40 protein-coding genes and 2 pseudogenes are annotated in these 43,531 nt (G+C 40.7%); 24 read left to right on the top strand and 18 right to left on the bottom strand.

Annotated elements, in window-relative coordinates:
* Positions 1–298 precede the first annotated feature (298 nt).
* Positions 299–1,189 (top strand): beta-carotene hydroxylase, encoded by an 891-nt coding sequence (gene crtR / locus I8748_RS20575; protein WP_198126413.1) that lies wholly within the window; start codon positions 299–301, stop codon positions 1,187–1,189.
* A gap of 353 nt (positions 1,190–1,542) precedes the next feature.
* Entirely contained in the window at positions 1,543–1,749 is a 207-nt protein-coding gene (locus tag I8748_RS20570) for a hypothetical protein (RefSeq protein WP_198126417.1), read from the top strand.
* Positions 1,750–1,866: 117 nt separating this feature from the next.
* Here the strand turns inward: I8748_RS20570 and I8748_RS20565 are convergent, their stop codons facing one another.
* Complete coding sequence (locus I8748_RS20565) at positions 1,867–3,177, bottom strand: serine/threonine-protein kinase (protein WP_198126412.1); 1,311 nt, start codon at positions 3,175–3,177, stop codon at positions 1,867–1,869.
* A 255-nt stretch (positions 3,178–3,432) separates the two neighbouring features.
* On the opposite strand from I8748_RS20565, the gene I8748_RS20560 reads away from it, so the two are divergent.
* Positions 3,433–4,542 (top strand): PstS family phosphate ABC transporter substrate-binding protein, encoded by a 1,110-nt coding sequence (locus tag I8748_RS20560; RefSeq protein WP_198126411.1) that lies wholly within the window; start codon positions 3,433–3,435, stop codon positions 4,540–4,542.
* A 215-nt stretch (positions 4,543–4,757) separates the two neighbouring features.
* Here the strand turns inward: I8748_RS20560 and aroH are convergent, their stop codons facing one another.
* The 3 genes from aroH to I8748_RS20545 form a co-directional block, all read right to left on the bottom strand.
* Positions 4,758–5,159 (bottom strand): chorismate mutase, encoded by a 402-nt coding sequence (gene aroH, locus I8748_RS20555; RefSeq protein ID WP_214662679.1) that lies wholly within the window; start codon positions 5,157–5,159, stop codon positions 4,758–4,760.
* Positions 5,160–5,288: 129 nt separating this feature from the next.
* The gene (sppA, locus tag I8748_RS20550; RefSeq protein ID WP_198126409.1) at positions 5,289–6,110 is read right to left on the bottom strand and encodes a signal peptide peptidase SppA; all 822 of its coding nucleotides are present in this window, start codon (positions 6,108–6,110) and stop codon (positions 5,289–5,291) included.
* 682 nt (positions 6,111–6,792) lie between these two features.
* Positions 6,793–7,089 (bottom strand): hypothetical protein, encoded by a 297-nt coding sequence (locus tag I8748_RS20545; protein WP_198126408.1) that lies wholly within the window; start codon positions 7,087–7,089, stop codon positions 6,793–6,795.
* A 437-nt stretch (positions 7,090–7,526) separates the two neighbouring features.
* Between I8748_RS20545 and I8748_RS20540 the strand changes: the two genes are divergently transcribed.
* The 5 genes from I8748_RS20540 (at position 7,527) to I8748_RS20520 (ending at position 11,665) form a co-directional block, all read left to right on the top strand.
* Positions 7,527–8,324, top strand: a complete 798-nt coding sequence (locus I8748_RS20540) for an MlaE family lipid ABC transporter permease subunit (protein ID WP_198126407.1) — start codon at positions 7,527–7,529, stop codon at positions 8,322–8,324.
* A 189-nt stretch (positions 8,325–8,513) separates the two neighbouring features.
* Entirely contained in the window at positions 8,514–8,930 is a 417-nt protein-coding gene (locus I8748_RS20535) for a DUF3119 family protein (protein ID WP_198126406.1), read from the top strand.
* Between the two features lie 140 nt (positions 8,931–9,070).
* On the top strand, positions 9,071–10,354 hold the full coding sequence (locus tag I8748_RS20530) for a DUF3086 domain-containing protein (RefSeq protein WP_198126405.1): 1,284 nt from the start codon (positions 9,071–9,073) through the stop codon (positions 10,352–10,354).
* 105 nt (positions 10,355–10,459) lie between these two features.
* Positions 10,460–11,140, top strand: a complete 681-nt coding sequence (gene plsY / locus I8748_RS20525) for a glycerol-3-phosphate 1-O-acyltransferase PlsY (protein ID WP_198126404.1) — start codon at positions 10,460–10,462, stop codon at positions 11,138–11,140.
* A 57-nt stretch (positions 11,141–11,197) separates the two neighbouring features.
* Positions 11,198–11,665 (top strand): DUF4189 domain-containing protein, encoded by a 468-nt coding sequence (locus I8748_RS20520; protein WP_198126403.1) that lies wholly within the window; start codon positions 11,198–11,200, stop codon positions 11,663–11,665.
* A 105-nt stretch (positions 11,666–11,770) separates the two neighbouring features.
* Here the strand turns inward: I8748_RS20520 and I8748_RS20515 are convergent.
* Positions 11,771–12,088: pseudogene (locus I8748_RS20515) on the bottom strand (DUF5615 family PIN-like protein); the annotation flags it as partial.
* 32 nt (positions 12,089–12,120) lie between these two features.
* Complete coding sequence (locus I8748_RS20510) at positions 12,121–12,333, bottom strand: DUF433 domain-containing protein (protein ID WP_198126416.1); 213 nt, start codon at positions 12,331–12,333, stop codon at positions 12,121–12,123.
* 145 nt (positions 12,334–12,478) lie between these two features.
* Between I8748_RS20510 and tnpA the strand changes: the two are divergent.
* Positions 12,479–12,920, top strand: a pseudogene (gene tnpA, locus I8748_RS20505) (IS200/IS605 family transposase).
* A gap of 246 nt (positions 12,921–13,166) precedes the next feature.
* Here the strand turns inward: tnpA and I8748_RS20500 are convergent.
* Complete coding sequence (locus tag I8748_RS20500) at positions 13,167–14,027, bottom strand: metallophosphoesterase (RefSeq protein WP_198126402.1); 861 nt, start codon at positions 14,025–14,027, stop codon at positions 13,167–13,169.
* Positions 14,028–14,184: 157 nt separating this feature from the next.
* On the opposite strand from I8748_RS20500, the gene der reads away from it, so the two are divergent.
* The 8 genes from der (at position 14,185) to I8748_RS20460 (ending at position 23,040) form a co-directional block, all read left to right on the top strand.
* Positions 14,185–15,546 carry a ribosome biogenesis GTPase Der gene (der, locus tag I8748_RS20495; RefSeq protein WP_198126401.1) on the top strand — a complete coding sequence of 454 codons (1,362 nt, stop codon included), beginning with the start codon at positions 14,185–14,187 and terminating at the stop codon, positions 15,544–15,546.
* An 87-nt stretch (positions 15,547–15,633) separates the two neighbouring features.
* Positions 15,634–16,560 (top strand): energy-coupling factor transporter transmembrane component T family protein, encoded by a 927-nt coding sequence (locus tag I8748_RS20490; RefSeq protein WP_198126400.1) that lies wholly within the window; start codon positions 15,634–15,636, stop codon positions 16,558–16,560.
* Positions 16,561–16,756: 196 nt separating this feature from the next.
* Complete coding sequence (locus I8748_RS20485; RefSeq protein ID WP_198126399.1) at positions 16,757–16,954, top strand: hypothetical protein; 198 nt, start codon at positions 16,757–16,759, stop codon at positions 16,952–16,954.
* Positions 16,955–17,406: 452 nt separating this feature from the next.
* Entirely contained in the window at positions 17,407–17,685 is a 279-nt protein-coding gene (gene pipX, locus I8748_RS20480; RefSeq protein ID WP_096556082.1) for a transcriptional coactivator PipX, read from the top strand.
* Positions 17,682–18,350: a YggS family pyridoxal phosphate-dependent enzyme gene (locus tag I8748_RS20475; protein ID WP_198126398.1), complete on the top strand. Its 669-nt coding sequence runs from the start codon at positions 17,682–17,684 to the stop codon at positions 18,348–18,350. Before pipX ends, I8748_RS20475 begins: the two co-directional genes overlap by 4 nt.
* Before the next feature lie 362 nt (positions 18,351–18,712).
* Positions 18,713–19,309 carry a cell division protein SepF gene (locus I8748_RS20470; RefSeq protein ID WP_198126397.1) on the top strand — a complete coding sequence of 199 codons (597 nt, stop codon included), beginning with the start codon at positions 18,713–18,715 and terminating at the stop codon, positions 19,307–19,309.
* A 93-nt stretch (positions 19,310–19,402) separates the two neighbouring features.
* The gene (gene proC / locus I8748_RS20465; RefSeq protein ID WP_198126396.1) at positions 19,403–20,218 is read left to right on the top strand and encodes a pyrroline-5-carboxylate reductase; all 816 of its coding nucleotides are present in this window, start codon (positions 19,403–19,405) and stop codon (positions 20,216–20,218) included.
* A gap of 140 nt (positions 20,219–20,358) precedes the next feature.
* Complete coding sequence (locus I8748_RS20460) at positions 20,359–23,040, top strand: DEAD/DEAH box helicase (RefSeq protein WP_198126395.1); 2,682 nt, start codon at positions 20,359–20,361, stop codon at positions 23,038–23,040.
* Positions 23,041–23,145: 105 nt separating this feature from the next.
* Here the strand turns inward: I8748_RS20460 and I8748_RS20455 are convergent, their stop codons facing one another.
* On the bottom strand, positions 23,146–23,529 hold the full coding sequence (locus I8748_RS20455; RefSeq protein WP_198126394.1) for a hypothetical protein: 384 nt from the start codon (positions 23,527–23,529) through the stop codon (positions 23,146–23,148).
* Positions 23,530–24,046: 517 nt separating this feature from the next.
* Between I8748_RS20455 and I8748_RS20450 the strand changes: the two genes are divergently transcribed.
* Entirely contained in the window at positions 24,047–24,724 is a 678-nt protein-coding gene (locus I8748_RS20450; RefSeq protein ID WP_198126393.1) for a hypothetical protein, read from the top strand.
* A 26-nt stretch (positions 24,725–24,750) separates the two neighbouring features.
* Here the strand turns inward: I8748_RS20450 and I8748_RS20445 are convergent, their stop codons facing one another.
* The 3 genes from I8748_RS20445 to I8748_RS20435 form a co-directional block, all read right to left on the bottom strand.
* Positions 24,751–24,915, bottom strand: a complete 165-nt coding sequence (locus I8748_RS20445) for a hypothetical protein (protein ID WP_198126392.1) — start codon at positions 24,913–24,915, stop codon at positions 24,751–24,753.
* A gap of 238 nt (positions 24,916–25,153) precedes the next feature.
* Entirely contained in the window at positions 25,154–26,086 is a 933-nt protein-coding gene (locus tag I8748_RS20440; protein WP_198126391.1) for a hypothetical protein, read from the bottom strand.
* A gap of 759 nt (positions 26,087–26,845) precedes the next feature.
* Positions 26,846–27,691, bottom strand: a complete 846-nt coding sequence (locus I8748_RS20435; RefSeq protein ID WP_198126390.1) for a basic amino acid ABC transporter substrate-binding protein — start codon at positions 27,689–27,691, stop codon at positions 26,846–26,848.
* Between the two features lie 588 nt (positions 27,692–28,279).
* Here I8748_RS20435 and I8748_RS20430 point away from each other — a divergent pair.
* The 3 genes from I8748_RS20430 to I8748_RS20420 all read left to right on the top strand — a co-directional run bounded on the left by I8748_RS20430 (position 28,280) and on the right by I8748_RS20420 (position 32,287).
* The gene (locus I8748_RS20430) at positions 28,280–29,110 is read left to right on the top strand and encodes an FkbM family methyltransferase (protein ID WP_198126389.1); all 831 of its coding nucleotides are present in this window, start codon (positions 28,280–28,282) and stop codon (positions 29,108–29,110) included.
* A gap of 473 nt (positions 29,111–29,583) precedes the next feature.
* Positions 29,584–30,951 (top strand): hypothetical protein, encoded by a 1,368-nt coding sequence (locus tag I8748_RS20425; RefSeq protein WP_198126388.1) that lies wholly within the window; start codon positions 29,584–29,586, stop codon positions 30,949–30,951.
* Positions 30,952–31,096: 145 nt separating this feature from the next.
* Complete coding sequence (locus tag I8748_RS20420; RefSeq protein WP_198126387.1) at positions 31,097–32,287, top strand: aminotransferase-like domain-containing protein; 1,191 nt, start codon at positions 31,097–31,099, stop codon at positions 32,285–32,287.
* A gap of 158 nt (positions 32,288–32,445) precedes the next feature.
* Here the strand turns inward: I8748_RS20420 and I8748_RS20415 are convergent, their stop codons facing one another.
* From I8748_RS20415 to I8748_RS20405, 3 genes are all read right to left on the bottom strand, one after another.
* A complete protein-coding gene (locus I8748_RS20415) occupies positions 32,446–33,633 on the bottom strand; it encodes an acyl-CoA dehydrogenase family protein (RefSeq protein ID WP_198126386.1) in 1,188 nt (395 codons plus the stop codon).
* Positions 33,634–33,647: 14 nt separating this feature from the next.
* Entirely contained in the window at positions 33,648–33,785 is a 138-nt protein-coding gene (locus I8748_RS20410) for a hypothetical protein (RefSeq protein WP_198126385.1), read from the bottom strand.
* Between the two features lie 271 nt (positions 33,786–34,056).
* Positions 34,057–34,566, bottom strand: coding sequence for a fatty acid hydroxylase (locus I8748_RS20405; RefSeq protein ID WP_198126384.1), 510 nt, complete (start codon positions 34,564–34,566; stop codon positions 34,057–34,059).
* 1,476 nt (positions 34,567–36,042) lie between these two features.
* Between I8748_RS20405 and I8748_RS20400 the strand changes: the two genes are divergently transcribed.
* Entirely contained in the window at positions 36,043–36,447 is a 405-nt protein-coding gene (locus tag I8748_RS20400) for a peptidoglycan-binding domain-containing protein (protein WP_198126383.1), read from the top strand.
* 275 nt (positions 36,448–36,722) lie between these two features.
* Here the strand turns inward: I8748_RS20400 and I8748_RS20395 are convergent, their stop codons facing one another.
* Together I8748_RS20395 and I8748_RS20390 are read right to left on the bottom strand one after the other, a co-directional pair.
* The gene (locus I8748_RS20395; protein ID WP_198126382.1) at positions 36,723–37,625 is read right to left on the bottom strand and encodes a DUF1338 domain-containing protein; all 903 of its coding nucleotides are present in this window, start codon (positions 37,623–37,625) and stop codon (positions 36,723–36,725) included.
* Between the two features lie 79 nt (positions 37,626–37,704).
* Positions 37,705–39,021 (bottom strand): acetyl ornithine aminotransferase family protein, encoded by a 1,317-nt coding sequence (locus tag I8748_RS20390; RefSeq protein ID WP_198126381.1) that lies wholly within the window; start codon positions 39,019–39,021, stop codon positions 37,705–37,707.
* 550 nt (positions 39,022–39,571) lie between these two features.
* Between I8748_RS20390 and I8748_RS20385 the strand changes: the two genes are divergently transcribed.
* Positions 39,572–40,939 carry a hypothetical protein gene (locus I8748_RS20385; RefSeq protein ID WP_198126380.1) on the top strand — a complete coding sequence of 456 codons (1,368 nt, stop codon included), beginning with the start codon at positions 39,572–39,574 and terminating at the stop codon, positions 40,937–40,939.
* A gap of 125 nt (positions 40,940–41,064) precedes the next feature.
* Here I8748_RS20385 and I8748_RS20380 read toward each other — a convergent pair whose 3' ends face one another.
* Both I8748_RS20380 and I8748_RS20375 read right to left on the bottom strand, forming a co-directional pair.
* Positions 41,065–41,430: a VOC family protein gene (locus tag I8748_RS20380; RefSeq protein WP_198126379.1), complete on the bottom strand. Its 366-nt coding sequence runs from the start codon at positions 41,428–41,430 to the stop codon at positions 41,065–41,067.
* 155 nt (positions 41,431–41,585) lie between these two features.
* On the bottom strand, positions 41,586–43,037 hold the full coding sequence (locus I8748_RS20375) for an aldehyde dehydrogenase family protein (protein ID WP_198126378.1): 1,452 nt from the start codon (positions 43,035–43,037) through the stop codon (positions 41,586–41,588).
* Positions 43,038–43,039: 2 nt separating this feature from the next.
* Here I8748_RS20375 and I8748_RS20370 point away from each other — a divergent pair, with 2 nt between their 5' ends.
* A complete protein-coding gene (locus I8748_RS20370) occupies positions 43,040–43,405 on the top strand; it encodes a response regulator (RefSeq protein WP_198126415.1) in 366 nt (121 codons plus the stop codon).
* Positions 43,406–43,531 lie beyond the last annotated feature (126 nt).

Here is a 43,531-nt window from a genome sequence, read left to right as displayed (position 1 = left end):
CCATCCCCCAATCCCCCATCCCCCCATCTTTCCTAGAAGCTTTGGGATAGAGTAGATATCGTACACCAAACTGGGTTCCATCCTCCCTCAGAAGGAGTTTTTCTGATCAACTATTTGGTGACAATTTCGCACACCTGACCAAGCAGCAAAGACTTAGCTCTCGTCTGGAATCATAGCGCTATTCATCTGCTGATAAGTAAAGATGTAGATAAATCTTGCTATACAAAATTTTACAAAAGTTTATTTAGCCCTAATATTTGTCGTATATTCGTAATGTTTGATCAACAAGGAGTTACGAATGTTCACATTGGAGGCACAGAAGTCACTGAAAATCCCGCCCAAGGAATTTTTAGCGCCTCCTGGTGATTTCAATCCCACATTGTTACTGTTTTTAGCAGCCGTGGCAATGCTGGTAATATCTAATTTTGGTTATTGGCTTTGGCAATGGCCGCACTGGTTGTGCTTTAGTATTAACACCATCGCCTTACATTGTGCGGGAACGGTGATTCATGATGCCTGTCATCAATCTGCCCATCGCAACCGAGTTATAAATGCAATGCTAGGTCATGGCAGTGCTTTGATATTGGCTTTTGCCTTTCCAGTGTTTACACGAGTGCATTTACAGCATCACGCCCATGTCAATCATCCCAAAGACGACCCAGATCATTACGTCTCTACAGGGGGGCCGCTGTGGTTGATTGCAGTGCGGTTTTTATACCACGAAGTATTTTTCTTTCAGCGGCGACTGTGGCGCAAATATGAGCTACTAGAATGGTTTATCAGCCGTTTGATAATTGGTGTGATTGTTTATATTTCAGTTCAGTATCACTTTTTGGGATATATACTTAATTTTTGGTTCATCCCAGCCTTTATAGTGGGCATAGCACTGGGCTTATTTTTCGATTATTTACCACATCGTCCCTTTGTGGAGCGCGATCGCTGGAAAAATGCCCGCGTCTATCCTAATCCAATTCTGAATATCCTGATTTTAGGACAAAATTACCACTTAATTCATCATTTGTGGCCTTCCATACCTTGGTATAATTATCAACCTGCGTATTATGTGATGAAGCCACTTTTAGATGAAAAAGGATGTTACCAAACTTCAGGACTATTACAAAGAAAAGACTTCTTTGAGTTTGTTTACGACATTTTTTTAGGAATTAGGTTTCATCACCACAAAGAATAACCTAAATTATTTACCAACAAATTCAAGCCATATACCATTTTACGAAAATTCTGATACACATACAGGACTTACGCAAAAACTCTTTCAAACCCTCTTTCCTTCGTGTCCTTTGTGTTCTTTGTGGTTCGTTATTGCATGACCTGTGCGTAAGTCCTGACAGTATGAAAAAATGCCATAATCTCAGATTAACTCGTCATCTAACGCTTCAGTTTCGTAGAATCACTTAGTGGAAAACCTTTAGATAAAGACTTGTGGAAGCAAGTTTTAATTACAAATGGGTATAAACACAGTGTATATCTATCTAGTGGCGGTAGAATAAGGTAATATCAACTAGGTTGTTGTGGAGAACACTTATGAACCGCAAACCCTACTCAACTGAATTAACAGATAAGCCAGCAGATAATCTGACAGAGAAATCAAAGGTAAAAATTGGGATTTGGAGTGCCCTTGCGCTTATAATTACTAACTTAGTTGTAGTAGGGATTGTAGCGTTTTTAATCCACAGAGATAGTGTACAATCTCAGCCTAATCAATCAATAATTAAACAAAGACAACCATAATCCTCAATTAAAGTAACTCCAAGAAATAAATTATCTTGCTTTAAGTTGATGACTTATAACTGTCAATTATCACTAGAAAGCTAGAAAAATTACAATGGCATATTTTTATAAAGCGAGTTACTGAAGTGATTTCTTGGGTGTTTGAATTCGTAAGTTTTCAATTTTCGGATCAGGGGAAATAATCTGTACAAACCAGTAACTCACAACCATTAGAACTAGCCCAGAGACAGCACCTACTATCAAGCCAATCAGCAAAGGAGATTTCTGAGAAATAATCGAAATATTAGTCTTGCTTGTTTGATTATCTAAGAGTGATGATGATAGATGCTCACCAAAAATTTGATTAGTATCTTTTCCTAGCGATGGGGTGTAAGACTGTAATATATTAGGGGCTAATTCCTGCATTGGCGGGTAAATATTAGTTATTGGTAAAAGCGTATCTGGTAGCATATTATCGCTAGTTTGGTTGCTTACAGTGGATGATACATTGCTTTCAAAAGATTTATTTGTGTCCTGTTTGTATGAGAAAGTTTGAGGATTGAATGTAGTAGAATTGAACTCCTGTTTCGCTTGGTATAAATCGCTAATTGACCAAAGTGCTTTCAATGCTTCTTTTGCCGATTTATATCTGTCTTGAAAGTGATAGCGCACCATTTTGTTAAGTACCGAAGCTAACCCAGGACTAACTTGCACCAAGTTTTGCCAAATAACTTCACCTGTATTGGGATCTTCTGGTAGTTGTGTTGGATGTACACCCGTTAGTGCTTGGATACCAATCATCCCCAAAGCATAAATATCACTATTAGGGTGCGGTTTGCCTCGCTGTTGCTCATTAGGCATATAGCCTGGTGTACCGATCGCGATCGTGGTGTATTGTTCAATGGAAGTAAAGATCGAGGTTTCTCTTTGACCTATGATCAATTGATTCCAAATTGGCTTGACAGCACCAAAATCAATCAGCACTAAGCGATTATCCTGCTTGCGTCTAATGATATTACTCGGCTTGACATCTCGATGAATTAGCCCGTAACTGTGAACAAAATCTAGGATGCCTAAAATCTCTTGCAGTAGTTGAAAAACTTTGGTTTCAGACCAACAGCGACCACGGGACAGTTCCTCGCTGAGGGGATGCCCTTCAATGAACTCTTGTACCAAATAGAATTCCAGATTATCTTCAAAATCAGCCAAAAGATGAGGCACTAAGTCAGAATTGCTCAGTTGTTTGAGGGCTTCTACTTCTCGGTTAAATAAGCGCCTACGGATTTCTACTGGTATAGAATATCTATTCCTTGGTAAGAAATGCTTGATAACACGGTTGGGACGATGAGAGAGGTAAGTGTCTTCCACCATGTAGGTATGACAAAACGCACCTTCACTTAAAACTTTAACAACCTGGTAGCGCTCTCCTAGTAACTTGCTGCCTAACATGTTACATTGTCCCTAACGGCTGCATTAAGTAACTTTACTTAAAAAACTTGTGTGCGTGCAAAATCAAAATAATATATCGTTTTTAATTAGGAAGCTAGTTGTAAATTGCTGAAAGCCTTATCTGAACTTCATGAAGAATGCGTTAAGCAGTTGCAAGAGGTTTAGACAAAGGGTGAAATGAGCAGCAGTTCAAAAAGTTCCTCTTGAGCTGATCTTATCTTGTTTAAGACCGATTTTATAATCAGGAAGACAAAGATGACTAATGATAGCAGAAAAAGTGTCTCACTTAGCCAAGACGCTATACAGATGATCAGAGGTTTGGTGATTGGCGAACTAGTCACAATTGCAATCATTGGTGGACTTTGGTTATGGCTAAGACCTCGCCTCCAGGTCGATAAGGGTGCTTTCTCTTCCTCAAGTCAACATGTAGAAAACACTTCTTTTGCTGCTGGTTCCAGTTTTAAATTCGTTACAGATGTTCCCAGTGGTTCCTTCAACTACGGTGGAAGTACTGCCTGGGCACCCATTAGGCAACTCGTAGATTCTCAGATCCAGTTTACTCGCCCAGAGCTACAGTTACGCTATGTAAATCCCACAAAGGATAGCCCTGGTTCCGGATCTGGTATCCGTATGTTGCTTGATGGTAAATTGGATTTCACAGGGTCTTCTCGACCCTTGACATCTGAAGAACAAGAAATAGCTCGCCAGCGAGGTTTTACACTTGAGCAACACCAGATTGGTATTGACGGCATAGCAGTAGTGGTTAATCCAGCCCTTGAAGTGGCAGGTTTAACTGTAGAGCAATTACAGCAAATTTATCTCGGACAGATTACTAACTGGAAGCAGGTGAACGGCCCAGACCTTCCTATTACCCCTTTTTCCCAGTATCCAGAAGATGCCGACGTGCTATTAGTTTCTGGTAAGCAAGTTTTGGACAAGCAAGCCCTCGGCTCTAATGTGCAGTATGTCTACTCTTCCACAGAAGCGCTGCGGCGTGTCAACCAAACTCCTGGCGGTGTGTATTATGCTTCTGCTAGAGGAATAGTGCATCAATGCATGGTCAAGCCTCTACCCCTTGGTTTTACTTCTGGTCAACTCATTCCCCCATACCGTGAACCCCTAGTACCAGCAAACCAGTGTCCGCAAAAGCGCAATCAGTTCAACACTGAAGTCATCAAAGATGGTAGTTATCCAGTTACCACAAAATTGCTTGTGATTATTAAGCAAAACAAAGGTAGGGAGCAACAAGTCGGAGAAGCTTATACTAGATTTTTAGAGACCGAACAAGGGCAAAAGGCGATTGAGCAAGCTGGCTTTGTGCCAGAAAAAATTCAGAAGCCAGTAGCTTGGAACCGAAGGCATTAAGGGACTTCCAAATCAAAAAATATCCCACTGTTCACAGTTAATGGTCAAAAGTTATGAGTAGGGGCAGGTTAATAAATATTGTTTCTGATTAAGCGAGGATATTTGTGAACCCGCCCCTAATTTCACTGGGATAAATTATTTCTTGGAGTTCCCCAATCATCCGGTCTATACTTACCATGTGCTATAAATTTTTACATGGAATTTACGTTAGGATTTTACACTTTTGACTTAACTGCTGGTTGTGATGCTTGTAATGACTGAGGTAAACTCCAGTCTGGACGCAAATTTCTGGCGTGGCGCAGATAGATGTGGTGAATGAGGGTGGAAGTTGGTAGATAAGCATGGATTAAAAACCGGATGCAGCGCTGTAAACTACCCTCAACGTGCATTTGCTGTACATCTAACATGGCCACATTATCCCAACCAGGACGCGCTCTAGCGATCGCAGCTGGAAAAATTGCATCCAGATCCTTTGTCACCGAGAAAGTGACACTAATCATATCCTCTGGCTGGAGTTGATTTTGCCTTTCTAATTCATCTAATAACTCCGTTACAGATTCTCGGATTGCTTCAATGGTATTCTCTGAAACGGTTGTTGCTCCGCGAATAGCCCGCATTTGCCACTCCACGCCAAAATCCTCCTTAATTTAGTAATTAGTCATTAGTCATTAGTCAGTAGTCAGTAGTTAGTAGTGAAAAACAACTAACTACTGACTACTAACAACTAACAACTGACAACTGACCATTTATGGTCGATATAACCACAGTGGTAAACCACTGGTAGACATTTCAAATTCGAGCCAGTCAATACCTGCGCCTAGTCTTGACGAAACCTGACGACTTCCAGGCAAAACACGACTCAATAAAGGTTTCCGTTCTTCTAGCGTATAACAAGGTGTTTTGTCAGGATCAAGATTAACCAATTCTGCCGTCCAGCGACGTGCATCTTCTTCTGTTCCCAGACGGTCTACTACACCCAATTCTAGAGCTTGTTGTCCGGTAAAAATCCGACCATCAGCGAAACTTTTCACAGTTTCTACAGCCAAAGAACGTGCCTCAGCTACTGTTTGCACAAATTGCTGATAACTTGTGTCAATCAACTCTTGCAGAATATTTTCTTCTGGTTCGGTTAATTCCCGGTCGAATGCCAAAATATCTTTGTAGGGGCCGGATTTAATGACTTTGAAAGAAACACCAATTTTTTCTAATAGGCGTTCTAAGTTATTTCCCCGCAAAATTACACCAATGCTACCCGTGATTGTCCCTGGGTTAGCCATGATGTGTTCGGCTCCCATGCCGATGTAGACACCACCAGAAGCTGAAATATTGCCAAAGCTGGCAACAATTTTGGTTTTTTTACGCAAACTCTTGAGGGCACTGTAGATTTCTTGAGAATCTCCAACTGTACCGCCAGGACTATCAATGCGTAGAAGTAAAGCGGGAAACTTTTTTTCTTCTACGGTTTTCAAGGCTTCTAATACGCGTTTGCGAGTAGAACCTGCGATCGCACCAGTAATTTCAATCCGGGCAATTTGTTTACGAAACTTGGACTTGAAAGGCCAAACCATGAGTAGTTAAAAAACCTCGTAATAATCTCAATATAAAATGCCCAGCGGTCAAATGACCTACTTTTGTTTGTTCTATTCAGAAAAATCAACAGGCATTGTACTATTCCGAATTTTAATTAAATTTTTAGTTTTTGCGTGTCAGTTGATTTGCCATTATCAACCAACTACTCATCGAATCCTTGAGAGAATGTTATGTCAAGTCGTTTTGAATACTCTTCTACTCGATTTCAGGGAGTAAGGAGTTACGAGTAGGGAATAGTGTCAAACAAAAAATATAGGGTTTTAAGCTTTGTTGTAACAATGTTTTGCTCTTGATTATGCCCGCAAGCAAAATTATTGATACTTAATAAATAAGCTCTCAGGTTTTGAGACCACAGAAAATACCAAACCCTAAGTTTATACACAAAGGGTCTAGATGTATTGAGGTCTGCTGATTGAAGACTAGCAACAGTAACTTATATATTGTTGAATGCGTCTTGTCTCCAGAGTTACAGTTTCCTCAATCCATACTCCAACGTGAGCAACTGAAGCCTTAAGCAAGAGATGATTATATTTATAAATTCTTATGTAATCAATGCATTTATATAAAAATTCAAAAATGCTAATTCCTATTCAGTTGTGGCTAGAAGTATCTTCGACTCTTCATTAATCGTTAACAGCCAAATGATCGCCTTTGACTCACTTATGAATCTATGCGTAAAATTTGACACCGATAGTAAGCGTACGTATCAAATAATGCACCCACAAAACTACAAGTCAAGCTAATCACAACTATGCCATGAAAGGCGTTTCCGCTGCCAAAGATAGAGAGAAAATGTACTATACGAGTAGCACTGATTTCACTTGCTGCTTGTAACCACGGTATGTAGCCCATAAGAGTTAAAACCAGCAATAAGCCGCCAGCTAAGAACATGGGAGCGGCAAAGCTGAAAATAATCGTGAGTAGCAGGGAACGTAGGAAGTTAGTAAAAATGCTCATATAGGCAGACTCCACAAATTAACAGAACAACAGCCGAAAAGTTAAACGTCATCTTCTACAATACGTGCGATCGCTCCATCGCAACCAAGATGTCAAAAATCTTAAGTTTTCATTAAAATAAACGGTTACTTATTACACAAAATGCATTTGGTTCCAATCAGTTCCAAAATCTATAAAACCCTTGCAAAATCGTGCTTAGTCTCTAAGTGACTTTGCAGCAAGCCCTGAAAACATAATCTCAGCCCAGCTGTATTTTCTGAGAGCAGCTTTAATTTAAGTTAATGTTTTGGCAGCGGATGGGGTGCTTTCGGTGCAGGGGAGCAGGGGAGATGAGGGGGATGAGGGCGATAATTCTTTACTCCTGACAACTGACAACTGACAATTGACTAATAAATTCCGCTATCCTTAAAGGCAGTTACCGAGTTAGCTAAAGAACATTGAGCGAGACTACATCCAAATCCAGTTTAGGGGCATGGAGTCAGCGGTTGCTGGCAGCGATTTTTTTAGGTGGACAAGTAATAGTTCACTTACTAAAGGGCAAAATCAATTGGCGCAACACTTTAGAGCAAATGGCAACAGTTGGGCCAGATTCTGTTTTTATAGCCTTATTGACAGCTGTTTTTGTCGGTGCAGTGTTTACCATTCAGGTGGCACGGGAATTTATCAACTTTGGTGCCGGCAATATTGTCGGCGGAGTATTGGCAGTAGCATTAACACGAGAACTTTCACCCGTGCTGACTGCGGTCGTTTTAGCCGGACGAGTTGGTTCTGCCTTTGCAGCGGAAATAGGTACTATGCGGGTGACAGAACAAATCGATGCCATGTTGATGTTAAGAACTGATCCAATTGATTACCTAGTTATCCCACGCTTACTTGCTTGTTGTGTGATGTTGCCAATTTTAACTCTTCTGTCTTTGATCACAGGTATGGCAGGAGGATTGATAATTGCAACAAATATTTACAGTCTCTCCGACACCGTATTTCTAGATTCAGCTCGTAACTTGGTAGGCATCTGGGATATTTGTAGCGCCATGATCAAAGCATGTTGCTTTGGCTTATTAATTGCCGTAATTGGTTGCAGTTGGGGCTTGACGACCACCGGAGGAGCCAAAGGCGTAGGACAATCAACTACAACTGCTGTTGTTACGGCTTTGCTGATTATATTTATTAGCAACTTCTTTCTTTCATGGTTAATGTTTCAGGGAACTGGCAGCGCACTTTTGCAAGGGTTTTAGAACAGGGAGCTTTCGGTGCAGGGGAGCAGGGGAGCAGAGGAGCAGGGGTGCTTTCGGTGCAGGGGAGATGGGGAGATGGGAGAATTATTCTTCACTCCTAACTCCTAACTCCTAACTCCTAACTCCTAACTCCTAACTCCTAACTCCTAACTCCTAACTTCGCGCCTCCTAACTCCTAAAATAAGAAAGATGTTTAGTAATAAAGTAGGATTTGCAGCTATGAGCAGTTCATTTGCGCCTAACTTGGCATCAACCGTGGAACTCAAACCTAGCTACAATATCCCTATAGTGTTGGTGATTAGCGCTATCCCACTACTGATTGTGCAACCTCTAGTAGGAGGGGCGATCGCATTGCTTGGGTTATTTCTTTTGTTTCAAACTGTAACTTTGCGTTTGCAATTTACCGCCACAGATTTAGATCTTTACAGAGGCGAAAAATTAATCCGGCGTTTCCCCTACCGAGAATGGCAAAATTGGCGTATTTTCTGGAATAGATTTCCTGTCTTATTTTATTTTAAAGAAATCAACAGCATTCATTTTTTACCGATTTTGTTCGACCCCAACACCCTAAAAACTTGCCTAGAACAACGTTGCCCACGTATTTAGCAAGTAATTAAAGTAACTAATTACACATAGTATATACGAGGACTCAGCACTCAGCACTCAGTACTCAGCACTTTCTAGCCAAGTCAGTTGTATATTGCTTAAAGCTATTTATTCGCGCCATAGGAATTGCACTATTATTTATGAACTCCGAGGAATCTCAAACCCCAGAACCAATTGATGAGTGGTTAGAGCAAGAACAAGAACAAAACTCTATAGGTGAACATCCTTTAGAAAACTCATCTAGAGAGTCAGTTCTGGAAACAGAAGGGCAAACTTCATCAGTTGAGACACAACTAAATTACGCAAATTCTCAGCCTTCCACCTCAAATACTGAAGTGGCAAATTCTGGTGAAGAGCCAGATGCTGAGTTTGCTGTACAGTCAGAAGCGGAAACTGCCGCCTTGGGGTCAGAAACAGAATTAGCATCAGACAATAATTCACTATACGCACAAGCAGCACAGCGAGTGGCAGAGTTGCAACGTACTGAAGCAGCTCTCAAAGAAGAAATAGCCAACTTACAAAATTCTTACAAAGCTCTTCAAACACAAGTTAGTGAAACTCAAAACTCACTGGGACGAATTGTGCAAGAGTCACTAGTGCAGTTAGAACAACGCAAACAGACGTTGCAAATTGCTGTAGAACAGCTAGAACGCCGTCAAGAACGTATTCGCAACGAAATGCGTACCACTTTTGCCGGAGCATCCCAAGACTTAGCTATTCGGGTACAGGGCTTTAAAGATTATCTTACGGGTAGTTTACAGGATTTGGCAGCAGCGGCAGAGCAGTTGCAACTAGTTCCTGCTATCACAGAACGCGAAAAACCAACTGTCAAAGAAACTAAGCAAGCTGAACCCCAGCCAGCAATACCACAGTTTGCGGCACAGCAGTTTCAAGATACCACAAAGCAAATTCGCCGCTTAATAGAACAGTACCGCAGCCAACCAGATTATTATGGCCCCGCGTGGCAACTGCGCCGCACCTTTGAACCCGTCCACGCCGAACGAGTTTCTAATTGGTTTTTTACCCAAGGCGGACGGGGTGCTTTGCGGACGATGGGTAGCCGCTTACAGAATATTTTGATTGCTTCAGCAGCAATTTCAATCCTACACAAGCTGTACGGCGATCGCGTCCGTACACTAGTTTTAGCTAATACACCAGAACGCCTAGGTGAATGGCGGCGTGGTCTGCAAGACTGTCTAGGCATAGGTCGCCCAGACTTTGGCCCTGATCGTGGAGTAGTATTATTTGAAACGCCAGAAGCTTTAGCGCAGAAAGCAGACCGCTTAGTAAAAGCCAATCAATTACCTTTGATTCTGATTGATGATTCTGAAGAGCAAATCAGTCTAGCACTGCTGCAATTCCCGCTGTGGTTAGCCTTTGCCCCAGACCCCAAAACAGTGAGAAATTATGATAATGATTTTTGAGTAGTCAACAGTCAACAGTCAACAGTCAACAGTTAACAGTCAAAAATTTTAGGGCCATAGACTATAGACTATTGACTATGGACTATTGACTGTTTTTAAATTTTTATGGCTATTTGGTTAACTTTATCTGGGGTAATACTGCTTTTAGCTTACTTGCTGGGTTCTTTTCCCACTGGCTACATAGCTGTCAAGCAGTTAAAAGGTATTGATATTCGAGAAGTTGGTTCCGGTTCCACTGGTGCAACTAATGTCTTAAGAACTTTGGGCAAAGGGCCAGGAGCATTCGTTTTAGTAATTGATAGCTTGAAGGGAGTATTAGCGATCGCTCTCGTTTACTGGTTATTTAACTTTGCTGAGAGTCAAAATTTAATCCCACCACAGGTAGATGTCAAACTGTGGCAACCTTGGTTAGTAACTCTAGCTGGTTTAGCTGCCATCCTTGGACACAGTAAATCGATTTTTTTGGGCTTTACTGGCGGTAAATCTGTTGCTACCAGTTTAGGAATTTTGTTAGCAATGAGTTGGCAGGTAGGTTTAGCAACAGTGGGTGTGTTTGCTGTAGTAGTGGCGATATCGCGGATTGTATCTTTAAGTTCCATTGCAGGTGCGATCGCTGTTTCCATTTTCATGCTAGTTTTCCACCTACCATTACCTTATGTGCTGTTTGGTATTGTCGGTGGTTTGTATGTAATTTTGCGCCACCGTGGTAATATTGAGCGACTGCTTGCTGGAACAGAACCAAAAATTGGACAGAAGTTAGCAACCGAACCAGAACAAACTGCATAAAATCCGAAATGCCTACATATAGACTTGTAGTTCGCTACTAGAGGTCAATTAAAAATTATGTTGGCAAATACATTACAAAAAACTTTATTCGCAGCAGCTACAGCGTTATCAATTATACCTGGGTTGACACAGGTTGCTCAAGCTCAGTCTACCCCAGATTTGTATGGAGCGATCGCTTACTCCTCCTCAACAAGAGTTTACGCCTCAGCAACAGGTTCATCACGCCAAGAAGCCGAAAGAGGTGCGCTTTATAATTGCAAACAACAATCTCGCGCTCAAGATTGTTCAGTACCATTATGGTTTAAAAATGCTTGGGGAGCCTTAGCAGTTGGTTCTAACGGTGCTTATGGTACAGGTTGGGGATATGATACCACACAGCCAAGAAAAGGTAGAGCGATCGCAGCGCGGTATGCTCTACAAACCTGCAAAAATTATGGTGGTGTAAATTGTCGAGTTGTTTTCACCAGAGAAGCTAGATATCAATTAATTGATAACGGCCCAGTATTAATTCCAGTCAATGAGTAAAGCTTGAAATATGAGCATCCGATATTCGTGTAGCTTTCGGTTTTCCTCTACACTAACACTATCATTTCAGGCAGCAATCATTATAATGCCACTTTTGGTAATCAACTACTGATGAACAATAATAGTATTGTAGTTAATTTCCATTAACGAATATTGCTGGAATAGTTCATTTAACTGGGGTAGGTTATTTATAAATAAAGTTATAAGTTCTGCATTTGTGATGTTGCCTGTAGTTACCAATAGAAGCTTATAAGGTTCTTGGGAAATTATAAATGAATCAAAAAAGTCTCTATCTTTAGTCACAACAATATGATTTTTTTGAATTGAGATAGCATTAATTTCTACATCAGTTGTGATATTTTGTTTTGGTAAATCTTGGGTATGAATGGTATCATAACCGACTGATTGCAAAAGCCGCGCTAGACGTACTGGTAACTATGCATCTACTAGAAAATTCATTTAACTACGTTGTAGATGCTTTTCACTTGAGTCAAACGAGGTGCAAATAACAAAGCAGCAAGAATATCGTCGCGTTCTAAATCATCATAATCGGCTAGTATATCATCAATACTCATACCAGAACTGAGTAATTCCAGAATAAACTCCACAGGATAGCGCAGTCCTCGAATACAAGGTTTACCATGACATATATTCTGATCTATTGTGATTCTTTGTAATCATGTATTTTCCATAATTAGTGACAACTTGTTGTACTCAAATGTTTTTATAGTAACTAAGCTCAATTCAATTTGAAGATTTTTAGCAATTTTGGGGAATACTAAAAGCAAGCAATCTCTAACAAAAGTTACTTAAATGGCTTTGTGGCGACTTTCATTATCATCTTGTTTGGGCGACAAAAGAACGTCAGCCACTAATTTTACCCGAACGTGAAAGCCAGCTTTACAATTATATCATTGGCAAAGCTGATGCGCTTGGTTGCATTATCCATGGAATGGGTGGTACAGACAACCACGTTCATTTAGTTGCTTCTATTCCACCTAAACTTTCTATCTCTGATTTTGTGCAAAATATTAAAGGCAGTAGTACTCATTATCTGAATCATGTTTTGCCTTCACAAGATTTATTTTGCTGGCAACGCGGATATGGTGTTTTTTCTCTAGGAAGCAAACAACTTGAGCAAGCTGTTATGTATGTAAAAAATCAAAAAATGCATCATTTAAATGGAACAATAATTGCATCGTTGGAACGTCTTCATCACGAAGATGATGCACCAAAACCCACTCATATTAACTAATGATACTTATTTCATAACAGTCAGCTTTAGCTGAGTTGAGCTATTAGCCTCAGAATTAATTCTGAGGCGGACTTGTGGGTAAAGCCAACATTCAGTAATCACATTGGAAATCTTGCATCCAACCGATTACCCGCCATAGGTTAGAAACCTATGGCTAATAGCAAAAGTCATCTTGAAGATGACTAAAACAATAATGATTCATTACCTCGCTACTAAAGATGCGTAAAATGGGATGGCAAAAACCTACTATTTCGTAGGTGCAACCAAAGTAAACACCGTAATTTCAGGACGCGCAAAAAATCGCAAATGCAGTCCTGTCATTCCTAACCCGCGGTTAGTGTACAAAAACATATTTCCTACTTGATATTTTCCCCAGTAATATTGTTTACCCCAAGGCGGTAAAACCGGCGGCTTGAAAAAAGGTAAACGCACTTGTCCACCGTGAGAATGTCCCGATAACTGCAAGTCAAACCTTTTTGTAGCAGCACTGATATTAACAAAGTCTGGTTCGTGTGCTAGTAAAATAGCCCCTCCCTCATTGGGTAACTGCTGCATAACTAAATCTAAACGGCCTTTACCCATCCCCACATCATCTACCCCAGCGATATGCAGCATTGCACTACCCCGCTGGATGGTGTAAACATCATTACTAAGGAGGTATACACCGCTTTGTGTTAGTACTTGTATAATTGCTTTAGTGTCGTTCTCGTGGTCATGATTGCCTAATACTGCCACAGTCTTGTCTTTGGGTGTGAGTTGAGCTAAAGGAACCCCAAGAGAAGAAATTAAGCTTGGCGAATGACGAGTGATGAAATCCCCTGTAATTGCTACTATATCTGGTTTCTGGCTATTGACTAGGTGGACAATACGCTGTATTCGCTGTGGAGTCATCCATTGATCGCGATGAATATCGCTGATTTGCACAACGCGATAGCCGTTAAATTCTGATGCCAAGTGCGGTAGAGTCAGTTGTAAAGATTTAACCTCAATCCAATTCGGTTCAATCAACTTGGCGTACAGTAAGGTACATAAGCATAACAAAAGACACCATCCTAAAAATCGCCAGGCTGATTTACTGGCTTTTACAAGCCACTTACGATTTCTCAAGGCACAATCTCCTTTGATGTGACTGCCAGATTCTCCGTTATCCTATTCCTTTAAATTTGACGGATAATCATCTTTGGGGTTGAGAAATTAAATACAGAATTAAAGTAGCTAAAATAAAGAGATGTGATATACTACATCTCCTACTTATCCTGGGTTTATGGGACTGCCAATTGTTGCAATTATCGGACGCCCGAATGTGGGCAAATCCACCCTGGTTAATCGTCTCGCCGGGGAACAAACGGCGATTGTCCACGATGAACCGGGTGTGACACGCGATCGCACTTATATGCCGGCTTACTGGCGCGATCGCGAATTTTTAGTCGTAGATACAGGCGGTTTGGTATTTAACGATGATACCGAATTCCTGCCACTGATTCGCCAACAAGCATTAGCCGCCCTCACCGAAGCCAGTGCTGCTATTTTTGTAGTAGACGGTCAAGCTGGCCCAAATTCGGCTGATTTAGAAATAGCCGAATGGTTGCGTACTCAACCAGTACCCGTCTTACTGGCTGTGAATAAATGTGAATCTCCAGAACAAGGCTTAATTCAAGCTGCTGAATTTTGGGAATTAGGATTGGGTGAACCTTACCCCGTCTCCGCCATTCATGGTAACGGTACAGGAGAAATCCTCGACGAGTTAATTAAGCACATTCCCACAGTCGAGGAAATACCGGAAAATAATGAAATTAAAGTGGCAATTGTCGGTCGCCCCAATGTAGGTAAATCAAGTTTACTGAATAGTTTTGTGGGAGAACAAAGGGTAATTGTCAGCCCGATTTCTGGTACGACCCGCGATGCAATTGATACTGTAATCGAACGAGAAGGGCAAACCTATCGCTTGATTGACACCGCAGGTATTCGTAAAAAGAAAAACGTAGACTACGGCCCGGAATTCTTTAGCATTAACCGTGCCTTCAAAGCGATTCGTCGTGCCGATGTGGTTTTATTAGTATTAGATGCCCTTGATGGAGTGACTGAGCAAGACCAAAAATTAGCAGGACGAATTATTGAAGAAGGTCGAGCTTGTATCATCGTTGTGAATAAGTGGGATGCAGTCGAAAAAGACTCATACACAATCTACGACTACGAAAAAAGTCTGCAAGAACGGTTACATTTTACCGAATGGGCAGAAACCATTTTTGTCAGTGCTTTAACAGGACAACGGGTAGAAAAGATTTTAGAATTTGTCAATCAAGCCGCTGAGTCACACAAACGCCGTGTCAGCACGTCAGTTATTAACGAAGTATTAGAAGATGCTGTCAGCTGGCACTCCCCCCCAACCTCGCGCGGTGGTCGTCAAGGTAGAATTTATTATGGTACGCAAGTGAGTACGCAACCACCAACGATCGCTTTATTTGTCAACGACGCCAAACGTTTCAACGACAACTATCGTCGATACATAGAAAGGCAATTTCGTCAACAACTAGGATTTAAAGGTACTCCCATACGCTTACTCTGGCGTAGCAAAAAAGTCCGAGATGTGGAAAGTGGTAGCGTTAACCGAGCAACTCGCGTTTAATCAAGTTATGAGTTAGGAGTCAGGAGTTATGAGTTAAAGTCAAGATTCCTAACTGTTAACTTTTAACTGCTAACTCCTAACTTTAAAATGGATTTACTGCGATCGCTACCACTAGGACTATACTTAGAACAGCCGCAAACTTGGCTACATAAACTCGATCCACGAGTCAAGATTGCTTGGTTGATGAGCTTTTTGACTAGCTATAGTTTTGCCACCAACGAATGGCGCATATTGCTGGTAGTACTGTTGATTCTTTTTACCTTATTTGCCAGAATACCTAGGCGAGTGTGGCAGCAACAAATGGGTTGGCTGTTGACACTCTCATTTTTAGTTTTGATTATTGGTGCAGTTAGTCCTGATGGATTAGGTATAGATTATCAGCCGCGCTTACCTGCTAACGAACAAGTCTTGACTCAACCAGCAAACGCTAAGAATTCTCAAGTTGTCACAGAACCAGCAAGTGATCATAAAAAATATAGTTACATTTTGTTTCACAAAGGGCCAGTCAAAGTCACTCGCCGTTCTTTAGATTTAGCAGTGCGCCTGAGTACGATTTTGTTCACAGTGATATATAGTACTAACCTTTATCTACTGACAACCGCACCAGAAGAAATTACCTCTGCTATTGAAAGCTTGATGCAGCCACTGCGACGGTTAAAGTTACCTGTAACTGAAATTACTTTGACTTTAACTTTGTCCTTGCGGTTTATTCCCCTGGTTTTAGAAGAAGTGCAAAATTTAGTTCGTTCTGTGATGACAAGGGCGATTAACTGGAAAAAGCTAGGGTTGAAAGGAACAGTGAAAGTTTGGATGATAGTAGCAGAGCGATTGTTAGAGAATCTGTTATTAAGAGCAGAACAAATGGCTAATGCTATGATGGTGCGAGGTTTCACCAGTCCTAACGAACATCGAGTCAAATGGCATGAATTACGTTTAAAAGCGTGGGACTGGCTAGCGATCGCAACTTTAACCCTATTTTGGGGAATCAGGGTAGTTTTAGGAAATCAATTTTAAATATTGGGCATTGGGCATGGGGCAGGGAGCAGGGGAAGCAGAGGAGCAGGGGAACTCGGGGCCCCCACGACCGAAAGGGAGTGGGGATTAGGGGCACAGGGGAGCAGAGGAGCAGGGGAGAAATAAATCCTAACGACTGACAAATGACAACTGACAACTGACAAACTTGGCTATTTTGCTCCGTCAAGCGATAATTATGGCAACATGGAGAGAAGTTAGAGCAAACAGAAGTATGAGAGTCGGCTTTTGGCCTGGAAAATTTCAAAAGGTATATCTCGTTGTCACTGAGAGCTTCAAACAAGAGCATAGAAGTTTTTCTGTATCATCAATGGCAACTGAGTATGAATCACCAAGGCTAAATCGGGATATCGATCAACAAGCTGCTACTTTGTGAGTTCTGCTTTACAATGCGTGTCTACCCTTTGCAGCTGGGGTTGTCGAAACAGTTCTTTTGCATTGGGAAAACTCTTTGTAGAAGAAAAAGCTTGGTAACACACAAACCGTCGCTTTCCTCACTGTTAGCCTCATCTGCTCATTAGCGACTAGATCAAGGTCTTCTGAACCATTATTAAACGGCAAAAATTTACGACTTACGCATGGGAAATGATAAATCATGGGTTTGGGCTGGATATGGGGAAGCCACTGCGCGATCGCGCTTTGCCTAAGACCGCAGTGGCTCCCCTATTCCATATTGCCAACCTCAACAAATAATCTAGCTGCGTAAGTCCTGAAATTGCTGAGTTTCGCACAACTATGCACAAATATTCGGGCTAAAGAAAGGTATTATCGTCTGAATATATGCCCTCAACTGCGAAAAGAGATATATACTCCTACCTTGACTATTAAATGAATCCAGAAAACTCAGAGACTTACATAAATCATCCTACTTGGGGTTTGCTTTATAGAATCTGTATGGTTGACGAAAACCAGGATCTATTCACTACACTTTATGCCCAACGTTTGTTTTTTTTGGTGGCAAATGATGTTAAAGGTATTAAATTTCAACCTATAGGACGTACAGAAGCCAGAATGTTGTTGGAAAATCGTTTGCGTACCCTGCGTCGCAGTGGTCAATCTCAGGAGTACGATCAGCTTCAGAGTGTTTTCCAACGCACCTTCCAATGACCAGTTCCATTAGCGAACGTATTACCACTATTCGCGCCTCACTTCCGCCTTCAGTACGATTGATTGCTGTTAGCAAGCAAGTACCTGCTGAAGTTATTCGCTCTGCTTATGCTGCCGGAATTCGTGATTTCGGCGAAAATCGTATCCAAGAAGCTGCCAGTAAACAAACCGAGTTGCATGACTTATCGGATATTACCTGGCACTTCATTGGACATTTGCAAAGTAATAAAGCCAAAAAAGCCATTGAGCTATTTCAGTGGATTCACTCTGTAGATAATTTAAAGCTCGCACAGCGATTAAATCAATTAGCACAAGAGCTAGGAGTGCATCTCCAAGTTTGCCTACAAGTGAAAATTCTCCCAGACCCTAATAAGTCGGGTTGGAGTGTGTCAGAACTATTAGCTGATTTACCTGCACTCAATCAGTGTAAAAATTTACAAATTCAAGGTTTGATGACAATTCCGCCTTTAGGATTAAATGATGCGGAAAATCTCAGTGTATTTAATAGCACTTATCATTTGGCCAAAGAAATTGAGTCACAAAATTGGCCTCATATTAAAATGCAGCAATTATCAATGGGTATGTCAGGCGACTACCAGCTGGCAGTGCAAGCTGGGGCAACGATGGTACGATTAGGAACTATATTGTTCGGCGAGCGCACCTAGGGTACAAGGTCTTTGAGTTGAGTTGTAGTATTAATACACCTAGGATTAACTACGGACGACCAATACTAGTTACTTGTGTTTTATATTACTATTTATTTACTATGAACAAAAGTAAATAGTAAGAAAAAAGGCGCTAAACTCGTCTTGGTTTCGGACAATCATTAAGATATAATCTTGACTCATTATTGTATCTAGGTTAATCTACAGGCGTTCCCGTAAGCGCTATTTCATCACCAATAGCTGTAATAGAGGCTACAAACAACGATAAAATTACTAAATTGTCCGCCCTTTGTAGCGTCAACAGCTGGCTACATCAGCTAATAGCCATATCAATAAGGTAATTTGTACTAGGAGCGTAAACAATGAACAATATATTTTCCAAGCTTAGAGACTTTGTAGGTCTAAACGAACAAGTTGAATACGAATACTACGAAGAAGAGCCAGATACAGATAACTACCAAAATCTGTATCAACAAGAGAATCCCCAGCCAGCACCAGCAGAAGCTACTGCTCAAAATAGACGTTGGCGAGAACCCGCGCCTACAATGGGTGATGATGTAGCAACCGGAACCAAGTCTACAATGGGGAATGTAATAGGTATGCCAGGAGCAATTAACGGAATTTCAGAAGTATTAGTACTTGAACCACGTACATTTGAAGAAATGCCCCAAGCAATTCAAGCATTACGTGAGCGCAAGTCAGTAGTATTAAATTTAACTATCATGGATCCCGACCAAGCACAGCGAGCAGTAGATTTTGTGGCAGGTGGGACTTACGCACTAGATGGACATCAAGAGCGTATCGGAGAAAGCATCTTTTTGTTTACGCCGAGCTGCGTGCAAGTTAGCACTCAAGGTGGAGTTATTCATGAAGTACCACAACCGCCTGCTCGTCCTTCACGTCCTGCTGCAAATTCGGGCCAAACCTGGGGCAACGAACCCAACCGGATGGCACAATAAAGTTAAATTAGTTGTTAGTCCTTTGTCATTTGTCCTTTGTCCTGATACAAATGACAATTGACTAATGACAATTGACTGATGACTATATAATTAATGAGTATTAAATTTGGCTTAATTGGTGGTGGGGTAATGGGAGAAGCGTTGTTATCCCGCCTGCTTACCCACGGAATTTATCAACCTTCGGAAGTCATAGTCAGCGAACCCTTACCAGCACGGCAGGGTTTTTTGCAGCGGCAGTATGATGTGACTGTAACCGCAGATAATAGTTTGGTTTTCAGCCAAGCGAGTGAAGTGGTATTTTTAGCTGTGAAACCACAGGTGTTCACCGCGATCGCTCAAGAATTAGCGGCTATTATTATCGACACAGAACACTCACCCTTAGTAATTTCTATTTTAGCGGGAGTGCCCCTAAGTCAGCTAGAAGCAGCTTTCCCGCAATTGCCAATCATTAGAGCCATGCCCAATACCCCAGCAACCGTAGGGGCAGGAATGACCGCCATGTGTTTAGGTGCATACACCAACAGCAAGCACCAGCAAACAGCACAGCAAATTTTTTCGGCGGTGGGCGAAGTTGTAGAAGTTTCCGAAACCTTGATGGATGCAGTGACAGGACTATCTGGTAGTGGCCCCGCTTACGTCGCCTTGATGGTGGAAGCGCTCGCTGACGGAGGAGTAGCAGCAGGTTTACCCAGAGCAATTGCCAACCAACTAGCCCTGCAAACCGTACTGGGAACAGCCAAACTGTTAGAAGAATCCAAAATCCATCCAGCAGAACTAAAAGACCGTGTTACCAGTCCCGGCGGCACAACAATTGCCGGCATTGCCCAGTTAGAACGAGCAGGATTTCGTTCAGCTTTAATAGAAGCAGTCAAAGCTGCTGCACAACGATCTCAAGAACTGGGAAAATAAAATCAAGAGTTAGAAGTTAGGAGTGAGGAGTTAGGAGTTAAAATTCATAACTTTTAACTCCTAACTCCTCACTCTTAACCTAACGAAGTTGACAAAAGACTCGTTAATATAGTAAACAGTCTGGTTGCAAATGTGATTGAGTGAATTATCCCGCGCCGTCTCCAGAACTTGACTTAGGGTTGATATTTCCCTTTGAACTGGATCAATTCCAAAAAGATGCGATCGCGTCCCTGAACGCTGGACGCTCTGTTGTTGTATGCGCCCCCACTGGTTCGGGCAAAACATTAGTAGGCGAATACGCCATTTATCGCGCTTTGTCGCGAGGTAAACGTGTATTTTACACCACTCCCTTGAAGGCGCTGTCGAATCAAAAATTACGCGACTTTCGAGAGAAATTCGGCTTTGAGCAAGTGGGACTGTTAACTGGAGATGCCTCCATTAACAGAGATGCACCAATTTTGGTGATGACCACGGAAATTTTTCGGAATATGCTCTATGGCACACCCATTGGGCAAGTTGGTATCTCTCTTGTAGACGTGGAAGCGGTGGTACTGGATGAGTGCCACTACATGAACGATCGCCAACGAGGTACAGTTTGGGAAGAATCAATTATCTATTGTCCCCGTGAAGTTCAACTGGTAGCTCTTTCGGCAACTGTTGCTAATAGCGACCAACTTACCGATTGGTTAAACCGCGTTCACGGCCCGACTGATTTAATTTATTCTGATTTTCGCCCAGTCCCCTTAGAATTTCACTTTTGTAATCCTAAAGGGCTGTTTCCCCTGCTCAATGATGAGAAAACCAAAATTAACCCCCGCCTTACTAACAGGGGAAAAAGGAGACAAGGAGACAGAGGCAAAGCTGGTAGACCAGAAGCTCCTAGTTTAAGTTATACTCTCAGCCACCTCCAGCAACGGGATATGCTACCGGCAATTTACTTTATCTTCAGCCGCCGGGGATGTGATAAAGCAGTAGAGGAAGTAGGGGATTTATGGCTGGTAGATAATGATGAGTCTCAGATTTTACGGCGACAAATTGATGAATTTTTAAGCCGCAATCCTGAAGCTGGGCGTTCTGGACAAATTGCCCCCCTCTACCGGGGAATTGCTGCCCACCATGCCGGCATTTTACCAGCGTGGAAAGTTCTAGTAGAAGAATTGTTTCAACAGGGACTAATTAAAGTAGTATTCGCCACGGAAACTTTAGCCGCAGGCATTAACATGCCGGCGCGGACAACGGTAATTTCCACCCTTTCCAAACGTACCGACACCGGACACCGCTTGTTGAACGCTTCCGAATTTCTGCAAATGGCAGGACGCGCAGGTCGTCGGGGGATGGATAAACAAGGTCATGTGGTGACACTACAAACTCCCTTTGAAGGAGCCAAAGAAGCAGCGTATTTGGCTACATCAAAACCAGACCCGTTAGTTAGTCAATTTACGCCTAGCTACGGCATGGTTTTGAACTTACTGCAAACTCATACCTTGGAGCAAGCCAAAGAACTGATCGAACGCAGTTTTGGGCAGTACATGGCAACGTTGCATTTACGTCCAGATTACGATGAGATTGCCGAAATTCAAGCACAATTAGCTCAACTCCAAGAGCAAATTGCCGCAGTTGATGAAAATGAACTGGCGATTTATGAGAAATTGCGGCAACGCTTGAAAGTAGAACGCCAATTGTTGAAAACCCTGCAAGAGCAAGCGCAGGAAGACAAACAAGAACAATTGGCCATGATGTTGAGCTTTGCTGTTTCGGGAACGCTGCTGAGTCTCAAAGGTAAAAATATTACAGTTTCTTCACCTGTAACAGCAGTGTTGGTAGGAAAATCACCAGGTTCCGGTCAAGCACCTTACTTGGTATGCTTAGGCAATGATAATCGCTGGTATGTGGCAACTACTTCAGATGTCGTTGAGTTATACGCCGAATTACCGCGCGTAGAAGTGCCACCGGATATCTTACCACCACCAGAGATGCCCTTAAAACCAGGGCAATCACGCCGTGGCAATGAACAAACATTTGCGATCGCTCAATGCATTCCTGATACACAAGAATCTGCGTACATGTCACCGGAAGTTGCAGAACAACTCAGTCGTGTAACCGCCATACAAGAGCAATTAGAAAATCATCCCTTACATCAATCAGGCAATGCTGCAACCTTTTTCAAGCGCAGGGCGCGTTATGTAGAACTAGAAGCCGAACTGGAACAATTACAAACTCAAGTAGAGCAACAGTCACAACGGCATTGGGAAGAATTTCTCAATCTAATCACGATTTTGCAACATTTTGGCTGTTTGGATAACTTAGTACCAACACACTTAGGACAAATTGCCGCAGCAATTCGCGGAGAAAATGAATTGTGGCTCGGTTTAGCACTTGCTAGTGGAGAATTAGACCAGTTAGATCCGCACCATCTTGCAGCAGTCATCGCCGCTTTAGTCACAGAAACACCACGTCCTGACACCAAGGTTAACTTTGAGCTTTCCTCGGAAGTAGATCAAGCTTGGTCTAGATTACAACCAATTCGTCGTTCAGTATTAAAGGTACAGTACAGACATGGTGTAGCACTGCCTGTAGGCTTGGAAAATCGATATATCAATTTAATAGCCCTTGTGGAACAGTGGGCATTAGGAATGGAGTGGCCAGAATTGTGCGATAGCACTACCTTAGATGAAGGTGATGTAGTGAGAATTCTACGCCGGAGTTTGGATTTATTATCACAGATACCTCATGTTCCCAATATACCAAATTCTTTGCAGCGCAATGCCTATCGAGCGATGCAATTAATTGATCGATTTCCAGTTAATGAAGTCGTTGAATAAATTCACTGGGGGCAGATTTTATCTATACAGGTATTTGCCCCTTGATGCAAAAATTGGGCTAAAACAATATGCTCTAAAACAGTCAATTGTAAATGCTAGCGAATCTTAGTAAGTTAAGCTGCCATTACCAGTTAGCTGACGTAAGGAATTGATGCAATATGGACAGTCACATCCAAATAACCTAATTGCAGCTTCGCTTTCCTCATCAGTAAAATTCAGTGCTACAACAGTGCTGTCTGATGGCTGATTGGTAATCACCATTGATTTAGGTGCAGGAGCAGCTTTAGGATTTCTTTCTGAATCACGGATACAAATAAAGTTATTGTTACCGTGGGGATTAGTGATACAGGTACGACCATCATCTGTGTGTATTAATCGCTGAGTAGTAGTAACACTAGCATGGGCTGGATTTACTACTGCTAGCGTAGACATCATAGAGGTAAAAATCGCAGAACTGGAAAGCAAATTCAGAATGAGTTTTTTGTTCATTGGTTTTCTAACCAAACATATCTGATTGCTAAGGCTAACCGATTAATTGTTACAGGTCAAGTGATTTTTTGAGATAAATATCAAGGTTTATGAGTGTTTTTGTAAAAAATACGTTTTTTTTGTCAAAAAAACACAACTACAACTAGCTTAGGCTTTCAGCCAAGAATTAACTTTCTCAGTTAATGTAAAACTTGCTGCAATATCTGAATTACCGTATCTACCTAAAGAGATATTTAATTAAATAATATTAGCAAGCGACAAATCAGAAATGGGTAATTGAGAAATTGTATAAGTAAAGGCTAAAGAGTTGTTGATCTGATATCTTGCACCTACCCCATATTCCGCCTGGGAATAAATTCTTAGGCTAATAGTATAAGTCAGTTGAAACGGACTCAAACACTTTGCTAGCCAGATTTATCTGACTTTAGCTAAAAGCCTATGAAATTTATTTCTTAGCGGAATGAAAAGCTGGTGCAAGAGATGAGTTATATAATTCTGCTCACTTAATATACATTTTATGAAACCATCAATCAAAAGCATTACTACAGCTACGTTAGCTTTATTACTAAGCTACTCAGCCACGCCAGCAGTAGCACTAACCCAAAAAATTCATTACCCATTGACTCTAGCCAAATCACAACCGTTGACAGACACTTTAATTGTTCCTGGTGAACGAGTTGGACCAGTGACGCGCAACACCACCAGACAAGATTTAGTAAAGTTATTTGGTGCGTCTCGCCTAGTTGATAAAACTATTTCAGGTGCTGAAGGAATAGGTAGTTTTGCTGCTACCCAAATCAATTTGAACCAAGGGCGAGCGCTTTTGGTAGTCTGGACTGATAAGACTCGTACTAAACCTTCAGATGTGCGTAACCTGGGTTCTGCTTGGAAAACCCGTGAAGGTATTGGTGTGGGTACTTCATTAAGCGAGTTACGCCAGAAATTAGGCAACTTTAAACTTTTTGGGTTGGGTTGGGACTATGGCGGAACTATTTTATTGGACAGTAGCAGATTATCCCGCTACCAAGGCAAACTCATTTTGCGAGTTAACGCTGCTGCCAATGCTGCCGAAAAATATCCTAATGATTATACAGCAGTGTCAGGCGATCGCACTTTTTACGCCAGCAATCCCCACTGGCAACCTTTGGGAATCAAGCTAGCAGAAATTATCGTTGTTCTCAATCCCAGTCAGTAAAAAGTAGTGAACGCGCAAGTTCTAAATTAACTTGCGTGATCCCAATCACTAAGTAATTCATACTCTTGTTTGATTTTTTTGTGTTTGCGGAGTGGTACTTTGGGAGTACCAATATCCATAGCAGGAAAAGACTGTTTCTTCTTAGCTGATTTTTTGTCTTGTGTAATTGTACTGGTCTGTGTCATTGTCATTGATGAAGTATCCTTTAAAAACTCAGCACTACTTTAAATCATCAATTTCAAAACGGCAAATTTCTGAAGAAATAGATTTGGGCGTCGTCAGGATAACTCTCAAGTGCTGAATGATACTAAAATGGCAAGAATATTAGTTTTTCACAAAAAGTAACAGCACAATATGGTTCAGTTAAGGCTCACAGTACAGACCTAATAATCTAGCGATTATGAGAACAATAGTCTTGGTATTTGGATGTTATTGGATGGGCACATTTCTAAACTCTAAATTAGATGCTGAAGCATAGCCTTCATTAACCCTTACGTTTAATAAAAAAGCTTGCGAAACTGAATCTTCTACTCCTATAAAGTCGATAATAACGTTAGAACGAGCATTCTTTACCATATCCAAAGGCAAGTTATTATTAACCCCGTATGTTAATTTTCCACTATAAGCTTTGTTGACGTAGTATGGATTATTTAGACCGTCAACTATCCTTGTAAGATTATTTAAAGATATGTGAAATTGAACGTCTTTGGTGCTTATAAGTGAAAAATGACAGCTTACAATATTACTTTTTTTTCTTGTACAAGAGTCTAATGTAAATGATACATCATACCATACTTCGGTAAGAGGTAATACAGCAGGGACAGGTGTTGTAGCTGTATCAGCTGTAGGTGTTGGTGTATTAGCTATAGGTATTGGTGTACTAGCTGTAGGTGTTGGTGTACTAGCTGTAGGTGTTGGTGTAGGATTAATGTCTTTAACTGATGGTGTACCAGTTTGACTCAACCGCATTTCTCTGATAGTAACTTGCTGTGTATTGACATTAATAGTGGTGTTTTGTATGGGATAATCTTTAGCTTTTACACGAACTAGAACAAATCCATCATTTTTAATTTGAGCCACGACAAAACCAGAACTATCAGTGTATCTTGGTTCAGGATTATCAGTACCTATAAATTCAACTTTAGCATTTTCTATAGCCTCTCCTGATTCATTTGATACGAGTAGCTTGATATTAGGTGACATAGAATCATCTGCACATTGAGGAGATTTAATGCCTACCACATGTGTAACAGCGCATCTAAAATCTTTGCTAATCAAAAAAGTAAATACACTTGCCAGGGCTGCTAATGCACCAGGAACGCCTAAAATTAAAGTCCAGTTAATTCGATTAGCTTTAGTCATATATATAAATTCAATAGTGATAATAGAGTAATTTTTATTTTTATAGGCTTTTTATTTGATTTTTGAAAAATTTCACTACACTTCTACCTGCTTTCTTTTCTGTTCGCTGTCACCTGCTATCTATTCCTTACATATACATGTGTGTTCATTAATCCAATCGGATTTCTATAGTTCAATGTTCATGAATTTACAAAAACTATCAACATATTGAATGGTAAAACTTGATAATAAAATATTTTATACTTAAAAAGTAATTTTACGTAAGTATTTTTTGATTTTAAAACCTTATAAAGTTTTGACGATAAATGCAAGTATTTTCACAGTGCTTTACTAAATCTTCATAGTCCAATACGGTTCAGTTAAGGCTGAAAGTTGTATAAATGGGACTTAGACAAAAAGTAGCCAGAAAAAACCCCAAATGTATATACAGAAAGACTTTGACATTAATTTGCCTAGTTTCTTGATATACATAAGTTTCAAGCATTTTTGAGCAAGGGGTGTATTTTCCTTGCCTTATATGGGTTTGAGGCTTATTTGTACCTCAAAAACATTTAAGTCCCGTTAAACACTTTTGCCAAGAATGGAAATTAAGCGTAGTGCATTTCAAGGATTTCTCTTTGGAGTCTCCAGATATACAAAGTAGTGATGTACTGAAAGCAATGGAGACAGCGATTCTACCTTTTGCCATCGAACAGACGATGCCTTCGGCAAGCTGCCAAGAGTGTCTACATTGATACCAAAATCTCAGCCATCAATTCTTCAAGAGTGGTAAAAAACCGTTGCTGCATTTAGCTGCTTGACTTTGCCTAGTGGCGGAGAATCAGGTAGTTGTGGAGGCTCAGCTTTAAACCATTTTTGATAAATTTGCTTGTAAGTGCCATTGCTTAATACAGTAGCAATGGCATTATTAATTGCATCCATGTGCGGAGAACTTTTGGATGTAGCAATTCCGTAGTATTCTTCAGTAAGCAGATCCGCAACTACTTTAATACCTTTAAGCTGGCCGTTGTTGATTGCATACAAAGTAGCGAAAGCATCACCAATGACAGCATCAACATTACCATTGAGCAAATCTTGGAAAAATTCCGGCCCAGAATTAAACGTACTAATTTTGGCATTGGGGATAGTTTTAGCAAAATCTGCCCCTGTTGAACCAATTTGTACAGCAATTTTTCTGCCTTTGAGACTGTTAAGATTTTGAATATCTTGGTTGTTTTCTCGAACAGCGATCGCTAGTCCGGCTTTAAAATAAGGTCGTGAAAAAGAAATTGTTTTCAGGCGTTCGGGAGTAATGGTGATTCCACTAATTGCAGCATCAACTTTGCCAGCTTGCAAAGTGGAAATCATGCCGTCAAAGGGTAGCTTCTCAAACTGTACTGTAAAACCTGCACTTGCTGCGATCGCATTCATCAAATCAATATCAAAGCCTTCTAGCTTACCATCAGCTTTCTGAATCTCAAAAGGAACAAAAGTAGGGTCTGTCGCTACTTTGAGAAGTTTAGCACCTGGGTTGGTAGATGGACGAGAACTTTGACAAGCAATAATCAGTAGTAAACAGCCTAAACAAAGAATTATTTGCTGCCACTTGAATTTTAGCAATTTCACAGACACACCTAATTTTGAGAAAAAATACTTCATTTCAAGAATACTGAAGTAAATTAGGACTGACGCACGAGTCACAGAAAAACGTAAACACGTTCGCCAAGTGTTGCTGTAGGCTAGCAGTCTCCCGTTCACCTGGTTCCTCTGTTGTGGGTGCGATGGAATATCTTTTATTTGGAAGTCCCCAAGCATCCTTGATGCCAGAAATTTCTACTCTTACTCATTCAGAGTTACCAAAATCTTGCTAACAGTGTTGCATATGAGTTGCAATTCAGTAACTCATAAACATAATATATGGTTATCCAATTGGATTCCTGACTTTACTTGTGTGGGGGGTAAAAACTAAGAGCGGAGTGTCTCACCACACTGCTTCACCTCCTGCCTGATTCCAACAATAAATTTTCCTGCCCATCTACTTAATTTTACTTTGCTATTAGCTTTTTGAAATAGCAAGTAGAGTACCATATAAATCTCTTGTTTTTTTCTTTTTCTGTAGAGGGTAGACACATTATATATGTCTACATATTTTAATTTTAAAAATATGTCTGACCTGAAAGCTACTTTTTCATTTCATCAAATTGAGTGAAGTTTATGCCAACCTTAATCCCTGAAACTGTACTTCCTAATGGAAATAAAGTATTTTACTTACATGAAGCAGAAGTACCAATACTTCACGAACAAATCCAGGAATACTTTAAGCATGGAATAGTGGTACACGAAGGTGACACCGTATTTGATGTAGGAGCTAACATTGGTTTATTTACACTCAAGGTAAATGAATTGTGCAATAAAAATGTTAATGTCTATGCTTTTGAGCCTATTCCTGACACTTTTGAAGTGTTACAACGTAATGTTCAACGGTGGAATCCAGAACGTCTGAAGGTTTTTCCTTGCGGACTTTCAGATAAATCTCAGACCGTGACGTTTTCTTACTATCCTAATTCTCCAGCTTTGTCTAATGCATATCCAGATGATTCTAAAGAATTAACAGATCAATTAAAGGCTACTATACTTCGCAATCTAGAATCCGCGCCACCATTTGTTCGTCGGCTTCGTTTATTGCCTCCGTTTCTTCGTTCTTTTGTTTTTGATAAACTAGGCAAAAGAAGTTTTAAAACAAAGCAAGTCATTTGCCAGATGAAAACAGTATCAGATATTATACATGAGTATAATATTAAGCGAATTGATTTGCTGAAAGTAGACGTAGAAAAAAGCGAATTAAATGTTCTGTTAGGGATTGAGAAACAGCATTGGTCTAAGATTAAGCAATTGTGTATTGAAATCCATAATTTGGAAAATCGAGTCGAAAAAATTATAGCTTTACTCAAAGTTCATGGTTTGAGCAAGATTACAGTGGAACAAGAACCCCTTTTTAAGGGTTCCAATATTTTCAGTCTATATGCCTTGCAACAGAATAATTGAGTAAAAAGCCAATATTGTTAGCGAATTTCCAAAATTTCTTAAATGATATCATGTCAGTTCAAATTACCGTCATTGCGACCCTTTGCTCTTTTCATTAGTCCTTTGTCATTTGTATTTTTAAAGGACTAATGACTGATGACAAAAGACGAACTCTATCAGTAATCATCCAATTTACATATGTTTTAGCTTATCAGACCTGGATCATGCAACCTAAAACACATTGAATTTGCACAATTACTTCATATGGTCGTTTTTTGTCAAAAGTCCTTTGTCCTTTGTAAATACTTTTGACTCTTGACAAATGACTAATGACGGTCTTTACAAGTGATGATGCAACTTAGATGCACATCAGGTTATTCAAGTCAGGGAGATTTTCTACACTCAGCTTTTGACTGAGTGTAGAAAGTAGAAATAAAACTGTCATTGACAATCATACACTGTCTAATATTTGATCGTATCAGGAGTACCAAACAATGCTTTTAACGAATCTCAAGTCATTAGTTACATCTGACTCAAGTGATTTTGTGAAAGAAAAACTGTTATTACGGGAAAGTCAAAATAGAACTTTAAAAGCAGATGTAGAAAAGATTTTATCTTACCAAGCATGGATTAAAGCCAAAACTCAAGATACTTTTGATAGTACGAGAATATTAGGAATAGTAGCGGCTGGAAAAGGAGCCGAAAATTATTTGCCATATACTATTCCCAAAATTATTAAACAAATCTCGGAAACAGGAATGCTGGGCGACATCATAATTGGTTTGAATAATGGCTTTGAATGCCCAACCGTTATTGATAGGTTTACTGCACTTTCAAATGTCGAAGTTATTCATTTATATACTGAAAATAAGTCAGCAAACAATGTCCCTGCTCAAATATTTGATAATTTCCTGTGTGAAAATCAACCGTATTGTTTAAGTAATATGGGCTATTCCCATAAGCAGCATAGAATATTTATTGTCCATCAAAAAAAAGGAGCTTATGCAGCAGGTAAAATTCGAGTTTTAGGTGATATTTATGGTTCATTATTACTGAGTAGTATAAATAATGGATGGATACCGCCTGAGATAATGTTTACTTTTGATGCCGAGTCTCAATTTTTAGTTGAGCGAAATTATCCATTTGTCGAACCAGATTCTAATGGCTTAAAGTTGATAATCAACGAGCTTGATAAAAATAGCAAAATAGATATTCTTAGTACAAGAAATAGATTTGCTGTTTATCAAAAAGCTTTGGTAGATGGAATTGAAGCTCTTCTACCTAACTTTAGTCAAGAAATTCCTCCTATCCAATTGTTTATAGACCTTTGTCATGGTAGGTACAGTGGTTATCAGTGGATGCAAGGAGGGGGCACATTTGGCAAGACAGATGCACTCGTCAGTTTGTTAGTTGTTATTTCTCAAACTTATCCAGGAAGCAAAATTGAAGATACTCAACTCAGCATACTAGCTAAGTATGCAGGCTTTGTATGCGAAGTATTCTTAGATGTTGTTTCTACAAATAGAACTCCCGATATGATGGATATAACAATGGATGAGCAACCTAAAAAAGGTTGGATTGAACAAATGGCTAGATGGATTGCTGGTGTTTACGCATTGGAGTTATGTTATGGCAAACATAACATTCAAACAATGGTATCTAGAAAAATCCCTTTATCTATTTGGATAAAACCAATTAAGTTCTTGCAGATGTTGAAAGGAAAAGACGAAATAAGGCTTGATACAGTACTTCAGAAAGTGAAAATATTAGCGATCGCCTTTGTAGTTTTTCAAAATCTCAAGAAGAGAAGTATAGACCAACCTGACATACTACAAGGAAATGAAGCGAAAGCTCATTGGTAAAAGTTATACGGCAATAACTGCAATTCTCAAAGGCTTGTGAATCAGAGTTACGATCGCAACACAGTAAGAACCGCTATAATACATTTTCCTGGATAATTAGCGTAATTGCCTGTTGACAATCGCAGTCGTATTTTAAACATCACCGATGCCTGCCTACCGAATTGCTGATTTGTTCGCCCAACGAGCAAAAAATATAGCACCGCCAACCTATGGTACTGAGTTAACCAAGATTATCACCGTTAGCTTTGCCTACGGTCTAGCTGATCCGACTCTGTTTCCTCACGCAGACTTAGCTGCTGCTACTGCTGCTGTACTTGCAGAACAAGCGCCTACTGTTCTCAACTACGGCCCACCAGCAACACTCCTCTATGAGCAGATTATCTCACGTTTGCAAGCTCAAGGAATTGCAGGCGATCGCAATTCTGTTCTCATTGGCTACGGTTCTGGACAAATCTTAGGCTTACTCCCCGATGTTTTTGTTGAACCTGGTGATGTGGTAATCGTTGAAGGGCCTACTTTTCTAGGTGTTGTTACCAGATTTGCCCAAGCTGGTGCAAAATTAATTACCATTCCTGTAGATGATTTGGGAATGGATGTAGATGCCCTAGAAGTCACTTTACGCAATTTGAAACAACAAGGCATCAGACCTCGATTTATTTATACTATCCCCACCTTTCACAATCCCACAGGCGTAACCATGCCGTTGTTTCGCCGCAAAAAGCTGGTAGCATTAGCCGCTGAGTATGGTGTTTTGGTAGTAGAAGACGATGCTTATAGTGATTTACGCTTCCGTGGTGAAGTTGTGCCTTCTTTAGCATCTCTCGACCATGAAGGATGGGTACTATACGTCAGTACCTTCTCAAAAATTATCGCTCCTGGTGTGCGGTTGGGTTGGGCTTGTGGCGACCCGACAATTATTGAACGGTTGGCAATGTTCAAAAGTGAAGGCCCTGTAGGGCCTTTTGTCAGTCACGTGGTTGCCCGCTACTGTGCTACAGGTAAATTAGATGGGCACATCCAGAAATTAATCGCCAACTATCAACATAAATGTGATTTGTTATTAGATGCGATCGCTCGTGAGTTTCCCAGTGATGTAGTTGCTTTGCGTCCCGACGGCGGCTTTTTTGTCTGGTGTAAATTGCCACCAGATATCAGCGCCAAAACTCTGCTAACTGCTGCTAGTGAACACGGCGTTACCTTCCTACCAGGAACTCGCTGCTATGCTAACGGTCAAGGAGACGACGCCATCAGACTATCTTTTAGCTTTCAGCCACCAGAAAAAATTGTAGAAGGAATTACCACATTAGGTTCAGTGCTGCACCAACTGCGGCAGTGAATTTTTAGGGAGCTTTCAAAGCAGGGGAGCAGGGGAGCAGGGGAACTCGGGGCCCCCACGACCGAAAGGGAGTGGGGATTAGGGGCACAGGGGAGCAGAGGAGAAATACCCAATTACCAATTTCCAATTACCAATGCCCCATGCCCCATGCCCAATTTTTATGTATAAAGCGTAAAATTCGGCATCTGTCCATTCAATACCCAATTACCAACTTCATACACTTTGTAAGCCACAGGATCATGCAAAGTGTGTGTGCGAACATTCCGCCAGTAGCGGTCAAAACGGTACTTATTCGCCGCAGAACGTGCGCCTGTCACCTCAAAAATCTTGTTGGTAACATCCAAAGCTACCCTCGTACTTAAAACTTTAGCAGAAGCAACACTCACAGCAAGTTCTCCGCGTTCAGCAACCGTGAGTTCTTCTCCCTTTTCCCAAGCTGCTTGGGCTAACAATGTTACATGGTCAGCATGGCTAATGGTGGCTGCTAAATCAACCCACATATTGCCATATTGCTCAATAATGTAGGGGTCTTGAGCGGCTGTTTCTGCGGGAGATATTATCCAAGGTCGAGTGTGTGTAAGTGTATACTTTTTAGCTTCCGCAAATGCTCCCAGAGCAATTCCTAAATATAAATGGACAAAAACTAATTGACCAAGGGGAGTAAATAAGGTAGCAAATGGTCTGGGAGGATCGTTAGAGTCGGGATTTCCCAGTATTTCCTCTCTACGTATCAAAACGTTGTGGAAGGCGACACTGCCACTTTCAGTTTGACGCTGACCAATATAATTCCAATCATCATTGATTTGCAAACCCTCGCGATCGCTAGGAATAACTGCATAGACCTCATTACCCAAGTCTTCGCGCCTTCCCCCAACTATCACTACATCTGAGCATTTTGTCCCTGTGGCAAAGTTTTTTAACCCATTCAGACGAAAGTTTTCCCCGTCTGGTGTCAAAATTGAATCAGGATCACGTGGATTTGCAGCATCCGACCAAAACCAATTATGGCGCGCACTAGCTGTTGAAAATTCGGCATACTGTTCTGGCGTGCCAAAAAATCGCGGTATAGCAGTATTAAAATAGTGATAGCCCAACAGTTGCCCCACAGAACCATCTGTTTTGGCAATTTCCCGTACTACTTTTAAAGCCTTAGGCCAAGTTTCTCCAATTCCACCATATTCTTTCGGTATTACCAGGTTTAACAGACCACTCTCACGTAACTTTTTCAGTTCTTCGGTGGGGGTTCCTCCCTTGGCATCACGTAAAACTGCTGTTTTGGCAAATTCTTCTGCTAAGGTAGTAGCGATCGCGAGGAAGTCTGTTGATTCTTTAAGAACTGTTACCATCTCAGATGACTCCTTTAGGTAAAGGCTTTGGCTTCAGCAACAGGTATGGAAGCTTCTACAGCACAGGATTTCGTGTCATCTACAAGCCGTTTGTCAATGAACTCATCTACATGCTGTATAAATGCTTCAGCAGCATGTAGTTTAATCTCCATTTTGCCGACTGAGTAAAGAATTAACGCTTCTTCATAACCGCATGTGAGATTATACGGATTTAAGTTTTGATTGAGGCGGGAATAGGGAGCAGGGGAGATGGGGAGCAGGGGAACTTGGGGCCCCCACGACCGAAAGGAGGAGCCACTGCGGTCTTGGGGTCTCCCCAAGTGGAGCATGTGGCGTTGGGAATTAGGGGCACAGGGGAGCAGGAGAGAAATAATAAATGATAACTAACAACTGACAACTAACAACTGACAACTCCTACCTTTTTTACCCCAATGAGATGCGAGAGGAACGCAGATGAACCCTCAGCAGCCTCAGCCAGCGTAACCAAATTTGTGCTGGTTGCTCAAAGAACGTGAAAATATCGCCGAAACCAAGGTTAGTTTTGTGATGATGTAACCAGTGTCTTTCAGGAGTGGTGATGAATAAAACTTGACACAGAGCATTCACAAGCTTTGGAGTTTGCCAACCCAAGACACTTATATGTCTCCACCACACATGAAATTGGCCAAGCAGTAGTCCACAAATAACGCCAATGGGAGAAAAAGACCACAAAACTACTGCCATTATTAAATAAGGCAAAGCTCCCAAGATACCGTCTAAGAGAACCTGGGGATTAAATGTCAAAATGGCGTAGTGGCGGAAATCCTTCTTCCAAGAATGGTGCGTTTTTAGGTGGAGGCTACCAAAAACATGCTCAGGTACGTGGTAACAAAAAGTAGACAAGAAATCTCCAAAAAAGAGTAATAGCCAAGCAACAGCGATAGCCTCAAGCATTTACAATCCTCACGTTCAGTAAGAAAACTCCACAGAAAAAAGCAAATATGATGCTGTTAGACGTAGATGCCTAGTTTTTCTACTCTGCCAGCAGCGGCTGTGCGTCTCGTAGGTCTACGCTTCAGCTAGTCCGGCTCAGAATAATTTAGGAAGTTGTAGTTTCATGAATCTACGATCCTTAATGCAGGGAATAGCAACTTTTGAGTGCCTCTAATCTGGTTTGTAGCTTTAGGTTGATAGACTCTATACATCTAAAACTCGATAGATTTACAGTATTTTACCATATTCACTTCACAATCTTCTTACTTAAGGCAGATAACGTAAGCAAAGGTTGAGTTAAAGTTAGTACAAATTTAGGTTAAGGTTTTATGTAATGTTGCTCAGTCTTAACTGATGACAATTCAGCCTCAATTACAACCCAACTTATAATGCTCAGGCCAGGCTGTTAGCACTGCATTAGAAGTCAAAACTGAAAAAGAGCCAGTCGTATAGGTAGGTTTCTGGACTGGAACGAACTAGCGCTTGAAAGACTTATATTATAGGATTTTCACCATTTTTTATATAGCTTTATTTCCACTATGACATCCTAAATTGATGTGCTATGAGCTTGAGAAATTTGATGTGTTATTGGATTTGCTATAGCTCAATTATTCAGTTAGTCGGCATTCCTTTCACTGCTAACCTTTATATAGCGGCCGACATTTTAGGTAACTCTAGAATTTTGTAGCCTTTTAGTCGATACGAGCAGAAACAGAGTGCAGATTTCTCTGTGCAATTCTTATTTGTATATGTGAGCAGATTAGCAAAAGTCACCACAGGAGATACTTTATTTTGTTCTCGCTGCTAATTCTTTAGAATCTTAGGTTTTGAAGAATGCAAAACTTTCTATAATAATATAAGGTTAGTCAAAAAAATATAACTTTAAATATTTAATTTTTGTTAAAATAAGAAAAAACATAAAATCTATAAATGTCACACATATGCTATATCTTAGTCACAACAATGTCATAAAGACACGTTAATTTATGAATAATTTCTAAGACTTAATTTTCTAAGTCGAAAAAATCAGACTTATTTTTGAGGTCATAGCTACAGGCTGTAGTAATGGTAATTTTGGTATTTGTCGTTTAAACACAAATACTCTGAGATTACCTTTATATAGAGAATATGTGGTATGAGTAGCAATACAAAAGTATTGAACGCTAATGTATAGAATGCAGATATAAAAATCTTCTAGCTTTGCTTATCTTTGCCTAATCTGTTTTAATTAGGTAAATCCAAACAGCCTTTTAACAATAAAATCAGGACTGTAGGTTTTTTCACAAATATCAATCAAGTTCTGTTTGAGGCAGAGTTGGTATTGGCGTGAATTTCTATGTAACTGCTACTCAAACTTCAATTCTTATTAAGACAATAGCCATTATAGTATGACTATTCAAATCCAAACCTTTAACTTATTGCAAGAAGATGATGAACATGAATTGGAAAGTACTTGCTTTGATCCCTGCATTAACTCTGGTTACTGTTTTACCTGCTTACTCTAAAACTCCTAATAAAACTCAGAACACTGCTAGTGCTGTCAAAGTTTCTCAAGCTAGCCAGCCAGGCGAAAGCATGAAAAAGCCTAATGTCATAAAAAGCGCTCATGTTACGAAAAAAACTAGAGCCATAGCAAACCATAGTACTGTCTTAAGAATTGGCAGTAAGGGAGAGTCAGTCAAAGTGGCTCAAAATTCTTTAAAGCAGCAAGGATTTTACACGGGAACTGTGAATGGTGTTTTTGATAATCAGACACGAGAAGCAGTAATCAAATTCCAACAGTCTAAAAAGCTAAGAGCAGATGGAATTATTGGACGCCAAACTTTGGCAGCTTTGAAGTAAAATACTTTCCGTTTTCCTGACTTATTTAAGCCCTTCTCCGAAGCAAAGAAGGGTGGGAGAGAGGTAAATCAACGTGAGTTTGACAAGCCCTGTTTTGACCTCTCCCCCGACCCCTCTCCTACGAGGAGAGGGGAGTTAAACCTTGATTTCTTCGTTTCTCCTCACTCTCCTAAAAGCAGAAGGAAGCCGGGAAGGAGAGGTTCATCGAACTCACGTTAAATCAAATTCACGTTAACCAGAAAAGGAGCTTTTTTCAATTTGCTCCCAACTCAAAACTATTTTCTAGACAGCCGAGTCATTTCAAACAATTGTTGAGCATTGTTTCCTAAAAAAGCATCAAAAAGTTCTTGTTTTCCAGGTTCCATTTCTATCATGTAGCGCTGGGCAATTTCATAGTAAGCGTAAGTCCAAGGAATTTGAATCTCTGTACTATTGCTATCATCTATTACTGTTACCATTTCTGTAACTGCTTGAGTTGCCGTTTGACGCAAACCACAGTTGATATTACCTTCTATTTCAGCTTTCATCGGCACACCCAAATTAGCTAAACCACGGACAGTAGTATCTATATCTGGATACTGTGGAGTATTCTGACGATTAACGTAGCCTGTAAAGTGGTTTACAGCATAACCATGCAGCAGCACCCAAGCACCATATTGAGTAACTTTATTCACCTCTTCTACAACAAAACGCAGAGGAGGTTGCCAAGGGCGAGTAAAGATTTTTTTGATATCGCTAAAATTTAGGTTAGCTAGAAATAGCTCTGGCCTAAACTTAATTAAATTAGCATTTGCTATTGTTTGATGAATAAGTTTTATAGTATTCGGGGGTAATTCATCCACAATTAATTCACTAATAAACAGTTTGGGTAAATCAAATTCCTCTTGCTGTGGATGGCGGTAGTGGCGAGCATAAAGATGAGTCTCAGGAAAAAAATACTCCCCAACTGCTTCATAACCAAAAAATTTGACAACTGGTTCAAGATAATTAATACCTAAATTAATTTCTCCTTGCGGACTATCAGCTGTTAGACGCAAAGACCGAAAAGCAATATGATCATTAACAACAGTTCCACCCGCAGTAGTAATCATTTGCTGATATGTGCAGACATAACTGACTCTAGCACTGTATTCTTGCCAAAGTAAATCCCATAAATAACCGACAGATTCAGAAGACATAAATATCAAACCTTAATCCTTAATTTTTACGCAAAGATACAAAGCAACCTCTTTGCGTCTTTGCGCCTTTGCGTGAGATTTAAACAATTTTGACTACATCAGAGATAATATCTAACGCAGTCTGAACTTGCTCACTGTTAATAACTAAAGGCGGACAAAAACGAATTGCAGCCTTACCGCAACCAAGTAATAATAAACCGCGCGAGAAAGCTTCTTGGATAATACGATCGCGCAATTTATGATCATAATTGCCTTCTGCATCCAATAAATCCACCGCCACCATCAAACCCTTACCTCTTGGTAGGGATATACAGGGAAATTTCTCATGCAACTCGGTAAGACCAGCTTGTAATAATTCTCCCATGCGGATAGCATTCGCCATCAAACCGCTTTCTAATAGCCGTATAGTGGCAATACCAGCAGCACAAGCTACAGGATTTCCGCCAAATGTGGTAGCGTGGGCACCAGGAGGCCAAGTCATTAACTCAGGGCGGGAGAGAATAGCCCCTAAAGGCAGTCCACTGGCGATACCTTTGGCAGTGGTAATAATATCAGGCTTCACACCCCAATGTTCGATGGCAAACAAGCGACCTGTACGCCCCATGCCGGCTTGCACTTCATCGACTACCATCAGAATGCCATAGCGATCGCATATTTCCCGAATTCTCTGCAAAAAACCGTCTTCAGGGACGATGTAACCGCCTTCTCCTTGAATTGGTTCAACTACGATCGCTGCTACTTCATGGGGTGGTAAGATGGTCGTAAATAAAGTTTTTTCTAAATAATCTAGGCTGGCGTGAGTGCCGTAGGGTATGTGAGTCACCCCAGGAACCAAAGGCCCAAAGTTAGCCCGCTGCACTGCTTTAGAACCAGTGAGAGACATTGCACCATAGGTACGTCCGTGGAATGCTCCTAAAAAGGCCACAATTAGCGATCGCTTGGTGTAGTATCGAGCTAGTTTGATGGCTCCTTCGTTAGACTCAGCCCCGGAGTTGGTGAAAAATACCCTGGCGGGGAATTCAGTTTTACCTCTAGGAAAAGGGGCGCGGATAGCTAATTGTTCCGCTAATTCCACCATCGGCTCATAATAAAAATCAGTCCCCGACATGTGCAACAGCCGCGCCGACTGTTCTTGAATAGCCCTGACAACTTCCGGGTGGGCGTGTCCGGTGGCGGTGACAGCAATACCCGCTGTCATATCAAGAAATACATTACCATCCACATCTTCCACCATACAACCTTCACCGCGAGCCACAACTAGAGGGTAGTCACGGGTGTAAGAAGGAGAAGTGACAGCGCGATCGCGTTCTACAATTGCTTTAGCGCGAGGCCCAGGTAAAGATGTAACCAAGCGAGGCGCACTAGGTAAAGGTAAGTTAATTGGGATACTTAACATGTTTTTTTACATCTTTGTCAAATTATTATTGATGATTAAACTGTCAGATACGAGTGCTTACAGTAACATTTGATTCTATTTATGTAAGATTTATAGATTGACAGAAAAATCACAACTTGTACGGCTAATTTGGGAAAGCTACGCCAATTGTTCATGAATCTTAAGTAAAGATTGAGCAAAAAAGTTGCATAGCTTTGCTATTACTGAGTGTTTAAGTTGTTCAGGGAGAAAGATAATCTTTTTAATTTCAGAATTTGCGATTGATTTTGCTGCTATAGAAGGTACAGGTTTTTGTCATCCTGATTGAGAGATATTTTCAGTGAATTAAACTACACCACTCCTCACTCCCCGTCCTCAATGCAAAACTCAAAAATACACAACTAATTAGGGGTGCAGGAGTATAATGCACTCTTAGGCTGGTTTGCCCCCTATAACTGGACGAGGTACTATGCCCAATTGTATACATGGTTGACCCATTGTCAAGTTAGTATCGTTCAGATATTAAGCACGTGTAATTATTAGCAATCATCAGAAATTTCTTTTTCCACTTATGAGCAAGCAATTTAACCCAAAAATCCGCCTCACACTAGGTATTGCTACCTTATTCACTGTTAGTTTAGCCAGTGGCTGTAACTCTCTATATAATAATAGTCAGACAAAAAATAAACAGCTAGCCCAACAAAATCAAGCTATAGAGAATTTATCCTTTACTCAGCAGGAGAACTCCAACACCCCTCAATCAAACTTTGCCTTAACTTCAACACAATCACCTAGGATAACCACAAGTATTCCCAATTTTTTGACTGCCCAAAAAACATCTGATGACACTATAAATAAGCAAAATACACCGATATCTAATAAATATACAGCATCAGTACCTGTAACTTATCCAGTCATCGATGAATGGCAAAACTATAAATATAGCATTAGTGGTAGTAAGATCTTAACTTCAGGAAAACTACCAACCACTAAGGTTAATTTTAATCAAACAGATTTATTAACTGTTCTTGTCAATACTAGACAATATTTCCAAAACTATTCTTCAGAAGACCCAGATGTTCTACGTAAAGGGCTTCTTGGTACTCAAGGAGTGTCAGTCCAAGACATGCTCAACACCTTGGATTTCATGATTGCTACCTTACAAGAGGATATTGCCAATCATCGAGTGACTCGTTTACAAGACCCTAATTTCATCAACAGTAATTTTCGAGTAATCAAATGGTCTGCTTATAACCCAAGCAATCGCAAGCAAGAGAGATTACGAATTACTAAATATGCTGTATTTACTCATCCAGGTTCTCGCAAAAAAACCGCTAAATTTAACACACCAATCTATAGTTTAAAAGAAAACGCCAATACTGATAAATTTTACACCAGATATACCAAACAAGATGTTTTATCAGGTATTTACGAACCAGGTGGTAAAGAATTTGGTAAAGTCCAAGCCCTTGCTTATTTAACACGCAATGGTTTAGAAGAAGCACTCATGGAGGGAACAATCCTAATTAATTTCACAGATGGTTCTAAAGCATTTTTCAACGTAGATAGAAATAATGGCATGTCTTACGTTCGCGGAGTCAAAGCGACAGCACAAAAGCGTTATTGGTATTTTAGACAAGTTGATGCCATTAAAGGTTATGGATATAAGATAGATGCAAAAATTTCTATTAAGCCAGGAGTAACTTTTGCTGGAGATGTGCTAAATATTGGATTAGGTAAAGTGATTGTGCTTGAAAATACTCAAGGTAGTCGTAAACGCTTGCAAATGGGAGTGATTGCAGATACAGGTGGAGCATTTTTACCCAATCTTCATCAACTCGATTTTTTAGCAGGTATTTTTCAAGATAAAAATGATTTTGGGCAGCATATTAGCCAATTACCTGAATATGCCACAGCCTACATTTTAGTCAAAAAGTGAAAAAGCTAAAAGGTTATTTTTAATAATACTTTGTGCCTTAGTGCCTTTGTGGTTTAAGATTTTTACCACAAAGACACAAAGAGGTTTCATACACTAGTCATCATTCATCAACTCAACCCAATTCTCTACACACGAGTGAGAACTTCCATATTATGACCGTCAATGTCATAGAAATAAAAAGCACGACCGCCGTTTCTATGACTAATCTCACCTTTATTTCGATGCATGGGGTCACTGCTGTATTCTAGACCTGCTTTTTTAACTCGTGCGAAAATTGCATCGAATTCCTCATCACTGACATGAAATGCATAATGATGGGGGTCAACTGTTTTATAATCCGCAAAAGCAAGGGTTAGGGTATCATTGACATTTACAGTAGCGAAGTGTTCGCCATGAGTTCCAGACTTTAAACCAAAGATTTGGGCAAAGAAGCGTGCTGATGCTTCCTTGTTGTATGCAGGCACTATAGTATGATCCAGGGTAATTGTCACGTTACACCTCCTATTGTTATTTAGCTAATAGTCAAATCAACTTCTATGAAAGTCGATAACAAGAATGTTTTTGATTAGCTTTGGTGTAGTTTTCTTCTATAGTACTTATCTTTTCTGTATTGAGATCATAACTAATGACAGTCAACATTCATCAGTTATGAACGGTTGTCAATTTGGGCGCGTTGCAAACTTCCTGAAAAGTCAACGTAAACACTTTTCCATTCAGTAAATACATCTAAGGCAGTAGTCCCAGCTTCACGGTGTCCGTTACCAGTTTGTTTGACACCACCAAAAGGCAAGTGTACCTCAGCACCAATAGTAGGGCCATTAATGTAGGTGATTCCTGCTTCGATATCCCGCATGGCGGTAAAAGCACGGTTGATATCGCGGGTGTAAACTGAGGAGGAAAGACCATAATTGCTGTCGTTGAGGATAGCGATCGCTTCCTCAAAAGAGCTAACCTCAATTAATGCCACCACTGGCCCAAATATCTCCTCACGGGCAACGCGCATATCAGGGGTGACATCATCTAAAATTGTCGGTTGAAAGAAGTTACCTTGTTTCAGTGAACCCTCACTAGCAATTTCCCCACCAATTAACACTTTTGCACCTTCCTCACGGGCAATATGCAAATATTGATTTACCCGTTGGAGTTGTCTTTCGTTAATTATCGGGCCGATATCTGTATCAGGGTCAGTGCCAGCACCGAGGCGTAACTTACTGGTACGCTGATGCAACATAGTAGTAAATTTTTCTTTGATGTCACGATGTAAAATTAAACGGCTAGTTGCTGTACAACGCTGACCAGTAGTACCAAAAGCCCCCCAAACTGCCCCATCTAAAGCTAGTTCCAAGTCAGCATCTTCCATCACCACCTGCGCATTTTTGCCGCCCATCTCCAGACAGACACGCTTGTGAGTGCGTCCGCAAGTTGCGCCCACAAAAGCACCCGTTTCTGAAGAACCGGTAAAAGACACCAAATCAACATCTGGATGTTCAACCAAGGCTTTACCTACCTCTTCACCCACACCATGCACCAAGTTAATTACTCCTGGTGGTAAACCTGCGGCTGCAAAAATCTCAATTAATTTAGTTGCACAAGCTGGCGTATCTTCAGCGGGTTTGAGAATCACAGTATTACCGCAAACCAAAGCCGGCATAGCTTTCCAGCAAGGAATTGCTACCGGGAAATTCCACGGAGTAATTAAAGCACAGACACCTATGGGCATTCGTACTGTCATGGCAAATTTATTGGGCATTTCTGAAGGTGTAGTTTGTCCGAATAGTCGCCGCCCTTCACCAGCACTATAAAAAGCGCAATCAATGCCTTCTTGTACATCTCCCCTAGCCTCTGTCAGGGGTTTACCCATTTCTCGACTGATTAATTGAGCAAGTTCTTCTTTATGCTGGAGTAATAATTCACCAACACGAAATACATATTCTGCTCTAGCTGGTGCAGGAACTTTGCGCCAAGTATGATAGGCTTTGCGGGCTGCGGCTACTGTTTTATCTACATCATCAGCTTGGGAACGAGGGAAAGTAGCAACGATTTCATCTCTCAAAGCAGGGTTGCGGCTTTCTAGGATAGTTCCCGCTGTAGCATTCAACCATTGACCATCGCTGTACTAATGGGGATGAGGTTTTAGAGTTTCTCCGTCAGCAGAAAAGCGATCGCCCAAGCATTGGCGAAGCTCCAAACAGTTCTGCTATAATACCACGCCCCTCAGTGATCCTACTAGACCTCAATTTACCAGGAATTGATGGTCGTGACATTTTAGAGCGGATAAAGCAAGACAGGAGTTTGAAAGAAATTCCCATAGTTGTTTTTACCACATCATCTAACCCTAGAGATATTGAATATTGTTACCAAAAGGGCGCAAATGGCTATCTAGTCAAGCCGATGAATGCTCAGCAACTACAAAAGACGATAAAGGCATTTGTGGAATACTGGCTAGAAGCAAATACGCCGCCATAATGGGGATTGGGAATAGGGAATAGGGAATTGGTAATTGGGAATTGGTAATTGGGAATTGGGAATGGGGCATTAGGGAATGGGGCATTGGGCATTGGGAATAGTTGTTTTGTTCTTTGCTTCCCATCC

The sequence above is a fragment of the Amazonocrinis nigriterrae CENA67 genome, from assembly GCF_016056305.1.
In the GTDB taxonomy this organism is placed as follows: Bacteria; Cyanobacteriota; Cyanobacteriia; order Cyanobacteriales; family Nostocaceae; genus Amazonocrinis; species Amazonocrinis nigriterrae.
The sequence above is the reverse complement of the archived record's forward strand: the minus strand, read 5'-3'. Positions and strand labels throughout refer to the sequence as shown.

Coding starts and splice junctions, on each gene's coding strand:
- sppA (WP_198126409.1), bottom strand. CDS start 6,110: ATGGTTTGGCCTTTCAAGTCCAAGTTTCGTAAACAAATTGCCCGGATT.
- I8748_RS20425 (WP_198126388.1), top strand. CDS start 29,584: ATGCTTTTAACGAATCTCAAGTCATTAGTTACATCTGACTCAAGTGAT.
- I8748_RS20385 (WP_198126380.1), top strand. CDS start 39,572: ATGAGCAAGCAATTTAACCCAAAAATCCGCCTCACACTAGGTATTGCT.
- I8748_RS20415 (WP_198126386.1), bottom strand. CDS start 33,633: ATGGTAACAGTTCTTAAAGAATCAACAGACTTCCTCGCGATCGCTACT.
- I8748_RS20470 (WP_198126397.1), top strand. CDS start 18,713: ATGAACAATATATTTTCCAAGCTTAGAGACTTTGTAGGTCTAAACGAA.
- I8748_RS20570 (WP_198126417.1), top strand. CDS start 1,543: ATGAACCGCAAACCCTACTCAACTGAATTAACAGATAAGCCAGCAGAT.
- I8748_RS20405 (WP_198126384.1), bottom strand. CDS start 34,566: ATGCTTGAGGCTATCGCTGTTGCTTGGCTATTACTCTTTTTTGGAGAT.
- I8748_RS20410 (WP_198126385.1), bottom strand. CDS start 33,785: ATGGAGATTAAACTACATGCTGCTGAAGCATTTATACAGCATGTAGAT.
- I8748_RS20440 (WP_198126391.1), bottom strand. CDS start 26,086: ATGACTAAAGCTAATCGAATTAACTGGACTTTAATTTTAGGCGTTCCT.
- I8748_RS20475 (WP_198126398.1), top strand. CDS start 17,682: ATGACCAGTTCCATTAGCGAACGTATTACCACTATTCGCGCCTCACTT.
- I8748_RS20490 (WP_198126400.1), top strand. CDS start 15,634: ATGGATTTACTGCGATCGCTACCACTAGGACTATACTTAGAACAGCCG.
- aroH (WP_214662679.1), bottom strand. CDS start 5,159: ATGCGGGCTATTCGCGGAGCAACAACCGTTTCAGAGAATACCATTGAA.
- I8748_RS20545 (WP_198126408.1), bottom strand. CDS start 7,089: ATGAGCATTTTTACTAACTTCCTACGTTCCCTGCTACTCACGATTATT.
- plsY (WP_198126404.1), top strand. CDS start 10,460: ATGGCTATTTGGTTAACTTTATCTGGGGTAATACTGCTTTTAGCTTAC.
- der (WP_198126401.1), top strand. CDS start 14,185: ATGGGACTGCCAATTGTTGCAATTATCGGACGCCCGAATGTGGGCAAA.
- I8748_RS20455 (WP_198126394.1), bottom strand. CDS start 23,529: ATGAACAAAAAACTCATTCTGAATTTGCTTTCCAGTTCTGCGATTTTT.
- I8748_RS20390 (WP_198126381.1), bottom strand. CDS start 39,021: ATGTTAAGTATCCCAATTAACTTACCTTTACCTAGTGCGCCTCGCTTG.
- I8748_RS20420 (WP_198126387.1), top strand. CDS start 31,097: ATGCCTGCCTACCGAATTGCTGATTTGTTCGCCCAACGAGCAAAAAAT.
- I8748_RS20430 (WP_198126389.1), top strand. CDS start 28,280: ATGCCAACCTTAATCCCTGAAACTGTACTTCCTAATGGAAATAAAGTA.
- I8748_RS20530 (WP_198126405.1), top strand. CDS start 9,071: ATGAACTCCGAGGAATCTCAAACCCCAGAACCAATTGATGAGTGGTTA.
- I8748_RS20395 (WP_198126382.1), bottom strand. CDS start 37,625: ATGTCTTCTGAATCTGTCGGTTATTTATGGGATTTACTTTGGCAAGAA.
- I8748_RS20520 (WP_198126403.1), top strand. CDS start 11,198: ATGTTGGCAAATACATTACAAAAAACTTTATTCGCAGCAGCTACAGCG.
- pipX (WP_096556082.1), top strand. CDS start 17,407: ATGAATCCAGAAAACTCAGAGACTTACATAAATCATCCTACTTGGGGT.
- I8748_RS20450 (WP_198126393.1), top strand. CDS start 24,047: ATGAAACCATCAATCAAAAGCATTACTACAGCTACGTTAGCTTTATTA.
- I8748_RS20445 (WP_198126392.1), bottom strand. CDS start 24,915: ATGACAATGACACAGACCAGTACAATTACACAAGACAAAAAATCAGCT.
- proC (WP_198126396.1), top strand. CDS start 19,403: ATGAGTATTAAATTTGGCTTAATTGGTGGTGGGGTAATGGGAGAAGCG.
- crtR (WP_198126413.1), top strand. CDS start 299: ATGTTCACATTGGAGGCACAGAAGTCACTGAAAATCCCGCCCAAGGAA.
- I8748_RS20560 (WP_198126411.1), top strand. CDS start 3,433: ATGACTAATGATAGCAGAAAAAGTGTCTCACTTAGCCAAGACGCTATA.
- I8748_RS20535 (WP_198126406.1), top strand. CDS start 8,514: ATGTTTAGTAATAAAGTAGGATTTGCAGCTATGAGCAGTTCATTTGCG.
- I8748_RS20485 (WP_198126399.1), top strand. CDS start 16,757: ATGGCAACATGGAGAGAAGTTAGAGCAAACAGAAGTATGAGAGTCGGC.
- I8748_RS20400 (WP_198126383.1), top strand. CDS start 36,043: ATGAATTGGAAAGTACTTGCTTTGATCCCTGCATTAACTCTGGTTACT.
- I8748_RS20565 (WP_198126412.1), bottom strand. CDS start 3,177: ATGTTAGGCAGCAAGTTACTAGGAGAGCGCTACCAGGTTGTTAAAGTT.